The 52541-nt window shown below is 68.2% G+C and carries 58 protein-coding genes, 1 tRNA gene and 1 riboswitch (2 of these 60 cut by a window edge); of the genes, 40 read left to right on the top strand and 19 right to left on the bottom strand.

All coding sequences use genetic code 11. The features are described from left to right. Positions 1–64, top strand: partial view of a hypothetical protein gene (locus ACW172_RS06790; protein ID WP_492034416.1) — the end only. 170 nt of this gene lie to the left of the window's left edge; 64 of the gene's 234 nt are visible here — the last part of the coding sequence; the start codon falls outside the window, past its left edge; the stop codon is at positions 62–64. 83 nt (positions 65–147) lie between these two features. Further along, positions 148–537, top strand: a complete 390-nt coding sequence (locus tag ACW172_RS06785) for an antibiotic biosynthesis monooxygenase family protein (protein ID WP_492034415.1) — start codon at positions 148–150, stop codon at positions 535–537. On the opposite strand, the gene ACW172_RS06780 is transcribed toward ACW172_RS06785, so the two are convergent. After that, the gene (locus ACW172_RS06780) at positions 530–1534 is read right to left on the bottom strand and encodes an adenosine kinase (protein ID WP_492034414.1); all 1005 of its coding nucleotides are present in this window, start codon (positions 1532–1534) and stop codon (positions 530–532) included. The two genes, ACW172_RS06785 and ACW172_RS06780, sit on opposite strands and share 8 nt — an antisense overlap. Before the next feature lie 111 nt (positions 1535–1645). Here ACW172_RS06780 and ACW172_RS06775 point away from each other — a divergent pair, with 111 nt between their 5' ends. Next, positions 1646–2518, top strand: a complete 873-nt coding sequence (locus ACW172_RS06775; RefSeq protein WP_492034413.1) for an ATP-grasp domain-containing protein — start codon at positions 1646–1648, stop codon at positions 2516–2518. Here ACW172_RS06775 and nth read toward each other — a convergent pair. Next, the gene (gene nth / locus ACW172_RS06770; RefSeq protein ID WP_492034412.1) at positions 2515–3201 is read right to left on the bottom strand and encodes an endonuclease III; all 687 of its coding nucleotides are present in this window, start codon (positions 3199–3201) and stop codon (positions 2515–2517) included. The two genes, ACW172_RS06775 and nth, sit on opposite strands and share 4 nt — an antisense overlap. 223 nt (positions 3202–3424) lie before the next feature. Further along, on the bottom strand, positions 3425–4744 hold the full coding sequence (locus tag ACW172_RS06765) for a flavin monoamine oxidase family protein (RefSeq protein ID WP_492034411.1): 1320 nt from the start codon (positions 4742–4744) through the stop codon (positions 3425–3427). Positions 4745–4878: 134 nt separating this feature from the next. On the opposite strand from ACW172_RS06765, the gene ACW172_RS06760 reads away from it, so the two are divergent. The 3 genes from ACW172_RS06760 to ACW172_RS06750 all read left to right on the top strand — a co-directional run bounded on the left by ACW172_RS06760 (position 4879) and on the right by ACW172_RS06750 (position 6384). After that, positions 4879–5628, top strand: a complete 750-nt coding sequence (locus ACW172_RS06760; RefSeq protein ID WP_492034410.1) for a creatininase family protein — start codon at positions 4879–4881, stop codon at positions 5626–5628. 27 nt (positions 5629–5655) lie between these two features. After that, positions 5656–6165 carry a phasin family protein gene (locus tag ACW172_RS06755; RefSeq protein ID WP_492034409.1) on the top strand — a complete coding sequence of 170 codons (510 nt, stop codon included), beginning with the start codon at positions 5656–5658 and terminating at the stop codon, positions 6163–6165. A 78-nt stretch (positions 6166–6243) separates the two neighbouring features. Beyond that, positions 6244–6384 carry a hypothetical protein gene (locus ACW172_RS06750; RefSeq protein ID WP_492034408.1) on the top strand — a complete coding sequence of 47 codons (141 nt, stop codon included), beginning with the start codon at positions 6244–6246 and terminating at the stop codon, positions 6382–6384. A 3-nt stretch (positions 6385–6387) separates the two neighbouring features. On the opposite strand, the gene ACW172_RS06745 is transcribed toward ACW172_RS06750, so the two are convergent. The 3 genes from ACW172_RS06745 to tsaD are packed head-to-tail and all read right to left on the bottom strand — an operon-like array spanning position 6388 to position 8921. After that, complete coding sequence (locus ACW172_RS06745) at positions 6388–6774, bottom strand: Rieske (2Fe-2S) protein (RefSeq protein WP_492034407.1); 387 nt, start codon at positions 6772–6774, stop codon at positions 6388–6390. Further along, positions 6771–7769 (bottom strand): NAD(P)H-dependent glycerol-3-phosphate dehydrogenase, encoded by a 999-nt coding sequence (locus ACW172_RS06740; RefSeq protein WP_492034406.1) that lies wholly within the window; start codon positions 7767–7769, stop codon positions 6771–6773. The genes ACW172_RS06745 and ACW172_RS06740 overlap by 4 nt, the downstream gene beginning before the upstream one ends. A 9-nt stretch (positions 7770–7778) precedes the next feature. Then, positions 7779–8921 carry a tRNA (adenosine(37)-N6)-threonylcarbamoyltransferase complex transferase subunit TsaD gene (gene tsaD / locus ACW172_RS06735; RefSeq protein ID WP_492034951.1) on the bottom strand — a complete coding sequence of 381 codons (1143 nt, stop codon included), beginning with the start codon at positions 8919–8921 and terminating at the stop codon, positions 7779–7781. Positions 8922–8961: 40 nt separating this feature from the next. Here tsaD and hemC point away from each other — a divergent pair, with 40 nt between their 5' ends. The 3 genes from hemC (at position 8962) to ACW172_RS06720 (ending at position 10754) form a co-directional block, all read left to right on the top strand. Continuing rightward, positions 8962–9930, top strand: a complete 969-nt coding sequence (gene hemC, locus ACW172_RS06730; RefSeq protein WP_492034405.1) for a hydroxymethylbilane synthase — start codon at positions 8962–8964, stop codon at positions 9928–9930. Further along, positions 9927–10634: a uroporphyrinogen-III synthase gene (locus ACW172_RS06725; protein ID WP_492034404.1), complete on the top strand. Its 708-nt coding sequence runs from the start codon at positions 9927–9929 to the stop codon at positions 10632–10634. Before hemC ends, ACW172_RS06725 begins: the two co-directional genes overlap by 4 nt. Positions 10635–10678: 44 nt before the next feature. Next, positions 10679–10754 (top strand) — tRNA-Thr (locus ACW172_RS06720). A 35-nt stretch (positions 10755–10789) separates the two neighbouring features. Here the strand turns inward: ACW172_RS06720 and ACW172_RS06715 are convergent. Further along, positions 10790–10924 carry a hypothetical protein gene (locus ACW172_RS06715; RefSeq protein ID WP_492034403.1) on the bottom strand — a complete coding sequence of 45 codons (135 nt, stop codon included), beginning with the start codon at positions 10922–10924 and terminating at the stop codon, positions 10790–10792. Between the two features lie 451 nt (positions 10925–11375). On the opposite strand from ACW172_RS06715, the gene ACW172_RS06710 reads away from it, so the two are divergent. The 12 genes from ACW172_RS06710 to rbfA all read left to right on the top strand — a co-directional run bounded on the left by ACW172_RS06710 (position 11376) and on the right by rbfA (position 23281). Continuing rightward, positions 11376–11870 (top strand): helix-turn-helix domain-containing protein, encoded by a 495-nt coding sequence (locus ACW172_RS06710; RefSeq protein WP_492034402.1) that lies wholly within the window; start codon positions 11376–11378, stop codon positions 11868–11870. A gap of 6 nt (positions 11871–11876) precedes the next feature. Next, positions 11877–12329, top strand: coding sequence for a hypothetical protein (locus tag ACW172_RS06705; RefSeq protein WP_492034401.1), 453 nt, complete (start codon positions 11877–11879; stop codon positions 12327–12329). Positions 12330–12399: 70 nt separating this feature from the next. Beyond that, a complete protein-coding gene (metK, locus tag ACW172_RS06700; protein WP_492034400.1) occupies positions 12400–13593 on the top strand; it encodes a methionine adenosyltransferase in 1194 nt (397 codons plus the stop codon). A 125-nt stretch (positions 13594–13718) separates the two neighbouring features. Beyond that, a complete protein-coding gene (gene trmB, locus ACW172_RS06695) occupies positions 13719–14444 on the top strand; it encodes a tRNA (guanosine(46)-N7)-methyltransferase TrmB (RefSeq protein ID WP_492034399.1) in 726 nt (241 codons plus the stop codon). A gap of 48 nt (positions 14445–14492) precedes the next feature. After that, positions 14493–14987 (top strand): DUF1993 domain-containing protein, encoded by a 495-nt coding sequence (locus ACW172_RS06690; RefSeq protein WP_492034398.1) that lies wholly within the window; start codon positions 14493–14495, stop codon positions 14985–14987. Positions 14988–15144: 157 nt separating this feature from the next. Next, positions 15145–15756 carry a ribosome maturation factor RimP gene (gene rimP / locus ACW172_RS06685; RefSeq protein ID WP_492034397.1) on the top strand — a complete coding sequence of 204 codons (612 nt, stop codon included), beginning with the start codon at positions 15145–15147 and terminating at the stop codon, positions 15754–15756. Further along, complete coding sequence (gene nusA, locus ACW172_RS06680; RefSeq protein WP_492034396.1) at positions 15756–17504, top strand: transcription termination factor NusA; 1749 nt, start codon at positions 15756–15758, stop codon at positions 17502–17504. Before rimP ends, nusA begins: the two co-directional genes overlap by 1 nt. Before the next feature lie 18 nt (positions 17505–17522). Continuing rightward, complete coding sequence (locus ACW172_RS06675; RefSeq protein ID WP_492034395.1) at positions 17523–18200, top strand: RNA-binding protein; 678 nt, start codon at positions 17523–17525, stop codon at positions 18198–18200. A gap of 132 nt (positions 18201–18332) precedes the next feature. Further along, the gene (infB, locus tag ACW172_RS06670; protein WP_492034394.1) at positions 18333–21380 is read left to right on the top strand and encodes a translation initiation factor IF-2; all 3048 of its coding nucleotides are present in this window, start codon (positions 18333–18335) and stop codon (positions 21378–21380) included. 141 nt (positions 21381–21521) lie between these two features. After that, a complete protein-coding gene (locus ACW172_RS06665) occupies positions 21522–22052 on the top strand; it encodes a hypothetical protein (protein ID WP_492034393.1) in 531 nt (176 codons plus the stop codon). A 36-nt stretch (positions 22053–22088) separates the two neighbouring features. After that, positions 22089–22760, top strand: coding sequence for a DUF2459 domain-containing protein (locus ACW172_RS06660; RefSeq protein ID WP_492034392.1), 672 nt, complete (start codon positions 22089–22091; stop codon positions 22758–22760). A 74-nt stretch (positions 22761–22834) separates the two neighbouring features. Continuing rightward, the gene (gene rbfA, locus ACW172_RS06655; RefSeq protein ID WP_492034391.1) at positions 22835–23281 is read left to right on the top strand and encodes a 30S ribosome-binding factor RbfA; all 447 of its coding nucleotides are present in this window, start codon (positions 22835–22837) and stop codon (positions 23279–23281) included. An 8-nt stretch (positions 23282–23289) separates the two neighbouring features. On the opposite strand, the gene ACW172_RS06650 is transcribed toward rbfA, so the two are convergent. Beyond that, on the bottom strand, positions 23290–23892 hold the full coding sequence (locus ACW172_RS06650; protein ID WP_492034390.1) for a hypothetical protein: 603 nt from the start codon (positions 23890–23892) through the stop codon (positions 23290–23292). 68 nt (positions 23893–23960) lie between these two features. Here ACW172_RS06650 and truB point away from each other — a divergent pair, with 68 nt between their 5' ends. The 7 genes from truB to ACW172_RS06615 all read left to right on the top strand — a co-directional run bounded on the left by truB (position 23961) and on the right by ACW172_RS06615 (position 32651). Continuing rightward, on the top strand, positions 23961–24893 hold the full coding sequence (gene truB / locus ACW172_RS06645; RefSeq protein WP_492034389.1) for a tRNA pseudouridine(55) synthase TruB: 933 nt from the start codon (positions 23961–23963) through the stop codon (positions 24891–24893). A 34-nt stretch (positions 24894–24927) separates the two neighbouring features. Further along, the gene (rpsO, locus tag ACW172_RS06640; RefSeq protein ID WP_492034388.1) at positions 24928–25197 is read left to right on the top strand and encodes a 30S ribosomal protein S15; all 270 of its coding nucleotides are present in this window, start codon (positions 24928–24930) and stop codon (positions 25195–25197) included. Between the two features lie 238 nt (positions 25198–25435). Continuing rightward, complete coding sequence (gene pnp / locus ACW172_RS06635) at positions 25436–27667, top strand: polyribonucleotide nucleotidyltransferase (protein ID WP_492034387.1); 2232 nt, start codon at positions 25436–25438, stop codon at positions 27665–27667. 139 nt (positions 27668–27806) lie between these two features. Then, positions 27807–28014: riboswitch (cobalamin riboswitch) on the top strand. Positions 28015–28122: 108 nt separating this feature from the next. Continuing rightward, a complete protein-coding gene (locus ACW172_RS06630) occupies positions 28123–29109 on the top strand; it encodes a DUF1852 domain-containing protein (RefSeq protein WP_492034386.1) in 987 nt (328 codons plus the stop codon). 27 nt (positions 29110–29136) lie between these two features. Beyond that, positions 29137–30165, top strand: a complete 1029-nt coding sequence (locus ACW172_RS06625; protein WP_492034385.1) for a methionine synthase — start codon at positions 29137–29139, stop codon at positions 30163–30165. Continuing rightward, positions 30165–30929, top strand: coding sequence for an acyl-CoA thioesterase (locus ACW172_RS06620; protein WP_492034384.1), 765 nt, complete (start codon positions 30165–30167; stop codon positions 30927–30929). Before ACW172_RS06625 ends, ACW172_RS06620 begins: the two co-directional genes overlap by 1 nt. A 66-nt stretch (positions 30930–30995) precedes the next feature. Next, the gene (locus ACW172_RS06615) at positions 30996–32651 is read left to right on the top strand and encodes an MDR family MFS transporter (RefSeq protein WP_492034383.1); all 1656 of its coding nucleotides are present in this window, start codon (positions 30996–30998) and stop codon (positions 32649–32651) included. Between the two features lie 34 nt (positions 32652–32685). On the opposite strand, the gene ACW172_RS06610 is transcribed toward ACW172_RS06615, so the two are convergent. Together ACW172_RS06610 and rph are read right to left on the bottom strand one after the other, a co-directional pair. Continuing rightward, positions 32686–33081 (bottom strand): hypothetical protein, encoded by a 396-nt coding sequence (locus ACW172_RS06610; RefSeq protein ID WP_492034382.1) that lies wholly within the window; start codon positions 33079–33081, stop codon positions 32686–32688. 104 nt (positions 33082–33185) lie between these two features. Beyond that, positions 33186–33914, bottom strand: a complete 729-nt coding sequence (gene rph / locus ACW172_RS06605; RefSeq protein ID WP_207869963.1) for a ribonuclease PH — start codon at positions 33912–33914, stop codon at positions 33186–33188. A gap of 50 nt (positions 33915–33964) precedes the next feature. On the opposite strand from rph, the gene hrcA reads away from it, so the two are divergent. From hrcA to ACW172_RS06590, 3 genes are all read left to right on the top strand, one after another. Next, positions 33965–35065, top strand: coding sequence for a heat-inducible transcriptional repressor HrcA (gene hrcA / locus ACW172_RS06600; protein WP_492034950.1), 1101 nt, complete (start codon positions 33965–33967; stop codon positions 35063–35065). A 95-nt stretch (positions 35066–35160) separates the two neighbouring features. After that, positions 35161–35703, top strand: coding sequence for a nucleotide exchange factor GrpE (gene grpE / locus ACW172_RS06595; RefSeq protein ID WP_492034949.1), 543 nt, complete (start codon positions 35161–35163; stop codon positions 35701–35703). An 87-nt stretch (positions 35704–35790) separates the two neighbouring features. Next, complete coding sequence (locus ACW172_RS06590) at positions 35791–36426, top strand: exopolysaccharide biosynthesis protein (RefSeq protein ID WP_492034381.1); 636 nt, start codon at positions 35791–35793, stop codon at positions 36424–36426. Here the strand turns inward: ACW172_RS06590 and ACW172_RS06585 are convergent. From ACW172_RS06585 to ACW172_RS06575, 3 genes are all read right to left on the bottom strand, one after another. Further along, positions 36412–37152, bottom strand: coding sequence for a rhomboid family intramembrane serine protease (locus ACW172_RS06585; protein ID WP_492034380.1), 741 nt, complete (start codon positions 37150–37152; stop codon positions 36412–36414). The genes ACW172_RS06590 and ACW172_RS06585 overlap by 15 nt on opposite strands. 90 nt (positions 37153–37242) lie before the next feature. Further along, positions 37243–37776, bottom strand: coding sequence for an alkylhydroperoxidase, AhpD family (ahpD, locus tag ACW172_RS06580; RefSeq protein ID WP_492034379.1), 534 nt, complete (start codon positions 37774–37776; stop codon positions 37243–37245). Between the two features lie 200 nt (positions 37777–37976). After that, a complete protein-coding gene (locus tag ACW172_RS06575; protein WP_492034378.1) occupies positions 37977–38531 on the bottom strand; it encodes a peroxiredoxin in 555 nt (184 codons plus the stop codon). Positions 38532–38783: 252 nt separating this feature from the next. Here ACW172_RS06575 and katG point away from each other — a divergent pair, with 252 nt between their 5' ends. After that, positions 38784–41069, top strand: a complete 2286-nt coding sequence (katG, locus tag ACW172_RS06570) for a catalase/peroxidase HPI (RefSeq protein ID WP_492034377.1) — start codon at positions 38784–38786, stop codon at positions 41067–41069. A gap of 136 nt (positions 41070–41205) precedes the next feature. Then, on the top strand, positions 41206–42105 hold the full coding sequence (locus ACW172_RS06565) for a hydrogen peroxide-inducible genes activator (protein WP_492034376.1): 900 nt from the start codon (positions 41206–41208) through the stop codon (positions 42103–42105). On the opposite strand, the gene ACW172_RS06560 is transcribed toward ACW172_RS06565, so the two are convergent. Beyond that, positions 42106–42927, bottom strand: a complete 822-nt coding sequence (locus tag ACW172_RS06560; RefSeq protein ID WP_492034375.1) for a transglutaminase-like cysteine peptidase — start codon at positions 42925–42927, stop codon at positions 42106–42108. Between the two features lie 476 nt (positions 42928–43403). Here ACW172_RS06560 and ACW172_RS06555 point away from each other — a divergent pair, with 476 nt between their 5' ends. Beyond that, positions 43404–43964: a hypothetical protein gene (locus ACW172_RS06555; RefSeq protein ID WP_492034374.1), complete on the top strand. Its 561-nt coding sequence runs from the start codon at positions 43404–43406 to the stop codon at positions 43962–43964. An 8-nt stretch (positions 43965–43972) separates the two neighbouring features. Here ACW172_RS06555 and ACW172_RS06550 read toward each other — a convergent pair whose 3' ends face one another. After that, complete coding sequence (locus tag ACW172_RS06550; RefSeq protein WP_492034373.1) at positions 43973–44611, bottom strand: GNAT family N-acetyltransferase; 639 nt, start codon at positions 44609–44611, stop codon at positions 43973–43975. Positions 44612–44812: 201 nt separating this feature from the next. On the opposite strand from ACW172_RS06550, the gene ACW172_RS06545 reads away from it, so the two are divergent. After that, positions 44813–45448, top strand: coding sequence for a LolA family protein (locus ACW172_RS06545; RefSeq protein WP_492034372.1), 636 nt, complete (start codon positions 44813–44815; stop codon positions 45446–45448). A gap of 378 nt (positions 45449–45826) precedes the next feature. After that, positions 45827–46624 carry an exodeoxyribonuclease III gene (gene xth, locus ACW172_RS06540; protein WP_492034371.1) on the top strand — a complete coding sequence of 266 codons (798 nt, stop codon included), beginning with the start codon at positions 45827–45829 and terminating at the stop codon, positions 46622–46624. Here the strand turns inward: xth and yczR are convergent. Further along, complete coding sequence (gene yczR, locus ACW172_RS06535) at positions 46621–48075, bottom strand: MocR-like transcription factor YczR (RefSeq protein ID WP_492034370.1); 1455 nt, start codon at positions 48073–48075, stop codon at positions 46621–46623. The genes xth and yczR overlap by 4 nt on opposite strands. 61 nt (positions 48076–48136) lie before the next feature. On the opposite strand from yczR, the gene yczE reads away from it, so the two are divergent. Continuing rightward, the gene (gene yczE, locus ACW172_RS06530; protein ID WP_492034369.1) at positions 48137–48769 is read left to right on the top strand and encodes a membrane protein YczE; all 633 of its coding nucleotides are present in this window, start codon (positions 48137–48139) and stop codon (positions 48767–48769) included. Here the strand turns inward: yczE and ACW172_RS06525 are convergent. Together ACW172_RS06525 and ACW172_RS06520 are read right to left on the bottom strand one after the other, a co-directional pair. Continuing rightward, positions 48766–49452, bottom strand: coding sequence for a response regulator transcription factor (locus ACW172_RS06525; protein WP_492034368.1), 687 nt, complete (start codon positions 49450–49452; stop codon positions 48766–48768). The genes yczE and ACW172_RS06525 overlap by 4 nt on opposite strands. 61 nt (positions 49453–49513) lie before the next feature. Continuing rightward, positions 49514–50233, bottom strand: a complete 720-nt coding sequence (locus ACW172_RS06520; RefSeq protein ID WP_492034367.1) for a YggS family pyridoxal phosphate-dependent enzyme — start codon at positions 50231–50233, stop codon at positions 49514–49516. On the opposite strand from ACW172_RS06520, the gene ACW172_RS06515 reads away from it, so the two are divergent. Next, complete coding sequence (locus ACW172_RS06515; protein ID WP_492034366.1) at positions 50232–50894, top strand: thiamine phosphate synthase; 663 nt, start codon at positions 50232–50234, stop codon at positions 50892–50894. The two genes, ACW172_RS06520 and ACW172_RS06515, sit on opposite strands and share 2 nt — an antisense overlap. Positions 50895–50898: 4 nt before the next feature. Here the strand turns inward: ACW172_RS06515 and ACW172_RS06510 are convergent, their stop codons facing one another. Then, complete coding sequence (locus ACW172_RS06510; RefSeq protein WP_492034365.1) at positions 50899–51309, bottom strand: NtrZ family periplasmic regulatory protein; 411 nt, start codon at positions 51307–51309, stop codon at positions 50899–50901. Between the two features lie 413 nt (positions 51310–51722). On the opposite strand from ACW172_RS06510, the gene ACW172_RS06505 reads away from it, so the two are divergent. Next, positions 51723–52193, top strand: a complete 471-nt coding sequence (locus tag ACW172_RS06505) for a DUF3576 domain-containing protein (protein ID WP_492034364.1) — start codon at positions 51723–51725, stop codon at positions 52191–52193. Positions 52194–52389: 196 nt separating this feature from the next. Then, on the top strand, positions 52390–52541 hold the 5' portion of the coding sequence (gene leuS / locus ACW172_RS06500; protein ID WP_492034363.1) for a leucine--tRNA ligase. Its footprint extends 2425 nt past the window's final position; only the first 152 of its 2577 coding nucleotides appear in the window; its start codon is at positions 52390–52392; its stop codon lies off the right edge, out of view.

The raw sequence follows: 52541 nt of genomic DNA, 5'->3' as shown, positions 1-52541 counted from the left end.
CCGGCCCGAGACCGACAACATCTGCAAGATCACCGGCGGCGCCTCGCGTCTGACCAGCCACTGAAGGCGACGGCCCGCCCCTCAGGGGCGGCGCCGCAACCCGGCGGCGAACCCGGGCGTTGATCCCATTCGGCAGGGAGACGCCTCATGGTCCGCATCGTCGAGGGGGAAGCCCCGGTCGTCCTGATCAACACCTTCCGGGTGAGACCGGATCGGGCCGACGCCCTGCTCGATCTGTTGCAACAGGCGACGGACAGGGTGATGCGTCATCAGGCGGGCTTCGTCTCGGCCAGCCTCCATCGCGGCCCGCGCGGCGACCGGGTCGTCAACTACGCCCAGTGGCGCAGTCTCGAAGACTATGAGGCGATGCAGGCCAACCCGGAGGCGCGCAAATCCATGAAGGCCTGCGCCAGACTGGCCGAGGAGGTCGATCTCCAGATCTATGCGGTGGCCTCGGTGCATGAGGCGCTGGAGCCCGACCGGTCGCGCGCTCTGCGGGGCGACGACTTCCCGGCGACGCTGAGAAATCTCAGCTGAGGGTCAGGCCCTTTTCGGCCGCCAGCGCGTCCAGCTTGACCATCGGACGCGGTCCCCAGTGGGCGATGACCTCCGAGGCGGCCAGCGAGCCCAGCTTGCCGGCGTCGGCCAGCGACAGGCCGCGCGCCAGACCCAGCAGGAAGCCGGCGGCGTACTGGTCGCCTGCGCCGGTGGTGTCGACAACCTTGTCGACCGGGAAGGCGGCGACGGCGACGCGCTCCTCGCCCTTGATGATCACCGAACCGTCGGCGCCGCGGGTGACGGCTGCGACCTCGACCAGACCGGCCAGTTTCGTGGCGGCGGCGTCGAAATCTTCGGTTTCGAACAGGGCGCCCAGTTCGCCTTCATTGGCCAGAACGATGTCGGCGGAGGCTGCGATGAAGCTCAGCAGTTCGGCGCGCCAGCGGGCGACGACGAAGGTGTCCGAAAGCGTGATGGCGACCTTGCGGCCGGCCTTGTGGGCGGCGGCGGCGGCGGCCTCGAAGGCGGCGCGGGCCGGGGCCGGGTCGAACAGATAGCCTTCCAGGTAAACGATGGCGCTGTCGGCGATCAGGGCCTCGTCGATATCGGCGGCGAACAGCTGGTTGGCGGCGCCCAGGAAGGTGCACATGGTGCGCTGGCCGTCGGCCGTGACGTTGATCAGGCAGCGGCCGGTGCCGGCGCCGTCTTCCAGAGGTGCGGTGTCGAAATGCACGCCCGAGGCGCGGATGTCGTGGGTGAAGACGCCGCCGAGCGTATCGGGCGCGACCTTGCCGATATAGGCCGCCTTGCCGCCGAACGAGCCGACGCCGGCGACCGTGTTGCCCGCCGAACCGCCCGAGGCCTCCACGCCCGCCGCCATGGCGTCGTACAGGGCCGCGCTCTGGTCCTCGTCGACCAGTTGCATCGAGCCGGGCGTCAGGGACTGTGCGACCAGGAAGGCGTCGTCACAGGGGCTCAGCACGTCGACGATGGCGTTTCCGACGGCGCAAACATCATAGGTGGCGTTTTGGGTCATGATCGCCCCTTAGCCGACCCGGCGAAGGGTGTCATGCGAAACATATAAGGACATGCTTATGCGTTTCTTCGGAGGAGCGGCTCGGCTATAGGCGGCGCCCTAGGAGCTCACATGACCACCATCGCCATCCTGACCCCCGATCCCGCCGATTCCTCCTATCGCGGCCAATGGCCCCAGGTGCTGGCGCGCCTGGAAGGCGCCCTGGCCGGGGCCGGAATCGTCGCCGTGCCCGAAAGCTGGGTCGATCATATTGAAGAGGCCGGCGCCCTGACGCGGTTCCCCCTGGTCCTGCCGGTGCTCCTCTGGGGCTATCACCGCGACCACGCCCGGTTCCTGCAGGCGGTGAAGACCTGGACGGCGGCAGGCGTGCCCCTGGCTAATCCGGCCTCGGTGCTGGGCTGGAACTCCGACAAATCCTATCTGGCCCGGCTCGAGGCGAAAGGCGTGCCGATTCCGCCCACGCGCTTCACGGACAAGGTGACCGAGGCCGATGTCGAGGCGGCGTTCGAAGCCTTCGGCGCCGAGGAACTGGTGATCAAGCCGACCGTCTCGGGCGGGGCGTGGAAGACCCTGCGGCTCAAGCGCGGCGAGGCCCTGATCGATGCGCCTGACGGCGCCGCGATGATCCAGCCCTATCTGCCCGCCATAGCCAGCGAGGGTGAAACCAGCCTGCTCTTCTTCGGCGGCCGGTTCAGCCATGCGGTCAACAAGACCCCCGTGCCCGGCGAATTCCGCATCCAGGTGCAGTTCGGCGGGACCTATGTCTCCGTCGAGCCCCCGGCCGAGGCGATGGCGCTGGCGCAGCAGGTGCGGGCCGCCATTGACGAGCCGCTGCTGTATGCCCGCATCGACATGACCCGCGATCAGGCGGGCCGCTGGGTCCTGATGGAGGCCGAGCTGATCGAGCCCGACTTCTATCTGAAGAACGATCCGCGAGCGGGGGCGGGCTTCGCCGAGGCGGTCAGGGCGCGGCTGGAGGCCTAACGCGCCTCGCCCAAGGCGACCAGACCGGCCCGCGAGGGGCAGAGGTCCGAGATGATGCAGCCGGGGCAGTTGGGCTTTCGCGCCGTGCAGGTGTAGCGGCCGTGCAGGATCAGCCAGTGGTGGGCCTTCGGCAGGAAGGCCTCGGGCACGACGCGGAACAGCTGGGCCTCGACCTTGTCGGGCGTGGCCGCATTGGCCAGACCGAGGCGGTGGGAGACGCGAAACACGTGGGTATCGACCGCGATGGCGGCCTCGATGCCCAGTTCGTTCAGAACCACGCTGGCCGTCTTTCGCCCGACCCCCGGCAGGGCCTGAAGGGCCTCGCGGGTCAGGGGGACGGCGCCGTCGTGCTGCTCCATGACGATCCGGCTCAGGGCGATGACGTTCTTCGCCTTGCCGCGATAGAGGCCGATCGAGGCGATGTAGGGGACCAGTCCCTCTTCGCCCAAAGCCAGCATCTTCGCCGGGGTGTCGGCGACCGCGAACAGCCGATCAGTGGCCTTGTTGACCGAGACGTCGGTCGCCTGGGCCGACAGGGCGACGGCGACCACCAGCGTATAGGGACTGGAGAAGTTCAGCTCGGTCTTCGGCTCGGGCATGACCCGGGCCAGACGCTCAAAGATTTGATCGACCCGGTCCTCGTCCGGCGGCCAGGCCAGGGTCGGGATGGCCGCCCCGGTCATGATGGACGGGCGTTTGGGGGCGGGGGCCGGTTTGCCTCTCGGCTTCGCCTTCGCCGCTGATTTCACCGCCTTCGCCAAACCCAAAACTCCGTCATCCTCGGGCTCGTCCCGAGGACCCATCTTTCAGCATCCGGACCGTGTGAGTTCGACACCCGACCTTGTCCGTCCCTGTCCTGACCGTGTCCGCCATGGGTCCTCGGGACAAGCCCGAGGATGACGGAAATTATTGCTCTTCCCGCGGCTCCGACAGCCAGCGGTCGACGCCCAGCGCGGCCATGGCCTGAAGCGCGGCGCGTTCGCCCTCCATCCAGGCGCCGTGGCAGGTACCGAAGAAGTGCGGGGCCGTGGCCTCGCCGGCGATGAACAGCCGGCTCTCGGCGGGATGTCTCAGACGGGCGCGGTCGCCCGCATGGCCGGGCAGGGCGTGGGAATAGGCGCCGCGCGACCAGGTCTCGGCGCCCCACATGGAGGTGGTCAGGGGCGTCAGCCGCCGTTTGAAGTCCGACCCCAGATGATCGACCAGCTCGCTGACGGCGAAGTCGAAGAAGGCCCCCTCGCCCTCGGCCTCCAGCCCCCAGGCCAGGTCGCCGCCGAAATAGGCCTCGATCACCGGCCGGCCGAACGGGCGCAGATGGTAGGCGGCGGTCTGGGCCGTATCGCTGCGGCCCCAGAGCTGGCCGTCCTTGGGGAAGTCCTCCGGCGTCTCGACCGCCATATGGACCTTGGACGCCAGACCCAGGGGCAGGCCCGCCGCCGCCTCGACCGTCTCGGGCAGGGGCGGATCGAAACGGAGGGCTTCCGAGGCGATCAGGTTGGTCGGGACCGTCAGGATGACGGTCTTCGCCAGCACCGCCCCGCGCAGGGTCTCGACCTTCATCAGCGGTCCGGTCCGGTCGATCTTCCCGACCGGGCAGTCGAGCACGATCGGCACAGGCCGGCCGAGGGTCGAGATCAGGGTCCCGTAGCCCTCCAGCACCCGATAGTTCACCCCCGTGTCGCGATAGGCGACGTAGTCGGCGGTGGAGACGTCGGCGAACCTGGCGCCGTTCAGGGCGCCGGACAGGGCGTCCATCCGGCCGTTCCAGCGGCCTTCGGCGGTGTCGGCGGGGGCGAAGAAGTCGGCGCCGGGCCGGTCCTCGCCGCGCGCCACGGCCTCCTCGATCCGGGCGTCCAGGGCGTCGAAGGCGGCGCGATAGGCAGCGCGTTCGTCCACCGACATGCCGAAGGCGGCCTGGCTCCAGGGCGGCGGGGTCTCGTCGACGGTCAGGCCGTTCTGGCGGGTCAGGGCGACCAGAGGGTTCTCATCGGCCGAATGCAGCCAGCCGCAGCCCATGTCGAGCGGCAGGTCGAGGCTGCCGCCGCGATGCTGCGTCAGGCGCCGATGCACGGTGTGGGCCCGGCCACCGATCCGGTCGCGCGCCTCCAGCACGATGACGGAAACGCCCGCCGCCCCCAGCCGCCGCGCCGCCGCGATCCCCGACGATCCCGCGCCGATCACGGCGACGTCGACTTCCGCGGGCAGGGGCGTGGACGAGTGAGGCATGGCTGAACAACGGCGTAGAGGAGGCTTCGGCCTTCGCCAACCGCCGATGCGGAGAAATCGTCGCGCCGGAGGCCCCCGAACCGTCCGGGGTCTGATACAAGGCCCGCACCTCAAGTCGCGTCGGAGCTCCCGCCATGCTGATCCACCTGTCCTCCTGGCCCGAAATCGATGCGCAGCTGAAGAAGACCAAGACGGTGGTCGTGCCCATCGGCTCCAACGAACAGCACGGCCCGACCGGGCTTCTGGGCACCGACTGGCTCTGCCCCGAGATCATCGCCCATGCGGCCGAGAAGACCGATGACAGCCTGGTCGTCGCCCCGACCTTCAACATCGGCATGGCCCAGCACCATCTGGCCTTCGCGGGCACCATCTCCCTGCGCCCCTCGACCTTCATGGCCGCGATCACCGACTGGGTGTCGTCGCTGAGCCGCCACGGCTTCGAGCGGATCTATTTCCTCAACGGCCACGGCGGAAACGTCGCGACGATCGAGGCGACCTTCTCCGAGATCTACGCCGAATGGTCGTTCGTCGAGGAGCATCCGCCGATGGTGCTCAAGCTCAGGAACTGGTGGGACCTGCCCGGCGTGATGGGGCTGTGCAACTCCCTGTTTCCAACCGGCCACGGCATGCACGCCACCCCGTCCGAGATCGCCGTCACCCAGGCCGCCTATCCGGACCGGATCAAGACGGCCGACTATTCGCCGAAGATCGCGCCCAGCGGCCCGATCCGCGACGCCCTGGACTACCGCGCCCGCTTCCCCGACGGCCGCATCGGTTCGGACCCGGCCCAGGCCAGCCCCGAGAAGGGTCAGCGGATCATCGATCTTGCCATTCCCGCGCTTCTTAAGGACGTGTCAGAGTTTTCCAACGAAACCTTGCCGTAAAGGCCGGCCGGGCGCACGACTGAGATCATGACCGAAAACCTGCTCGACAAATTCCTGACCGACAGCAAGCGGGCGGCGCGCAATGCCCGCTCGGCGGCGACGACGGCCGTGGCGGGCGGGGAGATGATGAAGGCCGCGGGCGACGTCATCGTGGCCCGGCTGGAGATCCTTGCCGCCGGGATGGCTGATCCGACGCGAGCCGACCTCAACGAAATCGCCCTGATGGGCACGGAAAAGACCGAGGCCCTGTCGGAGGCCGCCGCCTCACTCAGCAAGAACCTCGGCGACGTCGGCGGTCGGCTGTCGCAGTCGGCGATGGAAGAGCTGGGTCATGCGGGCAAGGCCGCGACCGCCCTGGCCGCCGCCGCCACCCCCCAGGCCTTCGCCGCCGCCCAGTATGACTACGCCATGGGCTGGTGGGGCCGGGCCGCGGGCCAGATGCTGACCCTGAACACCGAACTTCTGCGGGCCCAGGCCGAGGCGCTGAAGCCGATCCACGACACCGCCCTGGCCAATGCGCGGCGCCTGAGGAAGTAGCCCTCCGGACTTCACCCGAGGGGGGAACGCGGCCGGCGACCCAACGTTGTCGAGTCTCCTCCAGACAGGATGACGACCATGGCTGATCCGAAAAATACCGATCCGCACCCCGGCATGATGGGCGACGGCACCGAGGAACAGAACCTCGGCCAGCCGGGCGATCCGTCCAAGCGCATCACTGAAGACGAGGTCGACGAGGCCTTCGGCGACGAAGACTAGCCTTCAGGCCGTCCTCAGGATCCCGCCCTCGACCTTGACCGGCCAGGGCGACAGCTTGCCGCCCGCGCACGGCCCGCCGACGCATTTGCCGCTGATCGGCTCGAACACCGCTCCGTGCCAGCCGCACAGGATCAGGCTCCCGTCCGGGGTCAGATAGCGATCGAGTTCGACCGCGATCGGGAAACCTGCGTGGGGGCAACGGTCGATCCAGCCCGCGACCTCGCCGCCCTTGCGGACCACGAAGCCGTGGAAGAAGGCCTCGCCGATCTGCAGGACGTAGCCCCGCGAGCCGGGCTCGGCGATGTCGTCGATCAGGCCGAGGGTGACGTTCGGCGGGGTCGTCCAGACGCGCTTGCGCTCGGTCGGCGCCTCACTGGCGGCTTCGCTCAATTGCGCTCGACCTTGAGCGGGCGCGACAGAAGTCCGTCGATGACGACGTCGACCGTGGTCTCTCCGGCCAAGACGGCGGCGACGGCTTCGCAGATCGGGGTCTCGACGCCCAGCTTGCGGGCCAGATCGCGCACGGCGGGCGCGCTCTCATAGCCCTCGGCGACCGAGCGTTTGCCGGCCAGCGCCTGTTCGACCGTCTGGCCCTGACCGAGGGCGAGGCCCAGGCTCATATTGCGCGACTGCGGGCTGGAGCAGGTCAGGACGAGGTCGCCGAGACCGCACAGGCCCGCCACCGTCTCCGCCTCGCCGCCCAGGGCCACGGCCAGCCGCGTCATCTCGGCGAAGCCTCGCGTGATCAGGGCCGCATGGGCCGAGCGGCCCAGACCCCGGCCCTCGACGATGCCACAGGCGATGGCCAGGACGTTCTTCAGGGCCCCGCCGGCCTCGGCGCCGATCAGATCGGTGGCCAGATAGGGCCGGAAGCCGGGCGCCGACAGGGTCCACATCAGCTCTTCGCCCAAGGCTGCATCGGCGCAGGCGAGGGTGACGGCGGTCGGCAGGCCGCGCGACACGTCGGCGGCGAAACTGGGGCCCGACAGGACCGCGACCGTCGCGCCCGGGATCGATTCGGCAAGAACCTCGGTCATCAGCTTCAACGAGCCGCGTTCGATGCCCTTGGAGCAGAGGACGATGGGTACGCCCGGGCGATAGTGGGCGGCGAACGCCGTCATCACCGAGCGCAGGTGCTGGGCCGGGGGCACGGCCAGGATCATGTCGCAGGCGGCCAGATCGGCGATGTCAGGCGTGACCTTGACGTGGTCGTCCAGCACCACCTCAGGCAGGAAGGCCTCATTGATGCGGCGCTCGCGGATGCTCTCGACCACCTCGGGCTCGCGCGCCTGCAGCAGGGTGTCCAGCCCCGCCCAGCCTGTCACCTGCGCCAGGGCGGTGCCCCAGGCGCCGGCGCCGATCACGCCCGCAGATCGAAATTCCATTCGCTACCCTTACGCCTTCGCGCCCTTGCGGCCCGCGGGATGGACAGGATCGGCCAAGGCGCGCGCTTCGTCCAGCGGCCAACGCGGCCGGGCGGCTGTATCAATGTCCGAGGTCAGCCCCAGTTGCAGCCGCTCGGCCCCCGCAAGCGCGATCATCGCGGCATTGTCGGTGCAATAGGCCATCGGCGGCGCGAGGAAGGAAAAGCCGTGCTTCGCCGCCACGGATTCAAGCGTTGAACGCACCGTCCTGTTCGCCGCGACCCCGCCCGCGACGACAAAGAGCCGGTGTGCGTGCTTCTCGGCGTAATCCTTCATGGCCCGCTCGGACCGCTCGGCCAGCTGGCGGGCGATGGCGGACTGGACGGCATCGGCCAGATCGGCGCGGTCCTGATCGGTCTCCACGGTCTGGGCCAGACGCGAGGCGGCGGTCTTCAGACCCGAGAAGGAGAAGTCGCAGTCCTTGCGGCCCAGAAGGGCGCGCGGCAGGTCGAAGCGGGAGCCGTCGCCGCTCGCCGCCAGCTTCTCCAGCGCCGGACCGCCCGGATAGCCCAGACCCATGGCCTTGGCGATCTTGTCGAAGGCCTCGCCGGCGGCGTCATCGATCGTGGTGCCCAGCCGGCTCATGTCGCCGATGCCGCGCACCTCCAGCAGCTGGCAATGGCCGCCGGAGACCAGAAGCAGCAGGAAGGGATAGGCCACGGGCGCGCCCAGCCGGGCCGAGACCGCATGGCCTTCCAGATGGTTGACCCCCACGAAGGGCAGGCCGCGCGCCAGGGCCGCCGCCTTGCCGAAGCTCAGGCCCACCATGACCCCGCCGACCAGACCGGGCCCGGCGGTGGCCGCGACGCCGTCCAGCTCGCCATAGCCCAGACCGGCCTCGGTCATGGCCCGCTCGGTCACGCCCGCGATCATCTCGACATGGCTGCGCGCCGCGATCTCGGGTACGACCCCGCCGAAGGCCGCATGGTCGTCGATCTGGGAATGGACGACCGAGGACAGGACCGTCGCCGTCCCGTCGGCCGTCAGCCGCACGACCGACGCCGCGGTTTCGTCGCAACTGGTCTCCAGCCCGAGAACGAGGAGATCCCCCTTGGGCAATTGGCCCTCGGTTGCCGGGTGGTTCCCGCTGCTATAGTCCGCGCCGATACTCATCGGGTCGAGGTAGCGACCCCACAAGGCCCGCGCAACGTTCATGTCCCCTGTCATTCGGATCGGCACCCGGCGCTCGAAGCTGGCTCTGGCCCAATCGGGCATGATGCAGCGCGCCATCGCCGCCGCCATGGACCTGACGCTGGAGCAGGTTCCTCTGGTCGAGATCGTCACCACGGGCGACCGGGTCCAGGACCGACGCCTGCTCGAGATCGGCGGCAAGGCCCTGTTCACCAAGGAGATCGAGGAGGCCCTGCTGGACGGCCGCGTTGATGTGGCCATCCATTCGATGAAGGACGTCCCGGCCGAACAGCCGAAGGGCCTGCGCATCGCCGCCATCCCCGTGCGGGAGGACGCCTCGGACGCCTTCATCAGCCATCAGTACGCCTCGTTCGACGACCTGCCCACGGGCGCCCGCTTCGGCACGGCCTCGCTCAGGCGTCAGGCCCAGGCGCTGGCCCTACGGCCCGATCTCGACATCCAGATGCTGCGCGGCAATGTCGACACCCGGCTGAAGCGGCTGGCCGACGGCGAGTTCGACGCCATCCTTCTGGCCACGGCCGGGCTGAACCGGCTGGGCTTGTCGGACGTCATCCGCGAGCGGCTGTCGCTGGACAAATTCCTGCCGGCGCCGGGGCAGGGGGCCCTGGCCATCCAGACCCGCGACGGGGACGAGGAGGCCAAAAAACACGCCCGCTGGATCGCCGCCCTCAACCATCCGATGACCGCCCTGGCCGTCGCCGCCGAGCGCGGGGCTATGGTCGCGCTGGAGGGGTCCTGCCGCACGGCGGTCGGGGCCCATGCGACCTTTGGCGACGGCCATCTGCTGCTGACCACCGAAATGCTCAGCCCCGACGGCTCAGCCCGCTGGCGTCGGTCCGGGACGCTCGGCGACATCCACGCTGTCGATGCCGAGGCCGCCGCTCACGCTCTGGGCCAGACTCTGGGCCATGAGGTTCATGTCGCGGCCGGTGATCAGGAAGTCGCGCCGGGATCGCTGGACCTCGCGTGAGCGTCTCCAGACCCACCGTCTGGATCACCCGCACGGCCCCCGGCGCCGACCGTCTCGCCGATCGCGTCCGCGCGGCGGGGTTCGCGGCCGTGGTCTCGCCCCTGCTGACGCGCGATCCCGATTTCCGCGCGCCGGAGGTCCCGCTGGACGACGTCGCCGCCCTCGCCTTCACCAGCGTCAACGGCCTCGCCTTCGCCCGCCTGACTCCACGCCGGGATTGGCCCGTCTTCGCCGTCGGCGACCGCACGGCCGAGGCGGCGCGCCGCGCGGGCTTCACGGATGTCGTCTCCGCCGCGACATCGACGGGGGGCGACGCGGCGGCCCTCGCCGAACGGATCGCGGCGGACTGGGGCGATCGCAGGGGCGTTCTTCTCGTCCCGGGCGCCGAGCAACCGGCGGTGGATCTGGCGGGGCTGCTGGTCGGACGGGTCCTGGTGCGAGCTTTCACCGTCTACCGCACCGTCGAGACCGCGGCGCCCGTCCCCGCAACCTTCGACATCGTTCTGATCCAGTCCGCCCGCGCGGCCGAGGTTCTGGCGCGTGGCCTCATCCAGGAGGCCGCCGCGAAAAGCATCGCCGTGGCCTTGTCCTCCGCCGTGGCGGCTCCGATCGCGGCCTGCGGCTTCGCCGAGGTGCGCATCGCCGCCCGCCCCGATGAAAACAGCCTCATGGAAGCGCTTGGCAAGGCGCCGCGTCCCGTATAAAGAGCCCTCCTCGCGTCGCGGGGCCCCGGCCCCGATCGCCGAGGGCCGCTTTAGCTCAGCCGGTAGAGCACATCATTCGTAATGATGGGGTCAGGTGTTCGAGTCACCTAAGCGGCACCACTCCCTCTCCAGACGCACCACGATTTCCATCGCGCTTAGCTGAGCGGGATACGGCCGGGCTGGCGGCGGCGGTTCTTCAGATAGCCGCGCTTCTCGATTCCCTCGCGAATGAACAGGCCGATCACCGCCAGGACGGCGAGGGCGACGAGGAGGCAGGCGGCGATCAGCATGGGCGGGTCCGTTTGCGGTCGGGGTATTGGATCGGCGTGGGACAAACGCCCGCCGAATACCGTGAAGGTTGCAAGGCCCGGACCACCCAAGGCGCCGAAGGCGTCGTCCGGACGAGGTCCCCATCGCGCTTGTTGTGAGGCGGCATCGGTCCGGCGACGTCTTTTTGATGAGGCTCACACCTCGCGTCGCACCCTCGAGCGGCGATCCGTCACGGATGGGATGGCCCGGCGTTCCAGCGCCGGGCCATCGCCCGACAGACCGCCCCCCGATACCTCTCAGGTGTAACCCAAGCCCGCGCCAGGCGCCGTTCGGACGCCACAGCGTCCCAGTTTTCGGATAGGCGTTAGGCATAGGCTTGAAACGGCGCGTTTTCTGCCCGATGAACCGCGCTCAGATGGTGGACGACCAAGGGGCAAACGCTCTAGTTGAGACGATCCCCTGGAGTCGTTGATGCATCCTCGTTTGAGTGCGCGTCAGGAGCAGTGTCTGCGCCTAACCGCCTTCCGCACTGACAAGGAGATCGCGGCCCATCTCGGGATTTCCGAGGCGACGGTGAAGAAGCACGTCCATGAGGCGTGTCAGCGGTTGGGGGTCAATCGGCGTAAGGCGGCGCTCGCCCTCCTGGACCCTGTCGTACCAGAGACCGTCGCGGAAGCGGGTGTGGACGGCGCCATGGATGATCCGAAACGGCCCATGGAGGCCGCCGCCGTCCTGCCGGAACCTCCGGCGACGAGGCCTCCGGAAACGGCGGCGGGTGACGGCGCGCGTCTCGGCTATCGGCAACCGCCGCAGGGGCCGTTTCTGCGCATTCTGCTGATCGTCGGCCTGACCGTCATCCTGGCCGCCTTCGTGGCCACGACGGTGGTGATGCTGGGGCAGATGCACGAGGCCGTCGGCAAGATCGACGCCAAGGTCTATCCCGGCGTGGCCAAGAAGCGGTCCTGACCGGCCGTGCCGCCCACCCAGCTCTTCTTCCTCGTCTCCACCGTGGTGATCCTGCCGATCGCCTGGCTGAGAGGCGGCCATCCGGAGCGGATGACGGCCGCCATCCTGCTGTTCAACTATCTGGCGGGCCTGGTCCTTCAGTTCGGCCGGGTGGGAGAGTTCATGTTCGGCCTGGCCGCGGCCGATGTGATCCTGCTCGGGGTGCTGGGCTGGCTGACCCTCAGGTTCGACCGCTGGTGGCTGTTCCTGGCCCCGGCGGCGCAAGGGTTGGTGGTTCTGGCCTATGTCGCCGTCCTGACCAGCTCGGAGATCACCGCGCGCGAAAATATTGTGGCCCAGTGGGTCTTTGGTCTGATCACCCTCTATGCCTTGCTGGGCGGCGTCTTCGAGCGTTGGCTGGCGGGAGAACGGGCGGCGGCTCCGCCCCTCTCGGACCGCCCCGCCCGCCCGCGGCCTTGAACATATAAGCATATCTTTATATGTCTGGCGCCAACTGTGCGCCCCAGAGTGCGCCGCCGGAGCCAGTCCCTTGTCCCGTTCTTCCTTCTACTTCACCTCCGAAAGCGTCTCCGAGGGCCACCCCGACAAGGTCGCGGACCGGATTTCGGACACCGTCGTCGATCTGTTCCTGTCTAAAGACCCCTATGCCCGCGTCGCCTGCGAGACCCTGACCACGACCAATCTGGTGGTCCTGGCCGGAGAAATCCGTGGCGAGGGCATCATGGATGTGTCCGGAAACTGGGCGCCGGGCATCAAGGAAGAGATCGAGGCCGCCGTGCGCGCCGCGGTCAAGGACATCGGCTATGATCAGGAAGGCTTCAGCTGGAAGACCTTCGAGTTCCAGAACCATCTCCACCCCCAGTCCGCTGACATCGCCGTCGGTGTCGACGCAGCGGGCAACAAGGACGAAGGCGCGGGCGACCAGGGCATCATGTTCGGCTATGCCTCGAACGAGACGCCCGAGCTGATGCCGGCGACCCTGCAGTACAGCCACAACATCCTGAAGAAGCTGGCCGAGGTCCGCCACGCCGGCGACACGCGGCTGGAGCCCGACGCCAAGAGCCAGGTCACCATCCTGTATGAGGACGGCAAGCCGGTTCGCGCGACCTCGATCGTGCTCTCGACCCAGCACGCCCCGGGCCTGTCGTCGGCCGACGTCGCCGACATCGTGAAGCCCTACATCCTCGAAGTGCTGCCGGAAGGCTTCACCGATGAGAACACCGTCTGGCACATCAACCCGACCGGGGTGTTCGAGATCGGCGGCCCGGACGGCGACGCCGGCGTGACCGGCCGCAAGATCATCGTCGACACCTATGGCGGCGCGGCGCCCCACGGCGGCGGCGCCTTCTCGGGCAAGGATCCGACCAAGGTCGACCGCTCGGCCGCCTATGCCTGCCGCTACCTGGCCAAGAACGTGGTCGCCGCCGGCCTCGCCGACCGTTGCACCATCCAGATCTCCTACGCCATCGGCGTCGCCGAGCCTCAGTCGATCCACGTCGACCTGCACCACACCGGCAAGATCGACGAGAGCGTTCTGGAAGAGAACATCCTGGGCCTTATCGGCGGCGCCACCCCGCGCGCTATCCGCGAGCACCTGGGCCTGAACAAGCCGATCTACGCCCGCACCACGGCCTATGGCCATTTCGGGCGCGAACCCGACGCCGAAGGCGGCTTCAGCTGGGAGAAGACCGACCTGGTCGATCAACTCAAGGCCCTCGCCTGATACGCGCCTGATCCTTCGCGGTCCTGATTTCGCCGGTCGTTCCGAAAGGGGCGGCCGGCGTTTTCACGCCTCCATTCTTTTGGCCGGCGGCTTCTTTCCGTCGTCATCACCCGCTAGAGGGCGCCATGCCCGCCTCCAAGACCCCCGATCCCAATGCTCCCGCCGATACGAGCGGCCATCGTCCGATGCGGACTTTCGGCCGGATCAAGTCGCGCCCGATCAAGCCGCTGCAGGCGGCCCTGTTCGACACCCTGATGCCGTCCATCGCCGTGCCGGACCCCAAGGCCGGGCCGGTCGATCCGGCCGCGATGATGCCGGAGGCGAAGGCCGTCTGGCTTGAGATCGGCTTCGGCGGCGGCGAGCATCTGGCCGGACAGGCGGCGCGCAATCCCGAGGCCCTGCTGATCGGCTGCGAGCCCTTTTTGAACGGCGTCGCCTCGGCCCTGCGTCATGTGGATGAGGGCGGGCTGAAGAACGTGCGTCTGTATGCCGACGACGCCCGGGCGGTGGTCGAGGCCCTGCCCGAGGCCGCGCTGGACCGGGTGATGATCCTGTTCCCCGACCCCTGGCACAAGGTGCGCCACAACAAGCGCCGGCTGGTCCAGGACGACTTCGTCGCCGCCCTCGTGCGGGTGCTCAAGCCCGGCGGGCGGCTGCGTTTCGTCACGGACTGGAAGGACTATGCCGAGTGGGCGCTGGAGCGGTTCCAGCGCAATCCGCAGCTGCTCTGGCTGGCCGAAAGCGCCGAGGACTGGACGACCGCCCCGGCCGACCATATGGTGACCCGCTACGAGGAAAAGAAACTGGGCGATACGGCGCCGCTGTTCCTTGAATTCGAACGGACCGCCTAACAGATACCGGGCGTCCGAAAGCGGACAGGAAACACCCGGGAAATTCTCATGGCCTTCGGTCTCTACGACGCCTCCGCGCCGGTCTTCGTGCGCGCCCTGACCAATCTGTCCGCCCTGATGGACAAGGCCCTGTCGCAGGGCTTCGACGAGGCGAAGCTGATCGAGGCGCGTCTCGCGCCCGACATGCGGCCCTTCTCCAGCCAGATCCAGCTGGCCTCGGATTCGGCCAAGGGCGCGGTGGCCCGGCTGAGCGGGACCGAGAACCCGTCGATGGCCGATACGGAAACCAGCTTCGCCGAGCTGAAGGGCCGGATCGACGCCACCATCGCCTTCATCAAATCCGTGGACGCCTCCGCCTTCGAGGGCGGCGAGGACCGCGACGTTGTCCTGAAATTCCCGGGCGGCGAACAGCATTTCAAGGGCGGCGCCTATCTGACCGGCTTCGCCCTGCCGAACTTCTTCTTCCATGTGGCGACCGCCTACGGGATCCTGCGCAACGCGGGCGTCGAGATCGGCAAGCGGGACTATCTCGGCAACGCCTGAATCACGGTCGTGACCGGAAGGGGCTGACAACCCCTTCCGGTTGGCCTATATGGCCTCCCACATCGTTAGACACCGGCGTCCGACGGCGCCGTTTCCAAGCGGCGGCCCGGACGGCCAGCCGCTTTTTCTTTGCCGTTTTATTGAGTTGATCCCCGCCTTGCGCGCCAAGACTGCCCAGGACCGCCAGCTGCTCGAACTGATCGACCCCATCGCGGAGTCGCTCGGCCTCGACATCGTGCGTGTGCGCCTGATGGGCGGCACCCTGCGTCAGCGGCTGCAGATCATGGCCGAGCGCCCGACCGACCACGACATCTCGGTCGAGGAATGCGCCCGTCTGAGCCGCGCGGTCTCGGAGGTGTTCGACGCCGCCGACCCCATCGCCGGCGAATATCTGCTGGAGGTCTCCTCGCCCGGCATCGACCGCCCCCTGACCCGCCTGATCGACTTCGACCTGTTCGAGGGCTTCGAGGCGCGGCTGGAGGCCGATCGGATGGTCGAGGGCCGCAAGCGCTTCAAGGGCGTTCTGGCGGGTCTGGACAAGGACGACACCGGCGCCGACATGGTCGCCATCGACCTGGACGGCGAGGACGACACCGCCCTGATCCCCTTCGACTGGGTGGTCGACGCCAAGCTGGTCATGAACGACGACCTGATCAAACGCGGCGCGTTGCTGAGAGCAGCGCGCGGCGAACCTGAAGACGACGGGCTCCCGGAAGCGGCGCCCGAAGACACTGACAACACCAAGACCCTTCCCGAGGACAAAGCCTGATGGCCGCCACCGGTATTTCCGCCAACCGTCTCGAACTGCTCCAGATCGCCAATGCGGTCGCCCAGGAGAAGAACATCGATCGGGAGATCGTCATCGAGGCCCTGGAAGAAGCGATCCAGAAGGGCGCCAAGTCGCGCTACGGCGCTCATCACGACATCCGCGCCAAGATCGACCCCAAGACCGGCGAACTGAGCCTGACCCGTCACGTCACCATCGTCGAGGACGACTGGCAGCCGGAAGACGAGTTGGAAGAGTTCAACGACAGCGCCATGGTGCGCCTGCGCGACGCCTCCAAGCGCGACCCCGAGGCCGAGGTCGGCAAGGAGTATGTCGAGACCCTGCCGCCGTTCGAATTCGGCCGCGTCCAGACCCAGATGGCCCGTCAGGTCATCACAGGAAAGGTCCGCGAGGCCGAGCGCGCCAACCAGTACGAAGAGTTCAAGGACCGCGTCGGCGAGATCGTCAACGGCACCGTCAAGCGCGTCGAATACGGCAACACCATCGTCGACCTGGGCCGTGGCGAAGGCATCATGCGCCGCGACCAGTCGATCCCGCGCGAGGTGTTCAACATCGGCGACCGGATCCGCACCTACATCTATGACGTCCGTCCCGAGGCCAAGGGCCCGCAGATCATGCTGAGCCGCGCCCACCCGGGCTTCATGGCCAAGCTGTTCGCCCAGGAAGTGCCGGAAGTGTACGACGGCGTCATCGAAATCCGCGCCGCCGCCCGCGACTCGGGCTCGCGCGCCAAGATGGCCGTGCTCTCGAACGACAGCTCCATCGACCCCGTCGGCGCCTGCGTCGGCATGCGCGGCTCGCGCGTCCAGGCGGTCGTCGCCGAGCTGCAGGGCGAAAAGATCGACATCATCCAGTGGAACGCCGACGAGCCGACCTTCATCGTCAACGCCCTGGCCCCCGCTGAAGTCTCCAAGGTCGTGCTCGACGAAGAAGCTGACCGCGTCGAGGTGGTCGTGCCCGACGAACAGCTGTCGCTGGCCATCGGCCGCCGCGGCCAGAACGTGCGCCTGGCCTCCCAGCTGACCGGCTGGCAGATCGACATCATCACTGAAAGCCAGGATTCCGAGCGCCGGCAGCGCGAGTTCGCAGAGCGCACCGCCCTGTTCCAGGAAGCCCTGGACGTGGACGAGGTCATCGCCCAGCTGCTGGTCACCGAGGGCTTCGCGAGCATCGAAGACCTGGCCTTCGTGGAATCCTATGAAGTCGCCGAGATCGAAGGCTTCGACGAGGACACCGCCGAGGAGCTGCAGGCCCGCGCCCGCGACTTCCTGGACCGCAAGGCCGCCGAGCTGGACGCCAAACGCATCGAGCTGGGCGTTCTGGACGAGGTCCTGGCCGTTCCGGGAGTCACCGGCGCCATCGCCGTCGCCCTGGGCGAAGGCGGGGTCAAGACCGTCGAGGATCTGGCCGACCTGGCCACCGACGAGATCCGCGGCGGCTATGAGATGAAGAACGGCGAGCGGACCAAGGTCCCGGGCGTTCTGGAAGCCTTCAACCTGTCGCAGGAAGACGCCGAGATGCTGATCCTCCAGGCCCGCGTGGCCGCCGGCTGGATCGACGCCTCGGAACTGCCGCAGCCCGAGCCGGAATACGAGGAAGAGTACGCCGAGGGCGAATACGATCCCGAAGCCGTCTTCGCTCCGCAGTCCGAAGGCCTCGAAGAGGCTTCGCTCGAGAACGGCGACGCGGAGGTCTTCGCCGAAGACCTCGAATCCTCGCGCGACGCGTGATGGGACGCGGGGCCGATCATGAGCTTGCGGGACGCAACGACGGATAGGGAGCGCCGGGACCTCGTTACGCACGAGGTCATGGATGAATCTCGTCTGATCCGTTTCGTCGCCGGGCCTGACGGCTCCGTCTTCCCCGACCTGGGCAGGAAACTGCCCGGGCGCGGCCTGTGGGTCGCCGCCGACCGGGCCTCGGTCGAGCAGGCGGCGAAGAAGGGCCTGTTCTCTCGCGCGGCCAAGACGAAGCTGAATGCGGCGGCCGACCTGGCCGACACGGTCGAAAACCTGCTGGTTCGGCGTTGTCTGGACCAGCTGGGTCTTGCCCGGCGCGAAGGCGTGCTTATCTCCGGCTTCGAAAAGTCGGCTGCGAGCATCCGCGCCGGCAAGGCCGCGTGGGTCATCGAGGCGTCCGACGGCGCCTCTGACGGGCGCGGCAAGATCCTCGCCCTGGCGCGCCATCAGACCACCAAGGTCTGCGGCGCCTTCAGCGCGGACGATTTGGGTTTGGCCCTGGGGCTGGAAAATGCGATACACGCCGTCCTGCTGCAGGGCGGGCGCGCTGATCGCTGGACCACCGAGGTCGAACGACTGGCGGGATTTCGATCGCTTCGCCCTGCGACGTGGGACCTGGATGTCAGGTCCGGCGCCGCGGACGGGTCGGACGAGGACCTGAAGGACGAGCCTGAAGGGGCGGATTGACGGGCGGGGTTTGGCGTTCAAGGACGCCGGACTGCGCACGGCTATTCGCGTTTCCAGACTTGGCCCCGATCGGGGGCGACGAGACGATTTGAAGATCAGGCGGACTTCCCCGCCACGAGTAAAAGCGACCGGATGAGCGACGAGAACGACAAGACCAACGAAGGCCAGGGCAACGGAACGCCTGCAGGAACACCGTCGACGACGGGTCCGCGCGCGCCGCTGAGCCTGAAGCCGCGCGCCGCGGGATCGGTTTCGACCGGCACCGTGCGCCAGAGCTTCAGCCATGGCCGCACCAAGACGGTGGTCGTCGAGACCAAGCGCCGCCCGGGCGCGCCCGCAGGGGGGCATCAGCGGCCCCAGGGCTTCGACGTCGCGCGTCCGCGCCCCGAGACCTCGGCTCCGCAGCCCCAGGCTCCGCGTCCCGCAGCGCCGCGTCCGCAACCCGCCGGCGGCTCCCTGTCCAACGAGGAGCAGGAAGCCCGCCGCCGCGCCATCGAACTGGCCACCCAGGCCCAGGCCGACCGCGCCGCCGCCGCCGCCGCCGAACAGGCGCGACGTGACGCCGCCGCGCGCGAACAGGCCGCCGCCGCCGCCGCCGCCGCCAACGCCGCCCAGGCCGAGGCCGCCGCGGCCCGCGCCGCCGCCGAGGCCGCCCGCGCCGAGGCCGCCAAGCTGAGCGCCGCCGCTCCGACGCCTGCCGCGGCCAAGCCCGCCGCTCCGGCGCCCGCCGCGACCCCGGCCCCGGTCGCCGCGGCTCCGACGCCCGCGCCCGCTCCGACGCCTGCTCCCGCGCCGCGTCCGGCCCCGCCGGCCCGCCCGACGGTCAACTTCGGTCAACGCACGCCCAAGGCCCCGCCGGCCCGCGCGCCCATCGACCGTCCGGCCTTCGGCGCCCGTTCGGCGCGTGAAGAAGCCATGGGTGGCGGCGACAAGTCCTATGCCGACCGCCCGACCCCCTCGGCCCGCCCCGGCGGCGACCGCAACGAGCGGGGCGACCGTCCCGAGCGCAGCGGCGGCGCGCCCCGTCCGGCCGAACCGGTCCGCTATTCGGCCCTGACCCCGCGCCCCGCCCCCGGCGCCGCCCGTCCGGGCGGTCCGCGCACCGGCCCCGGCGGTCGTCCGACCCCGAACGCGCCCCCGGCCCAGGCCGAGGTCGCCCGTCCCAGCCGCGCCCCCGGAGTCGGCTTCGGCCGTCCCGCCCCGCGCGAGGACGACCGCGACAAGCGCTTCTCCGACGCCAACGCCGGCAAGGCCGTCAGCCGCACGCGCGGCGAGCCCAAGCGCCGCGAAGGCCGGCTGACCATTCAATCGGTCGCCGGCGACGGCGACACCGCCGAGCGGATGCGTTCGCTCGCCTCGGTGCGCCGCGCTCGCGAACGCGAGAAGGAAAAGCGCAAGGGCGGCTCGACCGATGCGCCGAACCGTCCGCGCGAGGTCGTCATCCCTGACGTCATCACCGTCGGCGATCTGGCCAACCGGATGGCCGTGCGCGGTGTCGACATCGTCAAATTCCTGATGCGTCAGGGTCTGATGATGAAGATCAACGACGTGATCGACACCGACACCGCCGAACTGGTCGCCGACGAATACGGCATGACGGTCAAGCGGGTCTCGGAATCCGACGTCGAGACGGGCTTCCTGTCCGACGCGGTGGACGATGACGCGACCACGCCGCGCGCGCCTGTCGTGGCCATCATGGGCCACGTCGACCACGGCAAGACCTCCCTGCTCGACGCCCTGCGCACCACCGACGTGGCGGCGGGCGAGGCCGGCGGCATCACCCAGCACATCGGCGCCTATCAGGTGCGGACGGCGAGCGGTCAGGCCGTCACCTTCCTCGACACCCCGGGCCACGCGGCGTTCAGCGCCATGCGGACCCGCGGCGCCAATGTCACCGATATCGTGGTGCTGGTGGTGGCCGCCGACGACGGCGTCATGCCGCAGACGATCGAGAGCATCCAGCACGCCAAGGCGGCCGGCGCCCCGATCATCGTGGCGGTCAACAAGATCGACAAGCCCGACGCCAACTCGCAGAAGGTCGTCAACGAACTCCTGCAGTATGAGGTCATCTCGGAAGCCCTCGGCGGCGACACCCAGATCGTCGAGGTCTCGGCCAAGGCCCGGACCAACCTCGACGGCCTGATCGACGCCATCCTGCTGCAGGCCGAGGTCATGGACCTCAAGGCCGATCCGGATCGTTCGGCTGAAGGCGTGGTCATCGAGGCCAAGCTGGACAAGGGCCGTGGCCCGGTCGCCACCGTCCTGGTCAAGCGCGGCACCCTGAAGCGCGGCGACATCGTCGTGGCCGGCTCCGCCTGGGGCAAGGTTCGCGCCCTGCTCGACGAGCGCAACGCCCAGCTGACCGAGGCCGGCCCGTCGGTTCCGGTCGAGATCCTGGGTCTGGACGAGGCGCCGTCGCCCGGCGAACCGCTCGCCGTGGTGGACTCCGAGGCCCGCGCCCGCGAGCTGACCGAGTACCGCGCCCGCGTGAAGCGCGAGAAGGCGACCGGCGGCAACCAGGTGTCTCTGGCCGACATGATGTCCAGGCTGGGCTCCAAGAAGATCTCGGAGCTTCCGGTCCTCATCAAGTCGGACGTTCAGGGCTCGAGCGAAGCCATTCAGGGCTCGCTGGAGAAGATGGGCAACGACGAGGTCCGCGCGCGTGTCGTCTATTCCGGCGCCGGCGGTATCACCGAAAGCGACGTCACCCTGGCCAAGTCGGCCGGGGCCCCGATCCTCGGCTTCAACGTCCGTGCGTCGAAACAGGCGCGCGACCTGGCCGATCGTGAGGGCGTCGAGATCCGCTACTACTCGATCATCTATGACCTGCTCGACGACATGAAGGGCGTGCTCTCGGGCATGCTGGCGCCGCTGCAACGGGAAACCTTCCTGGGCAACGCCGCCGTGCTTCAGGTCTTCGACATCTCCAAGACCGGCAAGATCGCCGGCTGCCGGGTGTCCGAAGGCGTGGTCCGCAAGGGCGCCAAGGTCCGGATCATCCGCGACGACGTCGTGGTTCTGGAACTGGGCACCCTGCAGACGCTCAAGCGCTTCAAGGACGAGGTCAACGAGGTCCCGTCGGGTCAGGAGTGCGGCATGCACTTCCAGGGCTTCCAGGACATCAAGGTCGGCGACTACATCGAGTGCTTCACCGTCGAAGAGATCAAGCGCAGCCTCTAGTAGGGGCGCTACCGCTCGCGACGCGGTCGCTCGCTGCTTGAGCGCGGCCTGGATCCGGATCGACAAAAATGGCCCGCCGTCCTGTAAGGGGCGGCGGGCTTTTGCCAAGCTTCCGCCGCAGAGTCCCGGGATGAAGCCGTCATGTCTCGTCAACTGACCGTACTGATCGCCGCCGTCCTGACGGTTTCCGCCCTCGCCGGTCCGGCCCTCGCGGGGACCGCCTATCTGGCCTACGACCCGGCCGACCGGATCACCACGGCCCTGACGCGTGGTCTGACGCTGGAGGTGCATCGCGGTCTGTTCGGGGCGGTGGCCATCCGGCGCATCATCTCGACCACCACGCGCGGCTCGGCCGATATCCGCCGAGGCGGCCCCGACGAGGCGCGGCGCGCCCTGCCCGAATATGCGGGCGAGACGACCATCTACACCATTCCCGAGGACGGCGACGGCCGCCCCCTGGCCCGGGCCCTGTGTCCCGGCGCCGACCAGACCTATCTGGTCGTCGGCCTGGTGCGCGCCGTTCGGCCCCTGACCATGCACGCGGTCGGCCGTTGGGCCGACGGCCAGTACCGTCACTGCGTCGAACTCTCCTACACCTACCGTGGCGAATGGGCCCTGCCGCCGCGCAACGGTTTCGGCGGCGGCGACAACCCCCTGCCCGAGCGGCCCTGACGCATGGGGATCCGGGGGGCTCTTCTCGCAGGTGTCATGGGGGCTCTCGCCGCCCTGTGGACCTGGACCGCGCCGGGCGACCCGGCGCTGTGGCCGAAGCCGGACAGCGATCCGGGTGTTCCGGTCTACCTCCTCGACAACGGCTTCCATACCGACATGGTCGTCCGGCGGGCTGCGCTGGCGGCCCGGCCCGGGCCCCTGGCCGAAGCGATCGCGACACTCGGTCCCGGCGACTGGATCCTGATCGGCTGGGGCGACGCCAAATTCTATGTCGATCAGAGCCCGATCCAGTCGCGCCTGCCCGACGGCGCCCGCGCCTTCTTCCATCCGGGCAATCCCTCCGTCCTGATGCTACGGCCCGAGACAGTCGCCCCTGAACAGGCCTTCCTGTCCGAGGGTCGCCGCCGTCTGGTGCTGTCACAGGCCGGGTTCGAGGCCATGGATCGCCGCATCGGGGCCAGTCTCGACCTGTCGACCGGAAAGCCGCGCGTCGCCGCGACCCGGCCTGGCGACCCGGTCCGCTTCTTCGCCAGCCACGAGACCTTCTCGGTCCTGCACCTGTGCAACCACTGGGCGGGCGAGGTCCTGAACGCCGCCGGTCTGCCGATCCGCCCGGTCCAGACCATCCTCTCGGCCGAGATTGGCCATACGGTGGATCGGGCGCAGCGAGACACGGCGGTGCTGGACAGGGCGGCCTCAGGGGCCTAGACCGCCCGACTTCCCTTTTCGAAGGGCGCTTTCAGGCCGGGTCCGATCCCCGGCGAGCGACGAGGATCCCCGCCATGAGCAACCGCAAGCCCAAATTCCAGAACGCCGGCCCCACCCAGCGCCAGCTGCGCGCGGGCGAACTGGTGCGTCACGCCCTGGTCGAGATCCTGCGCGAAGAGGAGATCCACGACGAGGCGCTCAAGGAGGTGTCGATCACCGTCACCGAGGTGCGGCTGTCGCCCGACCTGAAGCACGCCACCTGTTTCGTCGAGCCTCTGGGCGCGGGCGTCGATACGGCGCCGACGGCGGGCCACGAGAGCGAGATCATCAAGGCGCTGAACGCCCACGCCAAATTCCTGCGCGGCCAGCTGGGCCGGCATCTGGACATGAAGTTCACCCCCGACCTGCGCTTCCGTCACGACGAGAGCTTCGACGCCGCCAGCCGCATCGACCGCCTTTTCGACGACCCCCGCGTCCGCGCCGACCTGCAGGCGGGTCGGGACGAGGAAGACGAAGACTGATGCGGGCTTCAGGTCGTCAGGCCGAACTCGCCGACCAGAAACGCGTACCAGTCGGGCATGGCCGCCCTCAGCCGCTCTCGCGTAGACGGCGGCCGCGCCGCCCGGCCCCACAGGGCGACCGAGCCTGTCATGGCGAAGAACTCGTTGATGTTCGACAGCATATAGGCCTGCGGCGGCCAGTCGCCGCTGGTCTTCGCCTGATCAAAGGCGGCGACCAAGGCCGGATTGCCGCGGCCTCCGGCCAGTCGCCGCGCCTGATAGACGTGCAGCAGTTCGTGCAGCAGGACCGGATTCTCGGGCGGCGACACCGCGTCGTTCAGGGTCAGGCCGTTGCGGTCGACGCGGCCGGGCATGTTAAGGGCCGGATCGACGGTCAGGCGCACGGTGCGGAACCAGACCTTGATGTCCTCACGGATGTTCAGGCTCTCGACCAGATCGATCTGCTGACGGATCCAGCCGGCGACCGCCGCGCGCCGCTCCGATCCCATGGCGCTCATATCGACGGTGAAGCCGCGATGCTCGAAGACGTCAGGCTCCCCGGTTCCGGCTTGTGCGAAGGCGGGCGTCGCGGCCAGGGCGGCGAAGGCCAGGCCGACGCGTCTGCGGGTCATCCTTGTCGCGGGGGTCATCTCGGGCGCTCCGGCGTCTCAATCCATTCCTCTTATACGGAGATCGGCTGATGGGCCGTCGCAAGAAGGGCGAGGTCGTCAACGGCTGGGTCTGCCTGGATAAACCCTTCGAGATGGGCTCGACCGACGCCGTGTCGAAGATCCGCCGCCTGTTCAACGCCCAGAAGGCGGGCCACGCCGGAACGCTGGACCCCCTGGCCTCGGGCATCCTGCCCATCGCGCTCGGCGAGGCGACCAAGACCGTGCCCTTCATGATGGAGGCGCAGAAGGTCTATCGCTTCACCGTCCACTGGGGCATTTCGACCGATAGCATCGACCGCGAGGGCGAGATCATCGGCCGGTCGGACGTCCGCCCGTCTCTGGAGGCGGTCAAGGCCGCCCTGCCGGCCTTCATCGGCGAGATCGACCAGACCCCGCCGCGCTTCTCGGCCATCAAGGTCGACGGCCAGCGCGCCTATGACCTGGCCCGCGACGGCGCCGAGTTCGAACTGGCCAGTCGCAAGGTGATGATCCACGAGGCGGCGGTCACCGACATGCCGGACGCCGACCATACAGAGATCACCATCCGCACGGGCAAGGGCGTCTATGTCCGTTCGCTGGCGCGCGATCTGGCCCTGGCTCTCGGCGCCGAGGGGCATGTCTCGGCCCTGCGGCGCGAGCGGGTGGGGCCGTTTTCGGTCGAGAACGCCGTCACACTGGATTTCCTGACCGATCTGGTGCATAGGGACGCCGCCTTTGAAGGCCTGCTGCCCGTAGCGACCGCCCTGGACGACATCCCGGAGTTGGCCATTACGGAGCAGGACGCCTTCTCGCTTCGTCAGGGACGACCGATCGTTCTGCTCCCCCGACAGGTCGAAACGCTCAAGAGCCGCTTATCGGGCGGGGACAGAACCGTTTCAGCCTTTCACGGACAGACCCTCGTCGCTCTCGGTCAGTTGCGGGCCGGCCGGCTAGAACCCGACCGCGTTTTCAATCTCTCCTGAACACGGTTCAGGGGCTCCAACCGGAGAACTCCCGATGTCGATTACTGCTGAACGCAAGAACGAAGTCATCGCCGACAACGCCCGCTCCGCCGGCGACACCGGCTCGGCCGAGGTTCAGGTCGCGATCCTGTCGGAACGCATCGCCAACCTCACCGAACACTTCAAGACCCACAAGAAGGACAACCACTCGCGCCGCGGCCTGCTCAAGATGGTCTCGCAGCGTCGTCGCCTTCTGGACCACCTCGTCAAGGTCGATAAGGAGCGTTACACCGCCCTCATCACCAAGCTGAACCTGCGTCGCTAAGGCGCGGAACACGGATCGAGATTCGAGGCGCGGGCCATGTCCGCGCCTCTTTCCGTAACTACCCACCGGCGCGCCGCCGGACGTAAGGCGCAGACGCGGGGGCCAGATCGGTCCTCTTCCCGGATTGATCGCCATGGGGCGGCCGATCCATGGATCGAAGGACTGAACACCCGACGTATCCACACCCACTGATGGGACCCCGGCCGGAATACGCCGCCCGGGATACGAAAGACGAAACATGTTCGATATCAAACGCAAGACGATCGACTGGGCCGGCCGCCCGCTGACCCTGGAAACGGGCCGCATCGCCCGCCAGGCCGACGGCGCCGTTCTGGCCACCTACGGCGAGACCGTCGTCCTCGCCACCGTCGTCTACGGTCGCGCGCCCAAGCCGGGCCTGGATTTCTTCCCGCTGACCGTCAACTACCAGGAAAAGACCTTCGCCGCCGGCAAGATCCCGGGCGGCTACTTCAAGCGTGAAGGCCGTCCGACCGAGAAGGAGACCCTAGTCTCCCGCCTGATCGACCGCCCGATCCGCCCGCTGTTCGTCAAGGGCTTCAAGAACGAGACCCAGGTCGTCGTCACCGTCCTGCAGCACGATCTGGAAAACGATCCCGACGTCCTGGCCATGGTCGCCACCTCGGCCGCCCTGACCATCTCGGGCGTGCCCTTCATGGGCCCCATCGCGGCCGCGCGCGTCGGTTACATCGACGGTGAGCTGGTCCTGAACCCGACCATCGACCAACTGCCGGACTCGGATCTGGACCTGGTCGTCGCCGGCACCGCCGACGCCCTGATGATGGTCGAGTCCGAAGCCAAGGAACTGTCGGAACAGACCTTCCTCGACGCCCTGATGTTCGCCCACAAGGGCATGCAGCCGGTCATCGAAGCGATCATCGAACTGGCCGAGCACGCCGCCAAGGAGCCCTTCGACTTCCAGGCCGAGGACCACTCGGACGTCGTCACCGCGATCCAGTCGCTGGTTGGCGAGGACATCAAGGCCGCCTACACCCACACCGCCAAGCATGACCGCCACAACGCGGTCGGCGCCGCCAAGAAGAAGGCCGCCGAGGCCCTGGTGAAGACCGAAGAGAAGCCGGACGGCGTCGAATCGGCCAAGTTCGCCACCGCGTTCAAGGAATGCGAAGCCCACGTCCTGCGTCGCGACATCATCGACAACGGTCACCGCGTCGACGGCCGCGCCCTCGACAAGGTCCGTTCGATCGTCTCGGAAGTCGGCGTCTTCCCGCGCACCCACGGCTCGGCCCTGTTCACCCGCGGTGAAACCCAGGCCATCGTCGTCGCCACCCTCGGCACCGGCGAAGACGAGCAGTACATCGACGCCCTGACCGGGACGTACAAGGAGAAGTTCCTGCTGCACTACAACTTCCCGCCCTATTCGGTGGGTGAGACCGGTCGTATGGGCGGCGCCGGCCGTCGTGAAATCGGTCACGGCAAGCTGGCCTGGCGGGCGATCCGTCCGATGCTGCCGTCGAACGAGGACTTCCCCTACACCATCCGTCTGGTCTCCGAGATCACCGAGTCGAACGGCTCGTCCTCGATGGCCACGGTCTGCGGTTCGTCGCTGGCCCTGATGGACGCCGGTGTGCCCCTGAAGAAGCCCGTCTCGGGCATCGCCATGGGCCTGATCCTGGAGCCGTCGGGCGAGTTCGCCATCCTGTCGGACATCCTGGGTGACGAAGACCACCTCGGCGACATGGACTTCAAGGTCGCCGGCACGCGTGACGGCATCACCTCGCTGCAGATGGACATCAAGGTCGCCGGCATCACCGAAGAGATCATGAAGAAGGCCATCGCCCAGGCTTCGGCCGGCCGCCTTCACATCCTCGACGAGATGGACAAGGCCATCGACGGCGCCCGCACCGAGCTGGGTGAGTTCGCGCCCAAGATCGAGTCCATCAAGGTCCCGGTCGACAAGATCCGCGAAGTCATCGGCACCGGCGGCAAGGTGATCCGCGAGATCGTCGAAAAGACCGGCGCCAAGGTCAACATCGAGGACGACGGCACCGTCAAGATCGCCGCCTCGGACCAGGAAAAGATCGACGCCGCCAAGAACTGGATCCAGTCCATCGTCTCGGAACCGGAAGTCGGCACGATCTACTCCGGCAAGGTCGTGAAGGTCGTCGACTTCGGCGCCTTCGTGAACTTCTTCGGCGCCAAGGACGGTCTGGTCCACGTGTCGCAGATCGCCCTGGAACGCGTCGCCAACCCGGCCGACGTCCTGTCCGAGGGTCAAGAGGTCAAGGTCAAGTTCCTGGGCTTCGACGACCGCGGCAAGACCAAGCTGTCGATGAAGGTCGTCGATCAGGAAACCGGTGAGGACATCACCGACAAGATCAACGCCGAACGCGCCGAGCGCGGTGAAGCCCCGCTGACCGAAGACACCGGCGGCGGCAAAAAGCGCGAAGGCGGCGGCGAAGGCCGCGGCCGTCGTCCCCGTCGTGACTAGTCGACGGCGCTACCGCTGAAATGATCGAGGCCCCGCTGGAAACGGCGGGGCCTTTTTCATGTCGGATGGTCCGGCTGGAAATCGCATAAACATATAAACATGTCTTTATATGTATCTTGACATCCGATCGCGTCGGGACTTCAATGCCGACTGTCGTGGTTCTGCGCGTCCTCCCCGGAGGGCGCGGAGCTAAGAGGGAAGCCGGTTCGATGCCGGCGCTGCCCCCGCAACTGTAAGCGGCGAGCTGAAAGTCCATCTCGTGTCACTGACGCACTCGTGCGTCGGGAAGGCCGGACCCGAAGCCGTGACCCGTGAGCCAGGAGACCTGCCCCGACAGATAACGTCCTCCGGCGGGGTGTCCGGTCAGGCCGCATGAGCGCCGCGACGGGATTCTTCCGCGCGGGCGGTCGCGCGTCCCTGTCCGCTGTCTCGTCACAGCAAATGGCAGAGATCGAATGAGCGGCGCCGGCTTCACATTCACCATCAAGCGCACCGCGCTCGACGAAGACTATCGTCCCGCAGAGAACACGCGGATCACGACCAACTTCGCCAATCTGGCCCGGGGCGAGAGCCGCCGGGAGAACCTGCGCGGCGCCCTGCGCATGATCGACAACCGCTTCAATTCCCTGGCGCATCGGGACAATCCCAAAGGGGATCGTTATGCGGTCGAGCTCGAGATCATCTCCGTCGAGATGAGTCTCCCCCGGGAGGATGATCACGACGCCTTCCCGTTGATCGAAATCCTTCGAACGACCGTTCTCGACAGCCGGACCGGCGAGCGGATCGACGGGATCGTGGGGAACAACTTTTCCTCCTACGTCCGCGACTACGACTTCAGCGTGGTCCTGCCGGATCACCTGAAAGCCCACCCGAACACCGGCGCTCCGGAAGACTTCGGCGACCTGCACGGCAAGCTGTTCAAGTCCTTCCTGAACTCGGCCGCCTACCGGGATAATTTCGGCAAGCCGCCCGTCGTCTGCCTCAGCGTGTCGAGCAACAAGACCTACCATCGGACCGGAACCGAGCACCCCGTGCTGGGTCTCGAATATGCGAACGATGAGGTCTCACCGACCGATCAGTATTTCGCGAAGATGGGGATGAAGGCCCGCTATTTCATGCCCTGGGGCAGCGTGGCGCCGTTCGCCTTCTATCACATGGGCGACCTGACCGGTGACTACACCGACCTCGAGCTGGCCAGCACGATCAGCACGATGGAGACCTTCCAGAAGATCTATCGGCCCGAAATCTACAACGCCAACTCCCCGGCGTCGGAGCAGTACCGGCCAAGCCTGAAAGGGCAGGACTATTCGCTGACCCGCATCGTCTACGACCGGGAAGAGCGCAGCCGCCTCGCGATCGAGCAAGGCCGGTTCGTCGAGGAGCGCTTCATCAGGCCGCATCGGGCCCTGCTGGAGCAGTGGTCCGCCGACTTCGCCGCCTGATCAGCCCAAAAGTAGGAGTCCTCCGTCATGAAAACCCTGTTGCCCACCTCCACCGCCGGCAGCCTGCCCAAGCCATCCTGGCTCGCGACGCCGGAGACGCTCTGGTCGCCCTGGAAGCTGGAGGGCGAGGAGCTGGTCGCCGGCAAGCAGGACGCCCTGCGCCTGGCCGTGGACGATCAACGGCGAGCCGGGATCGACATCGTCGGCGACGGCGAACAGACGCGCCAGCATTTCGTCACCACCTTCATCGAGCATCTGGACGGCGTCGATTTCGAGAAGCGCGAGACCGTCAGGATCCGCAATCGCTATGACGCCAGCGTGCCGACCGTCGTCGGCGCCGTTTCCCGTTCCCGACCAGTCTTTGTCGAGGATGCGAAGGTCCTGCGGACCCAGACCGATCAGCCGATCAAATGGACCCTGCCGGGGCCGATGACGATGATCGACACCCTCCATGACGCCCACTACCGAAGCCGCGAGGCGCTGGCCTGGGAGTTCGCCAGGATCCTCAATCAGGAAGCGCTGGAGCTGGAGGCGGCGGGCGTCGACATCATCCAGTTCGATGAGCCGGCGTTCAACGTCTTCTTCGACGAGGCCAACGACTGGGGCATTGCCGCGCTGGAGCGAGCGGCCGAAGGACTCCGTTGCGAGACCGCCGTCCACATCTGTTACGGCTACGGCATCAAGGCCAATACGGACTGGAAGGAGACCCTGGGCTCCGAGTGGCGGCAATACGAGCAGACCTTCCCCAATCTGCAAAAATCCCGGATCGATATCATCTCCCTGGAGTGCCACCACTCCCGCGTACCGATGGATCTGATCGAACTGATCCGGGGCAAGAAGGTCATGGTCGGCGCCATCGACGTCGCCACAGACACCGTCGAAACGCCCGAGGAGGTCGCCGATACCCTGAGGCAGGCGCTTCGGTTCGTCGACGCCGACAAGCTTTATCCCTCCACCAACTGCGGCATGGCGCCTCTGTCTCGCCGGGTCGCCAACGGCAAGCTGAAGGCGCTGGGCGCCGGGGCGGAGATTGTCCGTCAGGAGCTGTCGGCCTGATGTCCGGGATGAATTCTCCGACCCGTCTGATCGACATGGTCTTTCCCGGCGACGCCAATCACCACGGGACCCTGTTCGGCGGGGTAGGGCTGGCCCACCTCGACAAGGTCGCCTTTCTGGCCGCCAGCCGCCACGCGGGCCGCCCGGTCGTGACGGCGGGCTGCGAGCGCATCGACTTCGCCGCCCCGGCGCGGATCGGTGAGATGGTCGAGGCGACGGGGCGTGTCGTCCGGGTGGGCCGGTCGTCACTCGGCGTGGAGGTCGAACTTCACGCCGAGGCCCTGCTCAGCGGTGAGCGGCGGCTCTGCACCCGGGGCCTGTTCAACATGGTCGCCCTGAGGGAGGCCGGCGACGAGGAGCCTCTCGCTCCGCCCGAGGCGGCGACCGAAGATCACGGCGGCTGGCTGCGGACAAGCGAGATAGTCTTCCCCGGGGCGACCAATCACTACGGCACCCTGTACGGCGGCGACGCCCTGAAACTGATGGGCAAGGCGGCCTTCGTCACCGCCACCCGCGAGGCGCGCCGGGTCATGGTCATGGCGGCCTCCAACCGGATCGATTTCTCCGCGCCGATCGGCGGGGGCGACATGGTCGAACTGGCCTCACGCGTGATCCGGGTCGGGCGCACCTCCCTGGCCGTCGAGGTTCGGCTCTCGGCGGAAAACCTGCTGACCGGCGCGCGGCGGCGCTCGGCCACAGCGGAGTTCGTCATGGTCGCCGTCGACGCCCAAGGTCGCCCGAGGGCGCTGGCCGGCGAGCACTGAGGGGGCGCTGTTTGCTTCGGGCGCTTTCCTCTGGACAGAGTGTCGCAGGGCTTTCAGGATTCAGGGATGACCTCTTCCGAGCCCCAGACCTTCTCGCCGCTGGAAAAGCGGGTGACCCTGATCGCCCTGATGATCGTCTTCCTGCTCTCGGCGCTGGATCAGACCATCGTCTCCACGGCCATGCCGAGGATCGTGGCCCAGCTGTCGGGACTGGACCTCTATCCCTGGGTGACGACGGCCTATCTTCTGGCTTCCACCACCATGGTGCCGATCTACGGCAAGCTGTCGGACATCTATGGGCGCAAGCCCATCCTGGTCATCGGCATCGGCCTGTTCATGCTGGGCTCGATGCTGTGCGGCCTGTCGGGCGAGTTCGGCGCCCTGCCGCTGCTCGGCGGCGGCATGACCCAGCTGATCGTCTTCCGCGCCATTCAGGGACTGGGCGGCGCCGCCCTGATCACCTCGGCCTTCGCCGTCATCGCCGACCTCTATCCGCCGCGCGAGCGGGCCAAGCTGGGCGGGCTGTTCGGCTCGACCTTCGGCCTGGCCAGCGTCATCGGCCCCCTGATCGGCGGCTTCTTCACCGACCTGCCGACCGCCCATCTGTTCGGCTATGAGGTCGCCGGCTGGCGCTGGGTCTTCTACATCAACCTGCCGCTGGCCGGTCTGGCCCTGTTCATGATCCTGGTCGAGATGCCACGCCTGACGCACCGGACGGGCGGCAGGATCGACTTTGCCGGCGCCGCGCTGCTGCTGACCACCTTCGTGCCCTTCCTGCTGGCGCTCAGCTGGGGCGGGACGGCCGGCTGGACCGCGCCGCATATCCTCGGCCTGTTCGCCCTGGCGGCCGTGTCCCTGATCGCCTTTCTGCTGGTCGAGGCCCGGGTCGCCAATCCGATCATCTCGCTGAGTCTGTTCCGCAACCGCACCTTCGCCACGGGCAATCTGTCGGCCTTCCTGATGTTCATGGCCTTCATGGGGATGGTGTCCTTCCTGCCCCTCTATATGCAGCTGGGTCTCGGCCTGCCCGCCACCACCAGCGGCCTGGCCATGATGCCCCTGACGGTCGGGCTGATCCTGGCGGCGACCGCTTCGGGCTTCCTTGTCAACAAGCTCGGGCGATACAAGGTGGTGATGGTCAGCGGCGCGGCCCTGACGACGCTGGCGGCCTTCCTGCTGTCGCAGACCCCTTCGGATGCAAGCCTGTTCGACCTGATGTGGCGCGTGACCCTGCTCGGCCTGGGCCTCGGCCCGGCCCAGAGCGTCTTCAACCTGGCCACCCAGAACGCCGTGCCGCGCGAGCAGCTGGGCGTGGCGACCAGCGCGGGTCAGTTCTTCCGTCAGGTGGGCTCGACGGTCGGCGTCGCGGTCTTCGGCGCGGTCCTGACCCACAATCTGGCGGCGCCCCTGAACCATCGCGCTTCAGCCGAGCCGACCGCACAGGTCCGGACCCTGTCGCTGGCCGATCTGGAGAAGCTGGCCCTCTCCAGCCGGGTTCAGGCCCAGCCCGGAGCCCCAACCGCGGCGGCGGTCGATCCGGCGGTGCGCGAGACGGTCACCTCGGCCATCCTGGGCGTCATCTTCGCGGGCTTCATCGTCTGCCTGCTGGGCTTTACGGCGACCCTTCTGGTGCCCGACCTGCCGCTGACGCCCCGACCCAAGCCGATCGACGGCCATACCCTGGGCGAGGCTCCCGGAGAGCCTCCGGCCGACCCGGCTTAGAGCGAGCCGCCGGCCGACCCGGCCTAAATCGGGGTCAGGCCGCGCACTCCGCCGGTTTCGTCTCGCCGGGTCCGTACATGGCGCAGGAGCGCTCGATCTCGCCCTGGATGGCGGCGCATTCGTTCAGGGCGTTGCAGGGCGGGTGGGTCGCGGGGCTGACGGCGATGCAGCGCCTGACCAGCTTCGCCGAAGCGGCCGCCCCGATGTCCTCGGCGCAGCTCTTCACGGGCGTCGGCGGGACAGGGTCGGTGATCGTGGCCTCGGCCTCTTCCTGGGGCGGGGCGTCCGCGGGCATGGCCGGGGCCGATGTCTGCGCGGCGCTTGCGGCCGGCGCCGCCGCCTTGTCCTCCGGGCCTTGCGACGCCGGAGATCCGCAGGCCGCCAGCGACAGAGCCGCCATCAGCATCGTCAGAGAAGCCAGTCCACGCATAGCCACGCCTCCACACCGTCGGATGGCGCGGACGATGCCCCGATCCGGAGAACATGACCAGCCCCGGCGAATCCCCGGGCGGGGACGCCGGGATCGATCAGGGATCAGGCCTTGAGGGCCGCTTCCAGCGCCGCCTTCTGCTTCACGAACAGCTCGGCGCAGCCGATCTCGGCCAGCTGGAACAGGCGGTCGAACTCGGCGCGGGAGAAGCCGCGCTTCTCACCGGTGGCCTGGATTTCCACGATGGTCCCCGAGCCGGTCAGGACGTAGTTCGAGTCCGCCTCGGCGTTGGAGTCCTCCTCATAGTCGAGGTCCAGCACCGGCTCGTTCTCGAACACGCCGCAGGAGACGGCCGCGACCTGATCGAGGATCGGATTGGTCTTGAGCACGCCTTCGGAGACCAGATGACCCAGAGCCGTGGCCATGGCCACCCAGGCGCCGGTGATGGAGGCGGTGCGGGTGCCGCCGTCGGCCTGGATGACGTCGCAGTCGATGACCACCTGACGCTCGCCGAGGGCCTTCAGGTCGACCACGGCGCGAAGGCTGCGACCGATCAGCCGCTGGATTTCCTGGGTCCGGCCCGATTGCTTGCCGGCGGCGGCTTCGCGGCGGCCGCGGGTGTGGGTGGCGCGGGGCAGCATGCCGTATTCGGCGGTGACCCAGCCCTGACCGGTGTTGCGCATCCAGCCGGGCACCTTGTCCTCGACCGAGGCCAGGCACAGCACCTTGGTATGGCCGAAGGTGACCAGGCAGGAGCCCTCGGCATAGCGGTTGACCCCGGTCTCCAGCGTCACGGCGCGGAGTTGTTCGGGGGTACGGTCGGAGGGGCGCATGGGAAGTCCTAGTCAGTGAAGGCTCGGCTGCTTATCCTGAAACCGTGAGCCTGTATGCCCCCAACCCGCTTCCGTTCGGAACGGCCCCTCTAGGGACCGGGGCAGGACTGTCTGCGCTGGACCAGCGCGCGCGCGACATCTTCCGCCGCATCGTCGAGACCTATCTGGAGAACGGCGAGCCGGTCGGGTCGCGGACCCTGTCGCAGCGCGGCGTCTCCCTCTCCCCGGCCTCGATCCGCAACACCATGCAGGACCTGACCATGGCCGGGCTGCTGGCGGCGCCCCACACCTCGGCCGGGCGGATCCCGACCCATGCGGGCCTGCGGCTGTTCGTCGACGGCTTCCTCGAGATCGGCGACATCGGGCAGGAGGAGCGGCGCGAGATCGACGCCCGTCTGGCCGGGAAGGGTCGGGGCTTCGAGGAGGCGCTGGACGCGGCGTCGTCGCTCCTGTCGGGTCTCGCGGGCGGGGCAGGCATCGTCGCATCCCCGGTGTCGGATGCCGGGGTCAAGCACGTCGAGTTCGTGGCGCTGGGCCACGATCAGGCACTGGCGGTGCTGGTCGGGGACGACGGCACGGTCGAGAACCGGCTGATGCCCCTGTCGGCGGGGGTGACGCCCTCGACGCTTCAGGAGGCGTCCAACTTCCTCAACGCCCGGCTCCGGGGGCGCCCCCTGGCCGAGGCGCGCACCGAGATGCGGACCGAGCTGGACGCGGCCCGGGCCCAGCTGGACGCCACCGCCGCCCGGCTGGTCGAGGACGGTCTGGCGGCCTGGTCGGGCGGCCCGGACCGGGAGCGCTCCCTGATCGTGCGCGGCCGCGCCAACCTGCTGCAGAACCGCGAGACGGCGGCCGATCTGGAGATGGTCCGCGTCCTGTTCGACGATCTGGAGCAGAAGGAACAGCTGATCGGCCTGCTCGACGGGGTCTCGGCGGCCCAGGGCGTGCGCATCTTCATCGGCGCCGAAACGCGGTTGTTTTCACTTTCGGGTTCCGCCGTGATCGCGGCGCCCTATATGAACGGCCGACAGCGGGTCCTGGGCGCCATTGGCGTGATCGGGCCCGCGCGACTGAACTACGCCCGCATCATTCCGTTGGTGGACTACACCGCCCGGGTGCTGGGGCGCATGCTGGACGGACAGGACACTTGAGCGACACGAACCAAAACCCCACCCAGGCCGAGCTCGATGCGATCGAGGCCGAAGCCGACGCCCTCCTCGACGCCGATGCGGCCGCCGGGGGCGATCTGGCGCCGCTGGATCAGGTCATCGCCGAGCGCGACGAGTGGAAGGACCGCGCCCTGCGCGCCGCCGCCGAGCAGGACAATCTGCGCCGCCGCACCGAGAACCAGCTGAATGACGCCCGCGCCTTCGCCATCCAGCGCTTCGCCAAGGATCTGCTGGGCGTCGCCGACAATCTGTCGCGCGCCCTGCAGGCCGCGCCGAAGGACGCCGAGGGCGCCGCCGCCGGTCTGGTCACCGGTCTGGAGCTGACCGAGAAGTCGCTGCTGGGCGCCTTCGAATCCAACGGCCTGAAGCGCGTCGCCCCGGCCGCCGGCGAGGCCTTCGACCCGCATCTGCATCAGGCGATGATGGAACAGCCGTCGGAAACCGTTCCCGGCGGCGCCGTCATCCAGACCATGCAGGCCGGCTATGAACTGTTCGGCCGCACCGTGCGTCCGGCCATGGTCGTGGTCGCCGCCAAGGGTTCGGGCCCCAAGGCCGCCGCGGCCTCGGCCTATGGCGAGACGCCCGCCGCCAACGGCGGATCGTTCGACGGGAAGGCCTGATTTGGCGCTAACGCGAACGACGCGGTTGTTCGCTGCTTGAGCGCGTAACGCGGTTACGCCTGTCATCGAAAAGGTTAAGGTCGGGGCATGTCCCTGACCGAGACCTCCACCGGCCGCCCGCGCGCCTTCTCGGACGTGATCGAGATGCTGGGGCGCCGACCCGGCGAACGGCTGGCGCTGGGCGAACTGGTCGACGCCTTCGGCGACCGGGCCTTCGGGGCGGTGATGCTGCTGTTCGGCGTCCTGAACCTGATGCCCTGGCCGCCCGGCGGCACCACCATCACCGGCGCGCCCCTGCTGTTCCTGTCGATGGAGCTGGCCTGGGGGCGCGAGGCCCTGTGGTTGCCCGGCTGGATGGAGCGGGCCACGGTCAGCCGCGCGACCTTCCGAAGGCTCAGCGACCGTTTCATGCGGGCCATCCGTTTCACCGAGCATCTGTCGCGGCCGCGCCTGCGCTTCCTGACCTCCCGCTTCGGTCAGGGCCTGATCGGCCTGGCCTGCGTCTTCCTGTCAGCGGTGCTGGTCCTGCCGATCTTCGGCGGCAATCTGATCCCGGCGATCGCCATCACCTTCTTCTCGCTGGGGGTGATGCAGCGCGACGGCCTTGCGGTGCTGCTGGGCTGGATCGTGACCGGGATCACCGTCGTCGTCCTCTTCCTCGCCTGGACGATTATCGTCGCCGGCTTCGAGCACGGCTGGGCCTGGGTGTCAGGCCTGTTCTGACGTTTCGTCCGGGCGGGCCGCGATGGCGGGGGCCAGCCACGGGACCGCCAGCAGGCCGAAGACGAAGCCGCCGACATGCGCCTCCCAGGCCAGACCGCCCTTGCCGCCGGACATCAGAACCAGAACGAAAAGGATGCCGAACAGGATCGCGTTGTTGATCACGAAGGCCTTGATCTGTCGCCAGACCTGAAGCGAGCGGATCGGCACGAAGGCGCCGTTCTCCCCGATGCGGGTCACCGCGCCCCACAGGCCGCAGATCGCTCCGGAAGCGCCGACCATCGGCAGCGTCCCGGTCGGATGCAGGGCCAGATAGGTTCCGGCGGCCACCAGACCGGACAGGCCGTACAGAAAACCGTACCGCAGCCAGCCGGAGACCCCGCGACCGAACCGTTGAACGACGATTGGCGTCAGGGCCAGAAGGCCGCTGCAGTTCATCGTCAGATGATACAGGCCCGCGTGGGCGAACATGTGCGTGCCGAGGGTGGACCAGCGGCCCTCCGACAGCGCTTGGGCGGAAAGACCCCAGCGGGCGGGACCGCCGGTGAAGAGTTCCGAAAACGCCACCACGACGAAGACGGTGATCAGAACGAGGGCCGGGGCTTCACCGCCGACCAGATACTCTTTCCAGGTCCGGCGATCCCAGACCGACCCGGCGCCCGCACGGCCGTCGGAGGCGCGTTGCAGCGCCGTCTGTCCGCGCGGGTTCGAAAGGGCATCGTCGGTCATGGCCGGACTGTGCCGAACCTCGGCGGGAAAGCACAGTCCGATTTCACCGTTACCGGGAGGCGTGCGTTCTCACGGTAACGGTCTTGGGGATCATGCGGCGAGAGCCGCCTCGGAAGCCACGATGCGGCTGGCGGCGTGCACGACGGCGGCGATGCGCAGGGCCGTCTGGATCTGGGCGGCGGGGACGGCGTGCTTCTTCAGCTCGCCCTCGTGGGCGTCGAGACAGGCGCCGCAGCCGTTGATGGCCGAGACGGCGGTCGACCACAGTTCGAAGTCGATCTTGTCAACGCCCGGATTGCCCAGGACGTTCATGCGCAGCCGGGCCGGGATGGTCTGGTACTCGGGATTATGCATCAGGTGCAGGGCCCGGTAGTAGATGTTGTTCATGCCCATGATGGCGGCGGCCGACTTGGCGGCGTTCATGGCTTCCGGCGACAGGTGCTCGGCCGCGGCGGCCTCGACGGCCTTGACAACCGGAGCCACGCCGATGGCGTGGGCCGAGGCCAGGAAGGTCCCCCACTTCTGCTGGTCGTTGAGCACGGTCTCGGAGGCGAGCGAGCCCAGGTTCAGGGAGATGTCCTTGGCGTAGGCGGGGATCAGGTCGCGCACGGCGTCGATCGACATGGTCTTTTTTCCTTCGGAAAAAGGGCGGCTACGTTCGCGACGCGGTCGCTCACTGCTTGAGCCGCAGGGATAACAGGTAGATGGGGCGGGCTCGCTCGCGCTCAAGCAGCGAGACGTCGTGCGTCGAGCGGCAGCGCCCTAAAGAAAAGGCGGCGACGGAAAACCGCCGCCGCCCTTCTGTCTGGGTCGAACCGGACCGCTTAGGCGGCCAGGGTCTCGCCGCCGGCGGGGCGGTTGCAGGCGCACAGTTCGTCGGTCTGCAGAGCGTCGACGACGCGCAGGGTGTCGTCCGGCGCGCGGCCGACGTTCAGGTTGGTGACGTAGACGTGCTGGACGACGTTGTGCGGGTCGACGACGAAGGTCGCGCGCAGGGCCACGCCTTCTTCCTCGTTCAGGATGCCGAGCTCGCGGGCGAACTTGCCGCCGTTGTCAGCGAACTGCCAGATCGGCAGCTTGTTCAGGTCGGCGTGGTCGCGGCGCCAGGCCAGCTTGACGAATTCGTTGTCGGTCGAGCCGCCCAGGACGATGGTGTCGCGGTCCTCGAAATCCTTGCCCAGCTTGGCGAAGGCGGCGATTTCGGTCGGGCAGACGAAGGTGAAGTCCTTCGGATAGAAGAAGATGACCTTCCACTTGCCTTCGAACGAGGTCTCGGTCAGCGGCTCGAACGCCGAGACGCCGTTTTCCTCGTGCGAGTTGAAGCCCGGCTTCACGCCGATGATCTTGAAGTTAGGCAGGGTTTCGCCGACGCCGAGCATAAGCAGTCTCCAGTGGTTTGAAATGGACCGTCGGAGGGGGAGGCCTCCGTCGCTGGAGGTCAAATGGTCTTTCGCAGCTGCGAAGTCAAATCGATCATTTCGCGCATGCGAATAAGATGAAACTATAACGAAGGTCAGTCTCGGAAGAAGATTCTTTTATAGATTTGCCAACTACCAATCACAAAGTTTATCGATTTTCCCTGCATCCAGTGTGGGCATAGGGTCCCGTCCTCACCGACGAAGGAGGACGTCATGGACGGCGAAAAGACCCCGAGCCCCCTCAATGATCCGAAGAAGGAGCCTGCCGCCCTGCGTTCGCTTCTGGGCCGCACCAACCGGGACTGGTGGCCCAACCAGCTGACGATGGACATCCTGCACCAGCAGGGCAAGTCGGGCGACCCGATGGGCGACGACTTCGACTATGCCAAAGCCTTCAAGTCGCTGGACTATGCGGCGGTGAAGCGCGACCTGACGGCCCTGATGACCGACAGCCAGCCCTGGTGGCCGGCGGACTACGGCCACTACGGCCCCTTCTTCATCCGCATGGCCTGGCACTCGGCCGGCACCTATCGCACCGGTGACGGCCGTGGCGGCGCGGGCGCGGGTCAACAGCGTTTCGCCCCGCTCAACTCCTGGCCGGACAACGGCAACCTGGACAAGGCGCGCCGCCTGCTGTGGCCGATCAAGCAGAAGTACGGCTCGAAGCTGAGCTGGGCCGACCTGATGATCCTGGCCGGCAATGTCGCCATCGAATCCATGGGCGGGCCGGTGTTCGGTTTCGGCGGCGGCCGCGCCGACGTCTGGGAGCCCGAGAAGGACGTCTACTGGGGCACCGAAGAGAACTGGGTCGGCGACGCGGACAACAAGACCCGCATCCGTCCCGATGAAGGCGCGGCGCTGGAAGCCCCTCTCGCCGCCATTCAGATGGGTCTGATCTATGTGAACCCTGAAGGTCCCGGCGGCGTGCCCGAGGCCCTGCAGTCGGCCCGCGACATCCGCGAGACCTTCGCCCGGATGGGGATGAACGACGAGGAGACGGCAGCCCTGACCGCGGGCGGTCACACCTTCGGCAAGGCCCACGGCGCCGGGGACGCCTCCAAGGTCGGAGCCTCTCCCGAAGGCGCCGACATCGCCCAGCAGGGTATGGGCTGGCAGTCGGGCCACGAGAGCGGCATCGGCGACCACACCATCACCTCGGGCATCGAGGGCGCCTGGACCCCGACGCCGATCACCTGGGACATGACCTATTTCGACATGCTGCTGGACCACGACTATGAGCTGGTCCGCTCGCCCGCAGGGGCCAAGCAGTGGCAGCCGGTCGGCAATCCGGAAGAAACCCTGGCCCCGGCCGCCCATACGCCGGGCAAGCGCGTCCCGACGATGATGACCACGGCCGACATGGCCTTCAAGATCGACCCGGCCTACCGGGTCATCATGGAGAAGTTCCGCAGCGATCCCGCCTATTTCGGCGATCAGTTCGCCCGCGCCTGGTTCAAGCTGTGCCACCGCGACATGGGGCCCAAGGCCCGCTACCTCGGCCCGGAAGTCCCCGCCGAGGACCTGATCTGGCAGGATCCGATCCCGGCTGCGGCGGGGCCTGCCCTGTCCGACGGACATGTGCGGCACCTGAGGCGCTCCATCGCGGCTTCGGGCCTTTCGGTCGCGGACCTCGTCCGCACCGCCTGGGCTTCCGCCGCCACCTGGCGCGGGTCCGATCACCGGGGCGGAGCCAATGGCGGTCGTCTCCGGCTGGAGCCGCAAAAGAGCTGGGCAGTCAACGAGCCCGAAAAACTGGCGCGCGTTCTGGGTGTGTACGAAGGGATCAAGAGCCGGTTCGATTCGGGCGTCCGGTCCGTGGATGATGACGGAACGGTTTCCAGCGATGACGGCACAACCGTCTCCATCGCCGACCTGATCGTGCTCGGCGGCTCCGTCGGCATCGAACAGGCGGCGAAGGCGGCCGGCCATGCGGTGGAGGTGCCCTTCACCCCGGGCCGCACGGACGCCACCCAGGAGGACACGGACGTCGAGGGCTTCGCCGTCCTCGAACCGCGCGCCGACGGCTTCCGCAACTATCTGCAGGTGCGCTTCAGCGTCCCGACCGAGGAACTGCTCGTCGACCGGGCCCAGCTGCTGGGCCTGACGGCGCCGCAGATGACCGTCCTCGTCGGCGGTCTGCGCGTGCTCGGCGCCAATGTCGGCGGTTCGAAGGACGGGGTCTTCACCGACCGCCCCGGCCAGCTGACCAACGACTTCTTCGTCAACCTGCTGGACATGAAGACCGGCTGGAAGAAGGTCGACGGCGAGGGCGACGAGACCTTCGTCGGCACCGACCGGATCACCGACGAACAGCTCTGGACGGCGACGCGCACCGATCTGGTGTTCGGCTCCAACTCCCAGCTGCGCGCCCTGTCGGAGGTCTATGCCGCCTCTGACGCGGGCGAGAAGTTCGTGAAGGACTTCATCGCCGCCTGGGTCCAGGTGATGAACGCTGACCGTTTCGACCTGTGGCGCGCCGATCTGGATCGGGCGGCTTAGGGCAGGCTGAGGGCCGAACCGGATGTCTCCGCCGTGGCGCAGGTCGCGGCGGAGATTTTCCGCACCGTCGGAAACGGCTTCATCGGCTACGCCGATTGATTTTGCGCCCGCGATAGGGAGCGCCTATGTCGGCTTCATGCTCCCGACCCTGCGACAGCTCCAGTATCTGAAACTCCTGGCCGAGCACGCCTCGTTCAGCCGCGCGGCCGAGGCCGCCCATGTCAGCCAGCCAGCCCTGTCGGCGGGGGTGCAGGAGCTCGAGAAGATTCTCGGCGCCCCGGTGGTCGAACGCACCCGGGGCAATGTCCAGCTGACCGCCGTCGGCGCCGAGGCCGTCAAGCGCGCCGAGGACGTGCTGGCCCGGACCGAGGATCTGGTCGAGGCCGCCCGCAGCGCCGGCCGACCCCTGTCGGGTCGCTTCCGCCTGGGCGTCATCCCGACCGTCGCCCCCTTCCTGTTGCCCGCGACCCTGCCGGGGCTGAAGGCGGCCTATCCGTCGCTTCGCCTGTTCATCCGCGAAGATTTGACGCCGCGCCTGATCGCGGGGCTCAAGGCGGGGCAGCTGGACGCCGCCGTCATCGCCCTGCCCTATGAGGCGCACGGCATCGAACACGCCCGTATCGGCGACGATGAAATCCTCGCCGCCGCCCCCGCCGACCACGCCCTGGCCGCGCCGGGCGCCATCCAGCCGGGCTCGCTGAGGGGCGAGGATCTCATCCTGCTGGAAGACGGCCACTGTCTGCGCGATCAAGCACTCGCCGCCTTCGATATCGAAGCGCCCAAGGGCGACGATGTCTTCGCCGCCACCAGTCTGCACACCCTGGTCCAGATGGTCGGCTCGGGGCTCGGGGTGTCCTTCCTGCCCCAGATGGCGATCAAGGCGGGTCTGGCCGACACCCCCTCGGTGGTGGTGCGCCATATCCAGCCCCGCGCCGGGGCCCAGGCTCCCAGCCGCGAGATCGTCGTCGCCTGGCGGGCCGGTTCGAGCCGCGCCGCCGAGGCCCGTCTTCTGGCCGAGGCTCTTCAGCAGGATTGATCAGCCGCCGACGGCGACCCAGTCGAAGACGGCGCCGGGGGCCTGACGCGAGACCCAACGATAGCCCGTCTGGTCCCAGCGGACGATGCGGGGGTTCAGGTTGTCCAGGACGTAGTCGCCGTCGCGCGTGGCCATGACCAGAACGGCGTGGCTTTCGCCGCGCGGGGTCTCGACGATGGCGACCGACAGGGCGTCAGGCGAAACGCCCGAGGCGATCAGTTCGCGGCGTTTGGTCAGGACATAATCCTCGCAGTCGCCACGGGCGGCGCCGGCGGCCGGCGCCTCGTTCCAGTAGTCGTTGCGGGCGTACTGGTTCCGGTCGGGGGTGTAGGCGATGCGGGTGTTGGCGCGGTCGTTGACGCCATTGACCTCGCGCCAGGCGTCCTGGGTCATGGTCAGACGCTCGGGCGTGCGAGCGGCCATCATCGGCTCGGCCCTGGGGGCAACGTCATCCAGGCTGTCGCCCGAGATGGATTCATTGATCGACTGATATTCCAGCTCGGCCTGGCCGGCGGCCTGACGGGCGGCCTGGGCGCGCCAGCTACGCACGGCGGCCTCGCCGTCGCCGCCGAAGCCGTTCGACCAGTACAGGCTCGAGGCCTCGCGCTGGATCTGGGCGTCGTCGGCTGCGCCCTGGGCGGCGGTGCGGCACTCGGACGGCTGGCGGCGGCAGAACTCCAGGAAGCCGGCGGGGGCGGCGACCGGGCGGCCGATCGTCTGGACGCGAGGCGTCTCGGCCGAGGCGGCGCCGGCGGCGAGGGACAGGCCGATCGACAGGACGGAAGCGGCGACGGCGGCGGCGAAAGCGAAGGTCTTGGTCATGGCGCGATCCGGGGGGAAGAGGCGTCGGTGGATGGCCGCTGGGGCCGTGTTGATCGCGCTCTTAGAAGGGCCCCCGCGGGCCTGTCCGCCTAACTTAAGTGAGCCGAAATTGGCCCTTAAATGCCCGCTGTGACTGGGTTTTTTACAATCGGGGCTGGTCTGTTACGGATTGCAAAATCGCTCCGGTCACGGACCCGGCGAAAGGCCCGAAAAATAGGCTTCATCGATATTTTCTGGTGTTTACAAAGGCTGGTCTTATGGCTGGCGGCGTTACATTTCCGGCCTGCGGCGAGGACCGGAAAAATCGCTGAACCGGGGCCTTCTGTGGCCGGGAAGTCACGATTTCTGTAGGGGCCCGCCGGACTAGCGCCGGTCGGCGTCGGCGCGGAACGGCAAGGGTTACGTCGATTTAACTACCCGCGGAACGACGTTCGTCTAGATGTCCCGGCCCGGCGTGTCGCCGGTCGGAAGACGCCATGATCTCAAGAACCCCCGCCAATCCCGCGCCCCGCGCCCTCTCCCTGATGGCGCTCGGAATCCTCGCCCTGGGCGCCTCGGCCTGCGCCCCGGTCGTCGGAAACGGCGCCCCTTCTCCCTTGTGGCCCGCCCTGATGGAGACGGCCCGGATCGACACCATCACCGTGTCGACGGGCTGGCTGAACGTCGAGGACGATTTCGCCGACACCTTCAGCGACGAGGTGCGCGAAGAGCTCGACACCTGCGCCTACGGCGCCTACCCCCTGACGTTGCGGGTGCATGTCAACGCCGTGCAGCGCGCCAGCCGGATCGGCGCCCTTGTCTCCGGGCAGGGCGCGCATACCCTGTCGGCGACCGCCGAGCTGGTGGACCCGGGCCATGGCGATCGGGTCGTCGGCCGCTATCCGATCGCCGTGGAAACACCGGTGGAAGGGCGGGTCGAGGGCGTCCTCGGCGACCGGCAGATGAAGGTGTCGGAGCAGTGGGGGCGCGCCCTCTGCGATCAGGCCTTCGGACGCAATCCTCGCCGGTCCGGCCCGCACAACGCGACCCGGGGCTAGACCCACGCTCAGCCCGGTATGATCGCGGTCGTATAGGGCGACTGCGTCCGCCAACCGAGCGTGTGGTAAAGCGCCTGACCGTCCACGGTCGCCACCAGCGCCCCCTTGCCGGACGATCCTGTCGCCGCTTCCAGCGCCCGCATGATCCGCCCGCCCAGTCCGCGTCTCTGATGCTCCGGCTCGACCAGGATCCGGTCATAGACGACGCGGTCGTCGACGATCACGGCGCGGCCGCGTCCCGCTTCGGCCCCTGATGCGTCCCGAACCGTGCAGAAGACCACGGGACCGCCGGGCTGGATGTCGGGGCCGATCTCGACCCGATAGCCGTCGTCGGGCGTCGGTCGGGCCGTCATCGCCCGGTCCAGCGTCATCAGGAAGCCGGGCGGGCGCAGAGTCCAGCGGGCAGGCAGCAGCGGCCGCACGCCGACGTCATCGGCGCAGACCTTCAGCAAGACGTGCGGCTCGGTGATCGCCTTTGCGCGCCGGGCCAGGGCCTCACCCGCCTCGGCGAAGACGTATCGTCGCAACTGGTCCTCCGCCCCGACCTCGATCCGCCAGCCGCCGTCGTCCCACAGGGGCGGCTCCACGCCACGGGTCAGGGCCCAACCCCGGGTCCAGAGGGAAAGCAGGTCGGAATCGGCGCTCATACGGTCACCATCGCGGTTCACAGGCAGGGCGGCAACGCTTCCGTCTGCGCGGCGTTCTTTGACCTCGCAATCGGGGCCCCGTGATGAACGGGGCTTCATCGGGGCGCCGGAATATGGTCAGGCTTGGGTCATATCGACGTCTCCCGGCTTCGCCAGACTGGCGCCATCGAAAACCATCCCGAACGGGAGGAAGATTTGACCATGACCGTTTCTCGTCGCGCATTCGCGTTTGGAACCGCCGCCCTCGCGGGCCTCGCCGCCCTGCCGGCCGCCGCCCAGTCGAGCCTGTCCGCCGAGGACCGCGCTACGCTCCAGACCGCCCAGTCCTATCTGCAGAACCTGACCTCCGCCCAGGGGACCTTCGTCGAGACCGGCCCGAACGGCCAGCAACGCCGCGGCCGCTTCTATCTTCAGCGTCCGGGCAAGATGCGCTTCGAATACACCGACCCGGCCGGGCTGCTGGTTGTGTCCGACGGCTATAACGTCAAACGCTACGATCCCCGGCTGCAGGTCTTCCGTCAGGTGCCGCTGGGCGCCACGCCCCTGTCGACCTTCCTCGCCCGGAACGTCCGTCTGGATCAGGGTGTGCGCATCGATCGCGTGACCCGCATGGCCTCGGGCGCCTTCGCCATCACCGCCCGCGACGGCTCGCGGCCCAACGACGGTCAGGTGATTCTGGCCTTCGCCGGCAGCCCGCTCCGGTTGCAGGAATGGACCATCACCGATGCGCAAGGGAGTCGCACCCGCACCCAGCTGACCACCCTGCAACCAGCCTCGGGCCTCGCCGCCAGCCTGTTCCAGCTGCGCGACCCGACCCGCCGTCCCGGCCGGAACTGAACCGCAGGCTATTCTCAACTGACACGCGAGCGTGACGGTTGAGAGGGTGGGCGGATGATTCGCTGATCGTGGTTCGCCCGCAACGGCAAAGCTTCATAGTTTAGTGTTTGACCTTTTTTGCAGGGCGTGACACTTTGAGCACAGAGCGACGGCGGTCGCTCTTCCGCGTCGGACGTCATCCCCTCCCGATAGCGGCGTGTGAGAGAGAAAAACTTCAGCGCCCGGTACGCCCGTACCGGGCGTTTTTTCTTGTTTTTAGGGGCGCTAGCGCTCGCGACGCGGTCGCTCTCTGCTTGAGCGCGAGGGCGCGCGGGATTTAGGCGAGGTCGCGGGGGCGGAATAGCTTGAGTGTGCGCCGCTGACGGCTAGAAGCGCCGCATGACCCTGCGCATCGCCACCTGGAATATCAACTCCGTCCGCCTCCGCATCGACCAGGTGGCGCGGTTCGTCGCCGAGAGCGGGACCGATGTCCTTTGCCTGCAGGAGATCAAATGCCTGGAGGATCAGTTCCCGAGGAACGCCTTCGCCGAGATGGGCATGCCGCATCTGCGCATCGCCGGTCAGAAGGGCTGGCACGGCGTGGCCATCGCCAGCCGCCGCCCGATCACCGACGCCCCGCAGCTCGACATCTGCCGCAACAAACACGCCCGGGTCGTCTCGGCGGTGGTCGAGGGCGTCGAGATCCAGAATTTCTACATCCCCGCCGGCGGCGACCTGCCGGACCGGGCGCTGAACGAGAAATTCGATCACAAGATGGACTACTACGAGCGTCTGACGGCCGAGATGGCGTCGCGCGACCGCTCCAAACCCCTGCTGCTGGCCGGCGACTTCAACATCGCCCCCAGCGAGTTCGACGTCTGGAACCACCGCTTCATGTCCAAGGTGGTCAGCCATACGCCGGGGGAGGTCGAGACCCTTTACCGGCTGCAGAACGCGGGTGGCTTCAACGACGTGGTCCGCGACGCCTTCCCTGAGCCGCAGAAGCTGGCCAGCTGGTGGAGCTACCGCGCCCAGGACTTCAGGAAGTCCAACCGCGGCCTGCGCCTTGACCACCTGTGGACCTCGCCCGGCCTGACGCCCAAGGTCATCCCCGGTAGCGCGAAGATCCACGACACGGTCCGCGAATGGGAACAGCCCTCGGACCACTGCCCGATCACGGTCGATCTGGACGTCTAGTAGACCGGGTCGCTGAGGGCTGCCCTGCGGCCAACCGGCTTCTGCCCGAACAGCGTCCCGGCGGCGCGGACCAGCCGTCCGACGGCCTCGTCCAGCCTCTCCTCGGGCAGGGTGTAGGGCAGGCGAAGGCGGCGCTCGAAGGCCCCGTCCACCCCGAAGCGCGGCCCGGCCGCCAGCCGCAGCCCCTCCGCCGCCGCCGCCACCGTCAGGGCCGAGCTGATCGGCGCCGGCAGTTGCGCCCAGACCGACAGGCCGCCGACCGGACGCGGGCAGACCCAGTCCGGCAGGGCCTCGTCCAGCCGTCGGATCAAATGATCGCGCCGCGCCCGCAGCAGGGGTCGCCGTTGCGCCAAGGCCGCCCCGCCGTCATTCAAAAGCTCGGCCGCCGCCAGCTGTTCCAGCACCGGCACGCCCAGATCGAGGCTGGCCCGGCTCTGCGACAGGCGCTGGATCACCGCCCGGTCGGCGCGGATCCAGCCGATGCGCAGGCCGCCCCAGACGCTCTTGGACATCGAGCCCAGCCGCACGATGCGCGGCGAATCCACGGTTGAGGCGCTGACTGCCGGGTCGCCGCTGAGGGTCAGTTCGACCAGGGTCTCGTCCAGCACCAGCAGGGTCTGGGTCCCCTTCAGCGCGGCCAGCAGCCGGATCCGCTCGGCCGCCCGCATCAGCCGTCCCGTCGGGTTGTGATGGTCGACCACCAGATAGGCGAGAGCGGCCCCGGACCGGCACGCGGATGTCAGCCCCTCGATGTCCCAGCCGGCGCTTTCGTCCTCGGGCAGGGCGACGGGCAGGGGACGGCCTCCGGCGGCGAGGATGGCGTCCAGCGCCTGCGGATAGGTGGGATGGTCGATGACCACCGGATCGCCGGGCCGCACCATCAGCCGCAGCAGATGCACCAAACCGTTGTGGGCGCCGTGGGTGATCAGGATCTGTCCCGGAGAGGTCGGCAGGCCACGCCGCCCATAGTGAGCCGCCACCGCCTCGCGCAGCTCCTCCAGTCCGGCGCTCTCATAGCCGTGGCCGGGCAGGCGGGCCGGTAGTCGCTCCAGCGCCCGGACATAGGCCGCATGGACATTGGCGTCGGCGGGCAGGACGGCCGAGGTCAGGTCGATGACGTCATCGGCCGGTGTGTGATCCAGTGTCGGCCGCACCGGCCGCGGCCCGGGCGTGGAGGGCAGGCCGGTGCGGGCCGCGGCGCCTTGCCCGCCGGTCAGGAAGCCTTCGTCGCGCAGGCTGCCATAGGCGGCCGAGACCGTGGTCCGGCTCAGACCCAGCGCCTGGGCCAAGTCCCGCTCTCCGGGCAGTCTGGCCTCCAGCGGAAGGCGGCCGTCAAGGATCAGCAGGCGCAGCGCCCCCGCCAGCTGCCGCCAGGCCGGTCCCGCGCCCGGCGTGCGCCAGACGCCGAGGTGGCGGATCAGGGAAACGGGTCGGATCAGGCGTGGCGTCATGATGCCAGACTGCCACAACTGGCTCTTTTTTCCATGGCCAGTTCGACGCAATTGGCATGGTATGAACACCCTGACGCGCCGCCTGATCCAGCTCTTTCTCGGCCTCGCCCTCTATGGCCTTTCCATCGCCCTGATCGTCCGCGCCGATCTGGGGTTGGACCCCTGGGACGTGCTCAATCAGGGCGTCTTCGAGCGGTTCGCCGGTCCGGCGGGGATCAGCTTCGGCCTGGTGGTCAATCTGATCGGGCTGGTGGTCCTGCTGCTGTGGATCCCGCTCAGGCAGATGCCAGGCTTCGGGACGGTGGCCAATGTCGTCGTCATCGGCACGGTCGCCAACGTCTTCCTCGGCTGGATCCCGGCGGACCTGCCGCTGGCCCTGCGCGCCGGGCTTCTGGTCGCGGGCATCGTCCTCAACGGCGTGGCCAGCGGGGCCTATATCGGCGCTGGCCTCGGTCCCGGCCCGCGCGACGGCCTGATGACCGGCATCGTGCGCCGGACCGGCTGGCCGGTGAAGTGGGTCCGCACGGCCATCGAGGTGGCCGTGGTCGCGGTGGGCTGGTTGCTGGGCGGCTCGGTCGGGGTGGGGACGGTCCTCTATGCGCTCGGCATCGGACCCCTGGTCCACCGCTTCCTGCCGATGTTCACGATCCGGAAGCCAGAGACGCCGGTGGTCGCGCCGACGCCTGTCGCCTAGGGCTGCAGCCGGTATCCGCCCGCGTCGGTCAGCAGCAGCCGCGCCGCGCCGGGCTCGGGCTCGATCTTCTGGCGCAGGCGATAGATGTGGGTCTCCAGCGTATGGGTCGTGACCCCGGCGTTGTAGCCCCAGACCTCTGTCAGCAGTTCCTCGCGCGACACCGGCTTGGCCCCGGCGCGATAGAGGTATTTGAGGATGTTGGTCTCTTTTTCCGTCAGCCGGATCTTCTTGCCCTTGTCGTCGACCAGCATCTTGCCGGCGGGGCGGAAGGAATAGGGACCGATGGCGAAGACGGCGTCTTCCGACTGTTCGTGGCTGCGTAAGTGGGCGCGGATGCGGGCCAGCAGCACGGCGAAGCGGAAGGGCTTGGTCACATAGTCGTTGGCGCCGGAATCCAGACCCAGAACCGTGTCGGCGTCGGAATCCTGGGCCGTCAGCATGATCACCGGGGTGGCGACCCCGTCCTTGCGCAGCAGGCGGCAGGCCTCGCGCCCGTCCATGTCCGGCAGGTCGACGTCCAGCAGGATCAGGTCGGCGCGCAGCTCGCGGCCCAGCCGAATGCCTTCGGTGGCGGTCGAGGCCTGAACGGTCCTGAACTCTTCATGGAGCGCCAGCTGCTCGGCCAGGGCCTCGCGCAGGTCGTCGTCGTCGTCGATGATCAGCAGGGTCTTGGGCGTGGGCATGTCGATAACAATGGCGAGGCTTGGGTGAATCGCCAAGGGCGACGGGGAAAATGAAGCGGATTCAGGCGATAGAGGGCGCTTCCGGAGAGTTTCGTTCCCCGAAAAGCGCCGTTCCGACCCGCACATGGGTGGCGCCGAAGCGAATCGCCGTTTCGTAATCGCCGCTCATCCCCATCGAGAGGACAGGCAATCCGTTGCGTTCGGCGATCCTGGCCAGCAGGGCGAAATGCAGGCCGGGCGCGTCCTCGGCGGGCGGAATGGCCATCAGCCCCTCGACCGTCAGGCCATAGGTTTCGCGTGAGATGGCGATGAAGGCGTCGGCCTCCTTGGGCAGGACCCCGGCCTTCTGCGGCTCGGCGCCCGTATTGACCTGGATCAGCATGCGGGGACTGCGGCCGCGCTTCTGGATCTGCTCGGCCAGGGCGCGGGCCAGCTTCTCGCGGTCCAGGGTCTCGATCACGTCGAAAAAGGCGACGGCGTCTGCGGCCTTGTTCGACTGCAGCGGACCGATCAGCCTCAGTTCGAGATCGGGCAGCGACGGGCTGCGCTCGGTCCAGCGGCTTTCCGCCTCCTGCACCCGGTTCTCGCCGAAGACGCGTTGGCTGGTCGCGAGGATGGCGTCGATGGCCTCGGCCGGCTGGGTCTTGGAGACGGCGGTCAGGGTAATCGAGGCCGGGTCGCGCCCGACCGAGCGGGCGACGGTGGCGATGCGGGCGCGGACGGCGGCGACCCGCTCCGCCACTGTAGACGGGGCTGTCAAAGCGGGGGATGACGACGGCATGGACGGCTCCGCAACCCTGTCGAACGAGGCGCGCATCCTGTGGGACGCGGCGCAGGGTCTAGCCCGTGCGGCGTCGCCTGTCAGCGGGACGAAAGGCAGCGGGCGCATATTGCCGCCCCTCTTCTTCTTCACCGACCCGGTCCGCACGCCCGAGCCCTGGCGGACGGCCGAGCGGCTGCCGGCGGGGGCCGGGGTGGTCTACCGCCACTTCGGCGCGGCGCAGGCCGAGGCTACGGCCCGGCGACTGAAGGCGATCGCGTCAGAACGCGGTCTGGTTCTGCTGATCGGTCTCGACGCCGATCTGGCCGAGGCGGTCGGCGCCGACGGGGTCCATCTGCCGGAGCGAGCGCTCGATCAGGCGGCGGCGCTCAGGGCGCGGCGGCCCGACTGGCTCCTGACCGGGGCGGCTCATTCCACGGATGGAGCGATAGAGGTGGGGGCTGAAGGACTGGACGCCGTGGTCCTGTCGCCGATCTTCCCAGCGGGGGGCCTCTCGTCCGTGAAACCGGTCCTGGGCGTCGAGACGCTGAAGACGGTGGCGGCGCACTGGTCCGTCTATGCCCTCGGCGGCATCAATGCTGCGACCGTCGGGGCCCTGGCCGGGTCGGGGGCGTGCGGAATCGCGGGCGTGGACGCCGTTCAGATCGCCTTCGGCGCCTGAGACCTCAGAACTTGAAGATGGATTCCAGCCGAATACGGGGCTGGGAGCGGCTGTCAGATTCGGGCGCCCGGGCCGGGTCCTGTTCCGGACGGCCCACACTGCCGACGGCGCCGACGCTGAGACGCGAGGTCAGGCTGTAGTAGGCGCCGGCCTCGACGTCGCCCCACTGGGTCTCGCGGCCCACGGGCTGGTTCAGGTTGAAGTTCAGGCCCCAGCGGCCGGTGTCGTACCAGCGCAGGCCACGGCGCGGCGCCGGCGGGGCGGCGCGCTGGCCCGCAGTCTGGGCGTTTTGGGCGTCAGTCAGTGAAACGGTGGGCGCATGCGGACGGGACGCGGACTGTGCCGACGCCGTTCCGGCCAGTCCCGTGAGGACCACCGCGCTGAAAAGTCCTGCGAAGAGAACGCCGAACCGCATTTCCAACCCTTCAGACCCGGTCGAACCGGGTCATCAAATCCTGAACCGGCGTGTTCGCCGTGAACCCGCCGATTAGACACCGTGGGTTCGCCCGGTCAACGCAACGTGGTCGCCTCTCGCGGGTTCCGCAGACTCTATCGGTCGCCTGTGGCGCTAGCGTCACGGGAATGGGGCGGAAAGGGGCGCGCCTGTTTCACGCCGGGACAGGTCGCCGAAGTCGGTGGGGCGGGGCGTCGGCTTTCGTCACTGTAAAGATCACGGTGGTCTTCGCCTTGTCATCGCCCCTTTTGGGCGTGTTATAGAGCGTCGCAGCGGCCCTCGCCCCTTGTGAAACAGGGGACAGAGCTGTCGCGCCCGTGCGCTGTGCGCGTCACCCGCGGGTTCGGCGTCCAATCTGAACGGAGAATTCCTCGATGGCCCCCACTCAAGCGATGGGCAAGACCCTGACAAGGGGCGCTGTGTTCGCCGCCATCGCGTCCGGCCTGCTGCTGTCCGCCTGCGGCGGCGTCAAGGTGCCCTTCACCGGCGCGCCCAAGCCCGCCAAGACCGATGTCCAGGCCGGGATCGGCGTGAACGCCTATCTGTGGCGCGCGACGCTGGACACCCTCAGCTTCATGCCCCTGCTGACCGCCGACCCGTGGGGCGGCGTGGTCAACTATGACTGGTACATCAACCCGCAGACCCCGAACGAGCGCTTCAAGGCCACGGTCTTCATCCTCGACACCCGTCTGCGCGCCGACGCCCTGAACGTGACCGTGACCAAAGAAGTCAAGGACGCCTCGGGCGGCTGGACCGCGGCCCCCGTCGCCGCCCAGACCGAGACCGACCTGGAAAACGCGATCCTGACCAAGGCGCGCCAGCTCAACCTCGCCAACGCGAACTGATCGCGTAGCGATCAGTTCTGTCCCCGGGGCGCTAACGCTCGCCGCGCGGCGGCTCGCTGCTTGAGCGCCTTCTGTATGTTTCGCCCTTCGCGTCGTTTGGCGCGGAGGGCGTCTCTATTTTCCTTGGGCGTCGCCGCCCTTCGGGCTAATCGGGCGCGAGGGGCGTTTCACGCCTCGCCGTCTCTTCAGGATGCCCGTGGCCCGTTACGAACCGAAAACCGCCGAACCCCGCCAGCAGCAGCGCTGGTCGGATGCGAACGCCTTCGTCACGAAGGAGACCGGGCGGCCGAAATACTATGTCCTCGAGATGTTCCCCTATCCGTCGGGCAACATCCACATGGGCCACGC

The organism is Brevundimonas sp. ALps5 (assembly GCF_058681645.1).
The sequence above is the reverse complement of the archived record's forward strand: the minus strand, read 5'-3'. Positions and strand labels throughout refer to the sequence as shown.

What these genes read in the sequence shown, in the direction of transcription:
- ACW172_RS06785 (WP_492034415.1), top strand. Translation starts at nt 148, where the DNA reads ATGGTCCGCATCGTCGAGGGGGAAGCCCCGGTCGTCCTGATCAACACC.
- ACW172_RS06780 (WP_492034414.1), bottom strand. Translation starts at nt 1,534, where the DNA reads ATGACCCAAAACGCCACCTATGATGTTTGCGCCGTCGGAAACGCCATC.
- ACW172_RS06775 (WP_492034413.1), top strand. Translation starts at nt 1,646, where the DNA reads ATGACCACCATCGCCATCCTGACCCCCGATCCCGCCGATTCCTCCTAT.
- nth (WP_492034412.1), bottom strand. Translation starts at nt 3,201, where the DNA reads ATGACCGGGGCGGCCATCCCGACCCTGGCCTGGCCGCCGGACGAGGAC.
- ACW172_RS06765 (WP_492034411.1), bottom strand. Translation starts at nt 4,744, where the DNA reads ATGCCTCACTCGTCCACGCCCCTGCCCGCGGAAGTCGACGTCGCCGTG.
- ACW172_RS06760 (WP_492034410.1), top strand. Translation starts at nt 4,879, where the DNA reads ATGCTGATCCACCTGTCCTCCTGGCCCGAAATCGATGCGCAGCTGAAG.
- ACW172_RS06755 (WP_492034409.1), top strand. Translation starts at nt 5,656, where the DNA reads ATGACCGAAAACCTGCTCGACAAATTCCTGACCGACAGCAAGCGGGCG.
- ACW172_RS06750 (WP_492034408.1), top strand. Translation starts at nt 6,244, where the DNA reads ATGGCTGATCCGAAAAATACCGATCCGCACCCCGGCATGATGGGCGAC.
- ACW172_RS06740 (WP_492034406.1), bottom strand. Translation starts at nt 7,769, where the DNA reads ATGGAATTTCGATCTGCGGGCGTGATCGGCGCCGGCGCCTGGGGCACC.
- tsaD (WP_492034951.1), bottom strand. Translation starts at nt 8,921, where the DNA reads ATGAGTATCGGCGCGGACTATAGCAGCGGGAACCACCCGGCAACCGAG.
- hemC (WP_492034405.1), top strand. Translation starts at nt 8,962, where the DNA reads ATGTCCCCTGTCATTCGGATCGGCACCCGGCGCTCGAAGCTGGCTCTG.
- ACW172_RS06715 (WP_492034403.1), bottom strand. Translation starts at nt 10,924, where the DNA reads ATGCTGATCGCCGCCTGCCTCCTCGTCGCCCTCGCCGTCCTGGCGGTG.
- ACW172_RS06710 (WP_492034402.1), top strand. Translation starts at nt 11,376, where the DNA reads ATGCATCCTCGTTTGAGTGCGCGTCAGGAGCAGTGTCTGCGCCTAACC.
- trmB (WP_492034399.1), top strand. Translation starts at nt 13,719, where the DNA reads ATGCCCGCCTCCAAGACCCCCGATCCCAATGCTCCCGCCGATACGAGC.
- ACW172_RS06690 (WP_492034398.1), top strand. Translation starts at nt 14,493, where the DNA reads ATGGCCTTCGGTCTCTACGACGCCTCCGCGCCGGTCTTCGTGCGCGCC.
- nusA (WP_492034396.1), top strand. Translation starts at nt 15,756, where the DNA reads ATGGCCGCCACCGGTATTTCCGCCAACCGTCTCGAACTGCTCCAGATC.
- ACW172_RS06675 (WP_492034395.1), top strand. Translation starts at nt 17,523, where the DNA reads ATGAGCTTGCGGGACGCAACGACGGATAGGGAGCGCCGGGACCTCGTT.
- infB (WP_492034394.1), top strand. Translation starts at nt 18,333, where the DNA reads ATGAGCGACGAGAACGACAAGACCAACGAAGGCCAGGGCAACGGAACG.
- ACW172_RS06665 (WP_492034393.1), top strand. Translation starts at nt 21,522, where the DNA reads ATGTCTCGTCAACTGACCGTACTGATCGCCGCCGTCCTGACGGTTTCC.
- ACW172_RS06660 (WP_492034392.1), top strand. Translation starts at nt 22,089, where the DNA reads ATGGGGGCTCTCGCCGCCCTGTGGACCTGGACCGCGCCGGGCGACCCG.
- rbfA (WP_492034391.1), top strand. Translation starts at nt 22,835, where the DNA reads ATGAGCAACCGCAAGCCCAAATTCCAGAACGCCGGCCCCACCCAGCGC.
- ACW172_RS06650 (WP_492034390.1), bottom strand. Translation starts at nt 23,892, where the DNA reads ATGACCCGCAGACGCGTCGGCCTGGCCTTCGCCGCCCTGGCCGCGACG.
- truB (WP_492034389.1), top strand. Translation starts at nt 23,961, where the DNA reads ATGGGCCGTCGCAAGAAGGGCGAGGTCGTCAACGGCTGGGTCTGCCTG.
- rpsO (WP_492034388.1), top strand. Translation starts at nt 24,928, where the DNA reads ATGTCGATTACTGCTGAACGCAAGAACGAAGTCATCGCCGACAACGCC.
- pnp (WP_492034387.1), top strand. Translation starts at nt 25,436, where the DNA reads ATGTTCGATATCAAACGCAAGACGATCGACTGGGCCGGCCGCCCGCTG.
- ACW172_RS06630 (WP_492034386.1), top strand. Translation starts at nt 28,123, where the DNA reads ATGAGCGGCGCCGGCTTCACATTCACCATCAAGCGCACCGCGCTCGAC.
- ACW172_RS06625 (WP_492034385.1), top strand. Translation starts at nt 29,137, where the DNA reads ATGAAAACCCTGTTGCCCACCTCCACCGCCGGCAGCCTGCCCAAGCCA.
- ACW172_RS06620 (WP_492034384.1), top strand. Translation starts at nt 30,165, where the DNA reads ATGTCCGGGATGAATTCTCCGACCCGTCTGATCGACATGGTCTTTCCC.
- ACW172_RS06615 (WP_492034383.1), top strand. Translation starts at nt 30,996, where the DNA reads ATGACCTCTTCCGAGCCCCAGACCTTCTCGCCGCTGGAAAAGCGGGTG.
- ACW172_RS06610 (WP_492034382.1), bottom strand. Translation starts at nt 33,081, where the DNA reads ATGCGTGGACTGGCTTCTCTGACGATGCTGATGGCGGCTCTGTCGCTG.
- rph (WP_207869963.1), bottom strand. Translation starts at nt 33,914, where the DNA reads ATGCGCCCCTCCGACCGTACCCCCGAACAACTCCGCGCCGTGACGCTG.
- ACW172_RS06590 (WP_492034381.1), top strand. Translation starts at nt 35,791, where the DNA reads ATGTCCCTGACCGAGACCTCCACCGGCCGCCCGCGCGCCTTCTCGGAC.
- ACW172_RS06585 (WP_492034380.1), bottom strand. Translation starts at nt 37,152, where the DNA reads ATGACCGACGATGCCCTTTCGAACCCGCGCGGACAGACGGCGCTGCAA.
- ahpD (WP_492034379.1), bottom strand. Translation starts at nt 37,776, where the DNA reads ATGTCGATCGACGCCGTGCGCGACCTGATCCCCGCCTACGCCAAGGAC.
- ACW172_RS06575 (WP_492034378.1), bottom strand. Translation starts at nt 38,531, where the DNA reads ATGCTCGGCGTCGGCGAAACCCTGCCTAACTTCAAGATCATCGGCGTG.
- katG (WP_492034377.1), top strand. Translation starts at nt 38,784, where the DNA reads ATGGACGGCGAAAAGACCCCGAGCCCCCTCAATGATCCGAAGAAGGAG.
- ACW172_RS06565 (WP_492034376.1), top strand. Translation starts at nt 41,206, where the DNA reads ATGCTCCCGACCCTGCGACAGCTCCAGTATCTGAAACTCCTGGCCGAG.
- ACW172_RS06560 (WP_492034375.1), bottom strand. Translation starts at nt 42,927, where the DNA reads ATGACCAAGACCTTCGCTTTCGCCGCCGCCGTCGCCGCTTCCGTCCTG.
- ACW172_RS06555 (WP_492034374.1), top strand. Translation starts at nt 43,404, where the DNA reads ATGATCTCAAGAACCCCCGCCAATCCCGCGCCCCGCGCCCTCTCCCTG.
- ACW172_RS06550 (WP_492034373.1), bottom strand. Translation starts at nt 44,611, where the DNA reads ATGAGCGCCGATTCCGACCTGCTTTCCCTCTGGACCCGGGGTTGGGCC.
- ACW172_RS06545 (WP_492034372.1), top strand. Translation starts at nt 44,813, where the DNA reads ATGACCGTTTCTCGTCGCGCATTCGCGTTTGGAACCGCCGCCCTCGCG.
- xth (WP_492034371.1), top strand. Translation starts at nt 45,827, where the DNA reads ATGACCCTGCGCATCGCCACCTGGAATATCAACTCCGTCCGCCTCCGC.
- yczR (WP_492034370.1), bottom strand. Translation starts at nt 48,075, where the DNA reads ATGACGCCACGCCTGATCCGACCCGTTTCCCTGATCCGCCACCTCGGC.
- yczE (WP_492034369.1), top strand. Translation starts at nt 48,137, where the DNA reads ATGAACACCCTGACGCGCCGCCTGATCCAGCTCTTTCTCGGCCTCGCC.
- ACW172_RS06525 (WP_492034368.1), bottom strand. Translation starts at nt 49,452, where the DNA reads ATGCCCACGCCCAAGACCCTGCTGATCATCGACGACGACGACGACCTG.
- ACW172_RS06515 (WP_492034366.1), top strand. Translation starts at nt 50,232, where the DNA reads ATGGACGGCTCCGCAACCCTGTCGAACGAGGCGCGCATCCTGTGGGAC.
- ACW172_RS06520 (WP_492034367.1), bottom strand. Translation starts at nt 50,233, where the DNA reads ATGCCGTCGTCATCCCCCGCTTTGACAGCCCCGTCTACAGTGGCGGAG.
- ACW172_RS06510 (WP_492034365.1), bottom strand. Translation starts at nt 51,309, where the DNA reads ATGCGGTTCGGCGTTCTCTTCGCAGGACTTTTCAGCGCGGTGGTCCTC.
- ACW172_RS06505 (WP_492034364.1), top strand. Translation starts at nt 51,723, where the DNA reads ATGGCCCCCACTCAAGCGATGGGCAAGACCCTGACAAGGGGCGCTGTG.